General features: G+C 63.9%; 55 protein-coding genes, 1 pseudogene and 1 riboswitch (1 of these 57 cut by a window edge). Of the genes and pseudogenes, 29 read left to right on the top strand and 27 right to left on the bottom strand.

The window, feature by feature from the left end; all coding sequences use genetic code 11:
* A protein-coding gene (locus tag LB528_RS05440; RefSeq protein ID WP_224714088.1) for an ABC transporter ATP-binding protein crosses the window boundary here: on the top strand, positions 1–36 show its 3' portion. The gene continues 1,047 nt to the left of window position 1, outside the view; only the last 36 of its 1,083 coding nucleotides appear in the window; the start codon falls outside the window, past its left edge; its stop codon occupies positions 34–36.
* A gap of 151 nt (positions 37–187) precedes the next feature.
* On the opposite strand, the gene LB528_RS05435 is transcribed toward LB528_RS05440, so the two are convergent.
* From LB528_RS05435 to LB528_RS05415, 5 genes are all read right to left on the bottom strand, one after another.
* Positions 188–985 carry a phosphodiesterase gene (locus LB528_RS05435; RefSeq protein WP_224516672.1) on the bottom strand — a complete coding sequence of 266 codons (798 nt, stop codon included), beginning with the start codon at positions 983–985 and terminating at the stop codon, positions 188–190.
* 40 nt (positions 986–1,025) lie between these two features.
* The gene (gene ugpC / locus LB528_RS05430; protein ID WP_224714087.1) at positions 1,026–2,126 is read right to left on the bottom strand and encodes a sn-glycerol-3-phosphate ABC transporter ATP-binding protein UgpC; all 1,101 of its coding nucleotides are present in this window, start codon (positions 2,124–2,126) and stop codon (positions 1,026–1,028) included.
* A gap of 10 nt (positions 2,127–2,136) precedes the next feature.
* Positions 2,137–3,051, bottom strand: a complete 915-nt coding sequence (locus LB528_RS05425; RefSeq protein ID WP_224714086.1) for an ABC transporter permease subunit — start codon at positions 3,049–3,051, stop codon at positions 2,137–2,139.
* Between the two features lie 8 nt (positions 3,052–3,059).
* Positions 3,060–3,944, bottom strand: coding sequence for an ABC transporter permease subunit (locus tag LB528_RS05420; protein WP_224714085.1), 885 nt, complete (start codon positions 3,942–3,944; stop codon positions 3,060–3,062).
* A 104-nt stretch (positions 3,945–4,048) separates the two neighbouring features.
* Positions 4,049–5,401 (bottom strand): extracellular solute-binding protein, encoded by a 1,353-nt coding sequence (locus tag LB528_RS05415; protein ID WP_224714084.1) that lies wholly within the window; start codon positions 5,399–5,401, stop codon positions 4,049–4,051.
* Between the two features lie 239 nt (positions 5,402–5,640).
* On the opposite strand from LB528_RS05415, the gene LB528_RS05410 reads away from it, so the two are divergent.
* The gene (locus LB528_RS05410; protein ID WP_224714083.1) at positions 5,641–6,681 is read left to right on the top strand and encodes an endonuclease/exonuclease/phosphatase family protein; all 1,041 of its coding nucleotides are present in this window, start codon (positions 5,641–5,643) and stop codon (positions 6,679–6,681) included.
* A gap of 9 nt (positions 6,682–6,690) precedes the next feature.
* Here LB528_RS05410 and tlpA read toward each other — a convergent pair whose 3' ends face one another.
* A complete protein-coding gene (gene tlpA, locus LB528_RS05405) occupies positions 6,691–7,374 on the bottom strand; it encodes a thiol:disulfide interchange protein TlpA (protein WP_224714082.1) in 684 nt (227 codons plus the stop codon).
* 33 nt (positions 7,375–7,407) lie between these two features.
* Between tlpA and argH the strand changes: the two genes are divergently transcribed.
* The 5 genes from argH to LB528_RS05380 all read left to right on the top strand — a co-directional run bounded on the left by argH (position 7,408) and on the right by LB528_RS05380 (position 14,183).
* Complete coding sequence (gene argH, locus LB528_RS05400; RefSeq protein ID WP_224714081.1) at positions 7,408–8,808, top strand: argininosuccinate lyase; 1,401 nt, start codon at positions 7,408–7,410, stop codon at positions 8,806–8,808.
* A gap of 129 nt (positions 8,809–8,937) precedes the next feature.
* Positions 8,938–9,144, top strand: a complete 207-nt coding sequence (locus LB528_RS05395; RefSeq protein ID WP_127253283.1) for a lipoprotein — start codon at positions 8,938–8,940, stop codon at positions 9,142–9,144.
* Positions 9,145–9,199: 55 nt separating this feature from the next.
* Entirely contained in the window at positions 9,200–10,468 is a 1,269-nt protein-coding gene (gene lysA / locus LB528_RS05390) for a diaminopimelate decarboxylase (protein WP_224714080.1), read from the top strand.
* A 28-nt stretch (positions 10,469–10,496) separates the two neighbouring features.
* Positions 10,497–11,438 carry a threonine/serine dehydratase gene (locus tag LB528_RS05385; RefSeq protein ID WP_224714079.1) on the top strand — a complete coding sequence of 314 codons (942 nt, stop codon included), beginning with the start codon at positions 10,497–10,499 and terminating at the stop codon, positions 11,436–11,438.
* A 114-nt stretch (positions 11,439–11,552) separates the two neighbouring features.
* A complete protein-coding gene (locus LB528_RS05380) occupies positions 11,553–14,183 on the top strand; it encodes a TIGR02302 family protein (protein ID WP_224714078.1) in 2,631 nt (876 codons plus the stop codon).
* A 111-nt stretch (positions 14,184–14,294) separates the two neighbouring features.
* On the opposite strand, the gene LB528_RS05375 is transcribed toward LB528_RS05380, so the two are convergent.
* A complete protein-coding gene (locus tag LB528_RS05375) occupies positions 14,295–15,179 on the bottom strand; it encodes a LysR family transcriptional regulator (RefSeq protein ID WP_224714077.1) in 885 nt (294 codons plus the stop codon).
* A 187-nt stretch (positions 15,180–15,366) separates the two neighbouring features.
* Between LB528_RS05375 and LB528_RS05370 the strand changes: the two genes are divergently transcribed.
* On the top strand, positions 15,367–16,332 hold the full coding sequence (locus tag LB528_RS05370; protein WP_224714076.1) for a DMT family transporter: 966 nt from the start codon (positions 15,367–15,369) through the stop codon (positions 16,330–16,332).
* Here the strand turns inward: LB528_RS05370 and LB528_RS05365 are convergent.
* The 3 genes from LB528_RS05365 to LB528_RS05355 all read right to left on the bottom strand — a co-directional run bounded on the left by LB528_RS05365 (position 16,315) and on the right by LB528_RS05355 (position 18,017).
* A complete protein-coding gene (locus LB528_RS05365) occupies positions 16,315–16,686 on the bottom strand; it encodes a response regulator (RefSeq protein WP_224516600.1) in 372 nt (123 codons plus the stop codon). The two genes, LB528_RS05370 and LB528_RS05365, sit on opposite strands and share 18 nt — an antisense overlap.
* An 81-nt stretch (positions 16,687–16,767) precedes the next feature.
* Complete coding sequence (hpt, locus tag LB528_RS05360) at positions 16,768–17,310, bottom strand: hypoxanthine phosphoribosyltransferase (RefSeq protein WP_224516599.1); 543 nt, start codon at positions 17,308–17,310, stop codon at positions 16,768–16,770.
* Between the two features lie 77 nt (positions 17,311–17,387).
* A complete protein-coding gene (locus tag LB528_RS05355) occupies positions 17,388–18,017 on the bottom strand; it encodes a hypothetical protein (protein ID WP_224714075.1) in 630 nt (209 codons plus the stop codon).
* 181 nt (positions 18,018–18,198) lie between these two features.
* Between LB528_RS05355 and ftsE the strand changes: the two genes are divergently transcribed.
* The 3 genes from ftsE to LB528_RS05340 all read left to right on the top strand — a co-directional run bounded on the left by ftsE (position 18,199) and on the right by LB528_RS05340 (position 20,722).
* Complete coding sequence (ftsE, locus tag LB528_RS05350; RefSeq protein ID WP_027167480.1) at positions 18,199–18,858, top strand: cell division ATP-binding protein FtsE; 660 nt, start codon at positions 18,199–18,201, stop codon at positions 18,856–18,858.
* Between the two features lie 39 nt (positions 18,859–18,897).
* Positions 18,898–19,836, top strand: a complete 939-nt coding sequence (locus LB528_RS05345; protein ID WP_224714074.1) for a cell division protein FtsX — start codon at positions 18,898–18,900, stop codon at positions 19,834–19,836.
* Between the two features lie 157 nt (positions 19,837–19,993).
* Complete coding sequence (locus LB528_RS05340; protein ID WP_224714073.1) at positions 19,994–20,722, top strand: YdcF family protein; 729 nt, start codon at positions 19,994–19,996, stop codon at positions 20,720–20,722.
* On the opposite strand, the gene LB528_RS05335 is transcribed toward LB528_RS05340, so the two are convergent.
* The gene (locus tag LB528_RS05335) at positions 20,719–21,339 is read right to left on the bottom strand and encodes a pyridoxamine 5'-phosphate oxidase family protein (RefSeq protein ID WP_224714072.1); all 621 of its coding nucleotides are present in this window, start codon (positions 21,337–21,339) and stop codon (positions 20,719–20,721) included. The two genes, LB528_RS05340 and LB528_RS05335, sit on opposite strands and share 4 nt — an antisense overlap.
* Positions 21,340–21,440: 101 nt before the next feature.
* On the opposite strand from LB528_RS05335, the gene LB528_RS05330 reads away from it, so the two are divergent.
* Entirely contained in the window at positions 21,441–22,343 is a 903-nt protein-coding gene (locus LB528_RS05330; protein ID WP_224714071.1) for a LysR family transcriptional regulator, read from the top strand.
* A gap of 81 nt (positions 22,344–22,424) precedes the next feature.
* Positions 22,425–23,219 (top strand): lysophospholipid acyltransferase family protein, encoded by a 795-nt coding sequence (locus LB528_RS05325; RefSeq protein WP_224516594.1) that lies wholly within the window; start codon positions 22,425–22,427, stop codon positions 23,217–23,219.
* 4 nt (positions 23,220–23,223) lie between these two features.
* Here LB528_RS05325 and LB528_RS05320 read toward each other — a convergent pair whose 3' ends face one another.
* The 3 genes from LB528_RS05320 to LB528_RS05310 form a co-directional block, all read right to left on the bottom strand.
* Positions 23,224–23,844: a LysE family translocator gene (locus LB528_RS05320; RefSeq protein WP_224516593.1), complete on the bottom strand. Its 621-nt coding sequence runs from the start codon at positions 23,842–23,844 to the stop codon at positions 23,224–23,226.
* 83 nt (positions 23,845–23,927) lie between these two features.
* On the bottom strand, positions 23,928–24,875 hold the full coding sequence (locus tag LB528_RS05315) for an aldo/keto reductase (RefSeq protein WP_224714070.1): 948 nt from the start codon (positions 24,873–24,875) through the stop codon (positions 23,928–23,930).
* 116 nt (positions 24,876–24,991) lie between these two features.
* Positions 24,992–25,513, bottom strand: a complete 522-nt coding sequence (locus LB528_RS05310) for a gamma-glutamylcyclotransferase (protein ID WP_224714069.1) — start codon at positions 25,511–25,513, stop codon at positions 24,992–24,994.
* A gap of 118 nt (positions 25,514–25,631) precedes the next feature.
* On the opposite strand from LB528_RS05310, the gene LB528_RS05305 reads away from it, so the two are divergent.
* Together LB528_RS05305 and LB528_RS05300 are read left to right on the top strand one after the other, a co-directional pair.
* A complete protein-coding gene (locus LB528_RS05305; protein ID WP_224714068.1) occupies positions 25,632–26,630 on the top strand; it encodes a DUF2125 domain-containing protein in 999 nt (332 codons plus the stop codon).
* A 7-nt stretch (positions 26,631–26,637) separates the two neighbouring features.
* Positions 26,638–27,582: a sugar kinase gene (locus LB528_RS05300; protein WP_224714110.1), complete on the top strand. Its 945-nt coding sequence runs from the start codon at positions 26,638–26,640 to the stop codon at positions 27,580–27,582.
* 120 nt (positions 27,583–27,702) lie between these two features.
* Here the strand turns inward: LB528_RS05300 and LB528_RS05295 are convergent, their stop codons facing one another.
* A complete protein-coding gene (locus tag LB528_RS05295; RefSeq protein ID WP_224516589.1) occupies positions 27,703–28,638 on the bottom strand; it encodes a prephenate/arogenate dehydrogenase family protein in 936 nt (311 codons plus the stop codon).
* Positions 28,639–28,644: 6 nt separating this feature from the next.
* Complete coding sequence (gene hisC, locus LB528_RS05290) at positions 28,645–29,748, bottom strand: histidinol-phosphate transaminase (protein WP_224516588.1); 1,104 nt, start codon at positions 29,746–29,748, stop codon at positions 28,645–28,647.
* 130 nt (positions 29,749–29,878) lie between these two features.
* Positions 29,879–29,956, top strand: a riboswitch (SAM riboswitch).
* Between the two features lie 97 nt (positions 29,957–30,053).
* Here hisC and metX point away from each other — a divergent pair.
* The 3 genes from metX (at position 30,054) to LB528_RS05275 (ending at position 32,959) form a co-directional block, all read left to right on the top strand.
* Positions 30,054–31,223 carry a homoserine O-acetyltransferase MetX gene (metX, locus tag LB528_RS05285; RefSeq protein WP_224714067.1) on the top strand — a complete coding sequence of 390 codons (1,170 nt, stop codon included), beginning with the start codon at positions 30,054–30,056 and terminating at the stop codon, positions 31,221–31,223.
* Between the two features lie 79 nt (positions 31,224–31,302).
* Entirely contained in the window at positions 31,303–31,917 is a 615-nt protein-coding gene (metW, locus tag LB528_RS05280; protein WP_224516586.1) for a methionine biosynthesis protein MetW, read from the top strand.
* Between the two features lie 208 nt (positions 31,918–32,125).
* Entirely contained in the window at positions 32,126–32,959 is an 834-nt protein-coding gene (locus tag LB528_RS05275; RefSeq protein ID WP_224714066.1) for a glycosyltransferase family 2 protein, read from the top strand.
* Here LB528_RS05275 and LB528_RS05270 read toward each other — a convergent pair.
* Positions 32,938–33,720, bottom strand: a complete 783-nt coding sequence (locus LB528_RS05270; RefSeq protein ID WP_224714065.1) for a glycosyltransferase — start codon at positions 33,718–33,720, stop codon at positions 32,938–32,940. The genes LB528_RS05275 and LB528_RS05270 overlap by 22 nt on opposite strands.
* 94 nt (positions 33,721–33,814) lie before the next feature.
* Here LB528_RS05270 and LB528_RS05265 point away from each other — a divergent pair, with 94 nt between their 5' ends.
* A complete protein-coding gene (locus LB528_RS05265) occupies positions 33,815–34,792 on the top strand; it encodes a polysaccharide pyruvyl transferase family protein (protein WP_224714064.1) in 978 nt (325 codons plus the stop codon).
* A gap of 177 nt (positions 34,793–34,969) precedes the next feature.
* On the opposite strand, the gene LB528_RS05260 is transcribed toward LB528_RS05265, so the two are convergent.
* Positions 34,970–36,811, bottom strand: a complete 1,842-nt coding sequence (locus LB528_RS05260) for an ABC transporter ATP-binding protein/permease (RefSeq protein ID WP_224714063.1) — start codon at positions 36,809–36,811, stop codon at positions 34,970–34,972.
* A 117-nt stretch (positions 36,812–36,928) separates the two neighbouring features.
* On the bottom strand, positions 36,929–37,705 hold the full coding sequence (locus LB528_RS05255) for a class I SAM-dependent methyltransferase (protein WP_224714062.1): 777 nt from the start codon (positions 37,703–37,705) through the stop codon (positions 36,929–36,931).
* A gap of 117 nt (positions 37,706–37,822) precedes the next feature.
* Between LB528_RS05255 and gloB the strand changes: the two genes are divergently transcribed.
* Both gloB and LB528_RS05245 read left to right on the top strand, forming a co-directional pair.
* Positions 37,823–38,590, top strand: a complete 768-nt coding sequence (gene gloB, locus LB528_RS05250; protein ID WP_224714061.1) for a hydroxyacylglutathione hydrolase — start codon at positions 37,823–37,825, stop codon at positions 38,588–38,590.
* Between the two features lie 51 nt (positions 38,591–38,641).
* On the top strand, positions 38,642–39,076 hold the full coding sequence (locus LB528_RS05245; protein ID WP_224714060.1) for a cupin domain-containing protein: 435 nt from the start codon (positions 38,642–38,644) through the stop codon (positions 39,074–39,076).
* Here the strand turns inward: LB528_RS05245 and LB528_RS05240 are convergent.
* From LB528_RS05240 to LB528_RS05230, 3 genes are read right to left on the bottom strand one after another with little or no spacing between them, the layout of a single operon-like run.
* Entirely contained in the window at positions 39,073–39,744 is a 672-nt protein-coding gene (locus tag LB528_RS05240) for a lysoplasmalogenase (protein ID WP_224714059.1), read from the bottom strand. The two genes, LB528_RS05245 and LB528_RS05240, sit on opposite strands and share 4 nt — an antisense overlap.
* The gene (locus LB528_RS05235) at positions 39,741–40,628 is read right to left on the bottom strand and encodes a DMT family transporter (protein WP_224714058.1); all 888 of its coding nucleotides are present in this window, start codon (positions 40,626–40,628) and stop codon (positions 39,741–39,743) included. Before LB528_RS05235 ends, LB528_RS05240 begins: the two co-directional genes overlap by 4 nt.
* Positions 40,629–40,660: 32 nt before the next feature.
* The gene (locus LB528_RS05230) at positions 40,661–41,452 is read right to left on the bottom strand and encodes a DUF3108 domain-containing protein (protein WP_224714057.1); all 792 of its coding nucleotides are present in this window, start codon (positions 41,450–41,452) and stop codon (positions 40,661–40,663) included.
* A 258-nt stretch (positions 41,453–41,710) separates the two neighbouring features.
* Between LB528_RS05230 and rpmB the strand changes: the two genes are divergently transcribed.
* From rpmB to LB528_RS05205, 5 genes are all read left to right on the top strand, one after another.
* The gene (gene rpmB, locus LB528_RS05225; protein WP_095767449.1) at positions 41,711–42,007 is read left to right on the top strand and encodes a 50S ribosomal protein L28; all 297 of its coding nucleotides are present in this window, start codon (positions 41,711–41,713) and stop codon (positions 42,005–42,007) included.
* Positions 42,008–42,118: 111 nt separating this feature from the next.
* On the top strand, positions 42,119–42,805 hold the full coding sequence (locus LB528_RS05220; protein ID WP_224510508.1) for a queuosine precursor transporter: 687 nt from the start codon (positions 42,119–42,121) through the stop codon (positions 42,803–42,805).
* A gap of 57 nt (positions 42,806–42,862) precedes the next feature.
* A complete protein-coding gene (locus tag LB528_RS05215) occupies positions 42,863–43,537 on the top strand; it encodes a hypothetical protein (protein WP_224510510.1) in 675 nt (224 codons plus the stop codon).
* A 190-nt stretch (positions 43,538–43,727) separates the two neighbouring features.
* Positions 43,728–45,503: a GtrA family protein gene (locus LB528_RS05210; RefSeq protein ID WP_224714056.1), complete on the top strand. Its 1,776-nt coding sequence runs from the start codon at positions 43,728–43,730 to the stop codon at positions 45,501–45,503.
* Between the two features lie 216 nt (positions 45,504–45,719).
* Entirely contained in the window at positions 45,720–46,529 is an 810-nt protein-coding gene (locus tag LB528_RS05205) for a hypothetical protein (protein WP_224510514.1), read from the top strand.
* 58 nt (positions 46,530–46,587) lie between these two features.
* Here the strand turns inward: LB528_RS05205 and LB528_RS05200 are convergent.
* From LB528_RS05200 to LB528_RS05185, 4 genes and pseudogenes are all read right to left on the bottom strand, one after another.
* Positions 46,588–47,603 (bottom strand): annotated as a pseudogene (locus LB528_RS05200) (esterase-like activity of phytase family protein).
* Complete coding sequence (cobT, locus tag LB528_RS05195) at positions 47,600–49,498, bottom strand: cobaltochelatase subunit CobT (protein WP_224714055.1); 1,899 nt, start codon at positions 49,496–49,498, stop codon at positions 47,600–47,602. Before cobT ends, LB528_RS05200 begins: the two are co-directional and overlap by 4 nt.
* A gap of 55 nt (positions 49,499–49,553) precedes the next feature.
* Positions 49,554–50,540 (bottom strand): cobaltochelatase subunit CobS, encoded by a 987-nt coding sequence (gene cobS, locus LB528_RS05190; RefSeq protein WP_224510520.1) that lies wholly within the window; start codon positions 50,538–50,540, stop codon positions 49,554–49,556.
* 123 nt (positions 50,541–50,663) lie between these two features.
* Positions 50,664–51,287 (bottom strand): J domain-containing protein, encoded by a 624-nt coding sequence (locus tag LB528_RS05185; RefSeq protein ID WP_224714054.1) that lies wholly within the window; start codon positions 51,285–51,287, stop codon positions 50,664–50,666.
* Positions 51,288–51,465: 178 nt separating this feature from the next.
* Here LB528_RS05185 and LB528_RS05180 point away from each other — a divergent pair, with 178 nt between their 5' ends.
* Entirely contained in the window at positions 51,466–51,768 is a 303-nt protein-coding gene (locus LB528_RS05180; RefSeq protein ID WP_224714053.1) for a BolA family protein, read from the top strand.
* Between the two features lie 41 nt (positions 51,769–51,809).
* Here the strand turns inward: LB528_RS05180 and LB528_RS05175 are convergent, their stop codons facing one another.
* A complete protein-coding gene (locus tag LB528_RS05175; protein WP_224714052.1) occupies positions 51,810–51,959 on the bottom strand; it encodes a hypothetical protein in 150 nt (49 codons plus the stop codon).
* 287 nt (positions 51,960–52,246) lie between these two features.
* Here LB528_RS05175 and LB528_RS05170 point away from each other — a divergent pair, with 287 nt between their 5' ends.
* Positions 52,247–54,196 carry a PrkA family serine protein kinase gene (locus LB528_RS05170; protein ID WP_224510527.1) on the top strand — a complete coding sequence of 650 codons (1,950 nt, stop codon included), beginning with the start codon at positions 52,247–52,249 and terminating at the stop codon, positions 54,194–54,196.
* A gap of 19 nt (positions 54,197–54,215) precedes the next feature.
* Entirely contained in the window at positions 54,216–55,526 is a 1,311-nt protein-coding gene (locus LB528_RS05165; protein WP_224714051.1) for a YeaH/YhbH family protein, read from the top strand.
* Positions 55,527–55,547 lie beyond the last annotated feature (21 nt).

The raw sequence follows: 55,547 nt of genomic DNA, 5'->3' as shown, positions 1-55,547 counted from the left end.
CTCACCGTTACCGGCAAGGCGCATGTCTTTGCTTAGGTCCGGGTTGAGGCGTGTCGGGATTCAGGTCAGGCCGAGCCGAAAACGGCGGGTTCCGAGAACCGGAGCGGAGCGTACTTGGAGTACGTGAGCACCGGAAGCACAGGAAACCGCCGTTTGCAGGCCGGCCTCACCTGAATATCGACATGCCTCAACGCACGCGCTGCCCAGTTGCCGGCGACCACAGCGGCCAGCTCTCGAGGAAATCGTGGCTGTGGATGACGACGCGCTGGCCCTCGATCAGGATGATCGAATAGGCGGGCGGTGCCTGCTCGACAACCTCGTCGCCGATGAGATCGAGCATGAAGCGGGCATGCAGGCCGCGCTGCGCCGAGAATGGGATGCCGGCGACGGTGCCGGCTATGTCGCGGTGGACATGGCCGAAGAAGATGGAGCGGACATTGCCGTGGCGCGTCAGCACATCGATCAGCCGCTGCGGCTGTTCGAGGCCGAGCGGGTCGAGCAGCGTAAGCCCAAGCTCGACCGGCGGATGATGCAGGAAGACATAGGCGGCCTTGCCTGCCGCCTCGCCAAGCCGCGCGTCGAGCCAGCCAAGCCGGCTGTCGCACAACTCGCCGGTGACGCGGCCTTCCGCCAGGCTGTCGAGGAAAAGCAAGCGCCCTTCCGGCGTGTCGAAAACCGACTGCACGAAACCGTTGCCGTCGGTCCCGTTTTCGGGAAAGGCGGCGATGAGGTTTGGGCGCCGGTCGTGGTTTCCGGGCAGCAGCCTGTAAGGCAACGTGAGCCGGCTCAGCGCCGCCTTGAAGTCGGCATAGGCTTGCGCCTCGCCGGCATCCGTCAGGTCGCCGGTAAAGATGCAGAGCGCCGCATCGCCGTGGCGGGCATTAATATGGTCGATGCAGCGGACGAGCCGCTCATGCAGATCGGCGCCGTAGCGGATTTCGCTCCGACGGCCGAGATGGACGTCGGTCACCTGGATGATCTTCATTCCGTAACCCTCAATCGAATTCGCGAAGCCGCCAACCGCCTTATAGAGCCGGCTCCGGCACCGAGGCCTTGAACACGTCGAGCCTGGCGCCTGTCTCCGAGGAGAAGAAGTGCAGGTCTGTCTCGGCGAACTGCAGGCCGATCGTGCTCCCGGGTTCGGGATGGACGGTCTCCGACGTCACGATGGAAAACGGCGCGCCGTCGAGATCGACATAGATGACGCGGCCGGCGCCCAGCTCCTCGATGAGGTCGACGGTCGCCGCGAGCGCGCCGGGCGCGCCCGGCGCCACCATGCGCACCGCCTCCGGCCGGATGCCGGCCGCGACTTTCGCGCCGATCGGCAGGCCCGTGCGCGACACGTTGAGCTTGCGGCTGCCACCGAGCAGCGACAGCCCGTCCAGCGTGACCGTGCCTTCGAGCATGTTCATCGCCGGGGCGCCGACGAAGGTCGCCACGAAGCGGCTTGCCGGCCGGCTGTAGACTTCCGCCGGCGTGCCGACCTGCTCGACGCGGCCGCCATTCATCACCACCAGCCGGTCTGCCAGCGTCATCGCCTCGACCTGGTCATGCGTGACGAAGACCGAGGTGGCGTTGAGGCGCCGGTGCAGCTTGCGGATCTCGGAGCGCATCTGCACGCGCAGCTTGGCATCGAGATTGGAGAGCGGCTCGTCGAAGAGGAAGACCTTGGGCTCGCGGATCATGGCGCGGCCCATGGCAACACGCTGGCGCTGGCCGCCGGAGAGCGCCATCGGCTTGCGGTCTAGCAGGTGCTCCAGCTCCAGGACGCGCGCCACCGCCTGGACACGCTGGGCGCGTTCGGCCGGCGGAACGCCGGCCACCTTCAGCGAATAGCCGATGTTCTGGGCCACGCTCATATGCGGGTAGAGCGCGTAGTTCTGGAACACCATGGCGCAGCCGCGCTCGCGCGGCTCGAGCTTGTTGACCACCGTGCCGTCGATAGCGATCGTGCCGTCGGAAATCTCTTCCAGTCCCGCGATCATCCTGAGCAGCGTAGACTTGCCGCAGCCCGACGGTCCGAGGATGACGACGAATTCGCCCGAGGCGAAGTCAAGATCGACGCCGTGCACGACCTGCGTCTTGGCGTAGTTCTTCTTGACGCCGCGAATGGTGATGGAGGCCATTTTTGTCTCCCTATTTTTCGGTGGCGATCAGGCCGCGCACGAACCAGCGCTGCATCAAGAGCACGACGATCAGCGGCGGCAGCATGACGATCAGCGTGCCGGCCATGGCAATATGCCATTCCGGCGCCCCGCCGACATTGGGGATGAGCTGCTTCAGCTCGGTCACCGCCATCGCATGCGACTGGTCGGTGGTGATAAGCAACGGCCACAGATACTGATTCCAGGCCCACAGGAACATGATGGTGCCGAGCGCCGCCATGTTGTTGCGCGACAGCGGCAGAAGGATATCGACGAAGAAGCGCAGCGCGCCGGCGCCGTCCATGCGCGCGGCCTCGGTCAATTCGTCAGACACGGTCAGGAAGAACTGGCGGTAGAGGAAAGTACCGGTGGCGGTGGCGACCAGCGGCAGGATCAGGCCGCTATAGGAATTGAGCAGCCCCAGGCTGAGCTGGACCCGAACGCCTGATATCTTCTCGATCAGCCAGGAAAGCCCCGTCAGATCCATGATCGTCTGATAGGGCTCCAGCACGTTGGCGACCACCGCGTAGGTCGGGACGATGCGCACTTCGAGCGGCAGCATCAGCGTGATGAAGATCAGCCAGAAGATCAGCGTCCGGCCGGGATAGCGGAAATAGACGATCGAGAAGGCCGTCAGCGCCGACACGATCACTTTGCCGGCGGCGACGCCGAACGCCATGATGAACGAGTTGAGCAGCTTCGGGCCGAGATCGGCCGTCACCCAGGCCGTCTTGATGTTGACCCAGAAATCGCTGCCCGGCAGCAGCGACATCGGCACGTCGTTGACGTCCTTCAGATTGTGCGAGGCGGCGATCGCCACGATGACGAACGGCGCCACGCAGAATACGAAGCCGGCAAACAGGATCAGATGCGTGAAAAAATTGAGGATCGGAGTGCGCTCGACCATGGCCGGCCTCAACGATAGTGGACGCGCCGCTCGATGAAGCGGAACTGGACGATGGTCAGTGCGACGATGAGCAACATCAGGATGATGCTCTGCGCGGCGGCGCCCGAATAATCGAGGCCTTTGAAGCCGTCGGAATAAATCTTGTAGACCATCAGATTGGTGGCGTTGGCCGGTCCGCCTGCGGTCATGATGTCGACGATGCCGAAGGAGTCCTGAAAACTCTCGGTGATGTTGATGACCAGCAGGAAGAAGATGGTCGGCGTGATCAGCGGGAACTGGATGTCCCAGAAGCGCCGGAGGACGCCTGAGCCGTCCATGGCGGCCGCCTCGATCAGCGAACGCGGGATCGCCTGGAAGGCGGCGAGGAAGAAGATGAAATTATAGCCGACATATTTCCAGGAAAAGGCGATGATGATCGAGGCCATCGCGTCGGCGCCGTCGAGGCCCGGGTCCCAGAAGCCCGGCCAGACCCGGTTGACGACGGCCATGAAGCCGGCTTCCGGCGCCAGGATGAAACGAAATGCCAGCGCCAGAGCGGGCGCGGCGATGCCGTAGGGCCAGATCAGCACCACGCGATACAGCCATGAGCCGGCAAGCTGCCGGTCGGTCAAGGCGGCGAGCACCAGCGCGATTGTCATCGCAAGTCCCGTGCTGATGCCGGCGAAGATCATGCTGGCGGTGATGGAATTCCAGTAGTCGGCATTGGCGAGGATCGAACGGAAATTGTCGAGCCCGACCCAGATGTTGCCGCCGCCCCAGGGCTGCTGCAGCGTCAGCGACCAGTAAACCGCCTGGCCGGCCGGCCAGTAGAAGAAGGTGAAGATCAGAAGAAGCTGCGGCACCGCGAACAGGATGCCGATCGTCCATCTGCCGAAAGTGACGCGTTTTTCCATCGATCCGCCGATGCCGTTGAACCGTCAGCCCACCTTCACGGTAAACCTAGATGTGAAATGGCCGCCCGTCGATTCCCGGCGGGCGGCCGTTCCAACATCCGGGATCAGGGCAGGGTCTTACCCGGATAGGTCTGCTGGAAGCGCTCGAGGATCGCGTCGCCGTTCTTGACCAGAGTGTCGAGGCCTTGCTGGACGCTGACCTTATTGGCGAAGATCGCCTGCATCTGCGTGCCGAACTCGGCGCGGATCTGGGTGAAGTTGCCGAGGCGGATGCCGCGGGTGATCTCTGTCGGCTCCGAGGCGGTCAGGCTCTCGATGGCCACTTCACGGCCCTTGTAAGGCGCCTTGTCGTAGAAGCCGTTTGACTTCATGAAATCGAAGCCCGACTTCGTCACCGGGATATAGCCGGTGTTGGTCGACCAGAACAATGCGGTCTTGGGATCGTGGATGAAGTTGAGGAAGGCGGCCGCGCCCTTGTATTCGGCGTCCGACTTGCCGGACAGCACCCACAGCGAAGCGCCGCCGACCAGCGAGTTCTTGCGCTCGGTGCCGGCATAGACCGGCAGCTCGGCGACGTCCCACTTCATGCCTTCCTTCTGGGTGCGGCCGACCGTGCCGTGGTCGCCGACCGAGGTGAGGATGATCTGGCAGGTGCCGGTGGCGAAGGCCTGCACCATATCCTGGCCGAGATCCTTCGACTTGATCTTGATAAGGCCTGCGTCATACCACTTCTTGAGATCGGTAACGTACTGGACGAACTTGGTCTTGTTGACTTCCAGACGGGCGTCGAGACCGTCATAGCCATTGTTCTTGGTGGCGATCGGCTGGTTATGCAGCGCCGAGAACTGCTCCATCAGCTGCCAGCTTTCATTGGCCGAGATGTTGATGGCCATCGGGCAATCATAGCCGGCGTCCTTCAGCGCCTTGAGGTCGGCGCCGACATCTTCCCAGGTCTTCGGCGCCTCGGTCTTGCCGATCTTGGCGAAGGCGTCCTTGTTCCAGTACATCAGTGCCGTTGACGAGTTGAACGGGAAGGACAGCATCTCGCCCTTCGAGGTCGCGTAATAGCGGGCGATGCCGGGGAAATAGTCGCTGTAGTCGATCTTGTAGCCGTTCTCTTCCATCAGCTTGTCGGCGGGCTTGTAGGCGCCCGACAGCATCATGGTGGCAGTGCCGACATCATAGACCTGGACGACGGTGGGCTGCTTGCCGGCACGGAAGGCGGCGATCGTGTTCTGCAGCGTGGCGTCGTAATTGCCCTGGCTGGTGCAAACGACCTGGTAGCCCTTCTGGGAATCGTTGAAGTTCTTGCACAGCGTGTCGACGACGCGGGCGAGGTCGCCCGAAAGACCGAACCAAAAATCGAATTTGACCGGCTCGGCAAAAGCAGGAACCGCAAGCGCGGTGCTGAGCGCGCCGGCGGCAAGGGCAGCGAAGCCCCGCTTGATGATCGTCATGGTTTTCCCTCTTGAGTGGCAGTGTGACAAGGTTTTGCGCAAGTCCTTGCCCGCTCTCATAGAGAAGGTATGTGACAGTTCTGCTGTGGGCCCGAAGCCCCTGTGGACAGCCAGTCTCTCCTCCCCTGGCAGCGGTCGCGCCGGCATGAAAACGTCACATCGGCGCTCTTGAGAGCTAGGGCGCCGCCAAGCGGCGAAAAGACCTCCGTGATTAACCGGCTAACTGGATGAGAAGAGAGATGCTGGTCCCGCAGCTCACGCACGTGCCTGTCGCCGTCCGCAACGCCATGCGGGACGGACCGCGCGACAGCGCCACCCATCTGCGCCACGCTGCCGCCGTTCCCGCCCTCGGCGAGATCGAGATCGGCGGCAAGGCGTCGCGCGAGAGCGCCGGCGAGAGCCTGACCGTCATGGCGTGGAACGTCGAGCGCCTGCGTCATGTCGATGCCATCGCCGCTATGATAGCCGGCCAGGCGCCGCACGTCGTGCTGCTGTCCGAAGTCGACAAGGGCATGGCGCGCTCCGGCAACGGCCATCTTTTGAGCCGGCTTGCCGATCGTCTGGGCCATTCCTACGCCTATGGCGTCGAGTTCCTTGAACTCGGCACCGGTAATGAGGCGGAGCAGGCGGCAAATGACGGCGCCGAGAACGTTGAGGGCTTCCATGGCAACGCCATAACCAGCGCCGTCCCGCTGCTGCGGCCCTTCCTCGTTCGGCTGGATGCCGCCGGTGCCTGGTTCCTGCCGGAGCACGGCCAACCCCGGATCGGCGGCCGCATGGCGCTCGGCGGCCAGGTGACGGTGGGCGAGCGCCGGGTCACCGTCGTTTCGGTGCATCTCGAGAACCGCACCGCGCCCGCCGGCCGCGCCGACCAGACGCGCCACCTCCTTGACGCCATCGACCGATATGACGCGGAAGCGCCGGTCCTGATCGGCGGCGATTTCAACACGCTGACCGCAACCTATGAAGAGCGCCACGCCGACCCGGCCGCATGGCAGGCTTGCATCGATGCCGAGCCGGACCGGCTGATGTGCCCCGACCGCCACGAGCCCCTCTTCGCGATCATGGCCGAGCGCGGCTACGATTGGCGCGACGCCAATGCGTTCGACAAGCCGACGCAGCGGCGCCCGGCGGGCGACAGCACGCCCACCGGCCATATCGACTGGTTCTTCACCCGCGGCCTTGCGGCAAGCGCACCGGAGACACTGCCGGCGGTGTTGCCGGACGGCAGCCCGAGCGCCGACCACGAGGCGCTGGTGGTTACGGTGCGGGTAAGATAGCGGCCAAGATCAGGGTTCGAGCGCCGCTTCCACCAGCCGCTTGGCATCAGGGCTCGACCATTCGGCCGGGCCGTTCATATGCGCGATCAGGCAGCCTTCGCCGTCGATCAGCATGGTCACGGGAAGCCCGAGCGCCAGCCCGCGCGTCTTCGCCTCATTGAACAGCGCGATCGTCGGGTCCCGGTAAAAGCCGAGTGTCTCGACGCCGATCTCCTTGAGGAACTTCTTCGGCTTCGCATCGTCGCCGGTGTCGACATTGACCGCGACGACCTCGAATTCCTTGCTGCCCTTCTCCTTCTGCAGCGCGTCGAGCGCCGGCATCTCGGCGCGGCATGGCGCGCACCATGTCGCCCACAGATTGAGCAGCACGGTCTTGCCGGCATGGTCGGCGATTGTCATTGGCTTGCCGTCGGGGCCATTGAAGGCCAAGCTCTTCAGCGATTGCGGCGGATCGGCCGGCTGCAGTGCCGCGACCTGGCCGACGGCCTTGGCGGCGATTTGCTTGGCGCGGGCGGCCTTTGCCGCGCAGGCGGCATCGTCCTTGCCGGCGGCCGCGACGGCCTTCTCGGGAGCGTTGTTGCCAGAACCGCTCTCGCTGACATATACCGCGACCGCGCCGGCCAGCACGCCCGCCACCAAAGCGGCGAGGATGAGGCGCGTAGTCGGAAAAAACAATCTCTTGCCGTCTGCCATTTTCAAAACTGCTCCGGAGCACGGGTTATAGCGATGAGCGACAAGAAGGCCAGCAACCAGATGTGGGGCGGACGTTTTGCCTCGGGTCCGGCTGCGATCATGGAAGCGATCAATGCGTCGATCGGCTTCGACCGCAAGCTCTATGCGCAGGACATAAGCGGATCGATCGCCCATAGCCAGATGTTGGCTCAAACGGGCATTATTTCGGCCGCCGATCAAGAAAAAATCGCTCACGGGCTGAACACGATCTTGAAAGAGATCGAGGCCGGCACGTTCGAATTCTCGACCAAGCTGGAAGACATCCACATGAATGTCGAGGCCCGCCTTGCCGACCTGATCGGCGCGGCGGCGGGACGCCTGCACACCGCCCGCTCGCGCAACGACCAGGTGGCGGTCGATCTCCGGCTTTGGGTCAAGCAGGAATGCCAGCGCGTCGCCCTGGCGCTGAAGGACCTGATCGCCGCGTTCCTGGAACGCGCCGAGGAGCATGCAGCGACCGTCATGCCCGGCTTCACCCATATGCAGGCGGCGCAGCCGGTGACGTTCGGCCACCACTTGATGGCCTATGTCGAGATGTTCGGCCGCGACCTCTCGCGCGTCCGCGACGCCATCGAGCGCATGGACGAAAGCCCGCTGGGCGCCGCGGCCCTTGCCGGCACGAGCTTCGGCATCGACCGCCACATGACGGCGAAGGCGCTGGGTTTCCGCGAGCCGACGCGCAATTCCCTCGACAGCGTTTCGGACCGCGATTTCGCGCTCGAGTTCCTGAGCCTCGCCGCGATCTGCGCGACGCACCTCTCCAGGCTCGCCGAGGAGATCATCATCTGGTCGACGCCGCAATTCGGCTTCATCCGCCTGTCGGATTCTTTCTCCACCGGCTCCTCGATCATGCCGCAGAAGAAGAACCCGGATGCCGCCGAGCTGGTGCGCGGCAAGACCGGCCGCGTTAACGGGCATCTCGTCGGCCTGCTGACGGTGATGAAGGGCATGCCGCTGACCTATGGCAAGGATATGCAGGAAGACAAGGAAGCGATCTTCGACGCCGCCGAGACGCTCGACCTGATGCTGGCGGCGACCGCCGGCATGGTGCGCGACATGACCATCAACGCCGCCGCCATGAAGAAGGCGGCCGGCGCCGGCCATGCCACCGCAACCGACCTTGCCGACTGGCTGGTGCGCAATCTCGGCCTGCCCTTCCGCGAGGCGCATCACGTCACCGGCCGCGCCGTGGCGCTCGCCGAGGAGAAGAAGGTCTCCCTGGAAAAGCTCTCGCTGGACGACCTGCGCTCCATCCACTCCGGCATCACCGACGACATCTTCTCGGTGCTTGCCGTGCAGAATTCGGTGAAGAGCCGCACAAGCTTCGGCGGCACCGCGCCGTCGGAAGTGCGAAAGCAGGTCGGCTACTGGAAAAAGAGGCTCGCCAAGGCTTAATGCATGTCGCCCAGAAGTGTGCAGCGGTTCTGGGATAACGACATGCACCAAAACAAATGCCGGGATGCAAAGCGCTGGAAACTCGGCTAAAAGCGGCGGCACAAGAAACAGTTTCGAACGGATGGATCGATGACCCGTAGCAGGATTTTGGTGACGCTGGCGCTGCTGGCGGCGGTTGTCACCGTCACCGCCTGCGGCAGGAAGACTGGCCTCGACACGCCCTATGAGGCGGCGGAGCAGGCGCGCAAGGATGCGGAAAAAGCCAAGCAGCCGGTGCCGCCCGAGCCGGAAAAACCGGTCAAGGACAGGAAATTCATCCTCGATCCCCTGCTCTAGAGCTGGTGAGATCGACCAGATCTCATCGGGCTTCAACTTTCCGGAACCAACACCCGTGAACCATTTCGACTACCGCGACGGCGTTCTCCATGCCGAGGACGTCGCCATTCCCGACATCGCAGCCGAGGTCGGCACGCCCTTCTATTGCTATTCGACGGCGACGCTGACCCGGCATTTCCGCGTCTTCAGAGAGGCTTTCGCCGGCCTCGACGCGCTGGTCTGCTACGCCATGAAGGCGAATTCCAACCAGGCCGTGCTGAGGACGCTGGCCAGGCAGGGCGCAGGCGCCGACGTGGTCTCCGAAGGCGAATTGCGCCGCGCTTTGGCCGCCGGCATCCCGGCCGACAAGATCCTGTTTTCCGGCGTCGGCAAGACCGCGAGCGAAATGGACTTCGCGCTTTCGGCCGGCATTCTCTGCTTCAACGTCGAATCCGAGCCTGAGCTTGAGCTTTTGTCGGCGCGCGCCGTGGCGCTCGGCAAGGTGGCGCCCATCTCGCTGCGCATCAATCCGGATGTCGATGCAAGGACGCACAAGAAGATCTCGACCGGCAAGGCCGAGAACAAGTTCGGCATTCCGTGGCAGCGCGCGCGGCAGGTCTATGCCCGTGCCGCGCAACTGCCGGGTATTAAGGTGACCGGCATCGACACTCATATCGGCAGCCAGATCACCGAGCTGCAGCCTTTCGATGACGCCTTCGCGCTGCTCGTCGAACTGGTCGGCGCGCTGCGCGCCGACGGACATGCGATCGAGCATGTCGATCTCGGCGGCGGCCTCGGCATTCCCTACCGCGTCGACAACAGCCCGCCGCCGCTGCCCGACGCCTATGCCGAGATCGTCAGGAAACACGTCACCGGGCTTGGCCTGAAGGTGATGTTCGAGCCCGGCCGCCTGATCGTCGGCAATGCCGGCATCCTGGTGTCGGAGGTCATCTATGTGAAGGAAGGCGACACCAAGAACTTCCTCGTCGTCGACGCCGCCATGAACGACCTGATCCGGCCGACGCTCTATGACGCCTTCCACGACATCAGGCCGGTGGTGCAGCCGCCCGCCTCCACGCCGCGCATGAAGGTCGACGTCGTCGGCCCGGTCTGCGAGACGGGCGACTTCATCGGTCTCGACCGCGACCTGCCGAGGCTGAAGGCGGGCGACCTCATCGCCGTTTCCACCGCCGGCGCCTATGGCGCGGTGCAGGCCGGCACCTACAACACCAGGCTCCTGGTGCCCGAGGTGCTGGTCGACGGCGACCGTTTTCATGTCGTGCGGCCGCGCCAGACCTATGAGAACCTGATTGGATTGGATTCGGTCCCCGACTGGCTGAAGTAACCGAGCGGCGCGCCTTAAGGAGCTGCCCATGCTGGAAAAAAAGACGATCACGCGCGAACGCATCGCCGCCGTGGAGCCGCGCATCCGGCCCTATGTGCGTCACACGCCTGTGATGCGCGTCGACATGGCGGATTTCGGCCGGCCCGCCTTTCCGGTCGACCTGAAGCTCGAATGCCTGCAGCATTCAGGGTCGTTCAAGGCGCGCGGCGCCTTCACCAACCTGCTCGAACGCCAGGTGCCCGGAGCCGGCGTGGTCGCCGCGTCCGGCGGCAATCATGGCGCAGCCGTCGCCTACGCCGCCATGAAGCTCGGGCTCAAGGCGACCATCTTCGTGCCCGAAGTCAGCCCGCCGGCGAAGCTCGCGCGCATTCGCGGCTATGGCGCCGAGCTGGTGGTCGGCGGCGCCCGCTATGCCGAAGCGCTGGCCGCCAGCGAAGATTTCGCCGCCAGGACCGGCGCCTTGCAGGTGCACGCCTTCAACCAGGAAGAAACGCTGCTCGGCCAGGGCACGCTCGGCCTGGAGATCGAGGCTGACCTGCCCGAGATCGACACGCTGCTGGTCGCGGTCGGCGGCGGCGGCCTTATCGGCGGCATCGCCGCCTGGTTCGCTGGCCGCATCCGCATCGTCGCCATCGAGCCCGAGGGAGCGCCGACGCTTTACCGTGCCCTGGAGGCCGGAGAGCCGGTCGATGCGCCCGCCGAGGGCATTGCCGCCGATTCGCTGGCGCCGAAGCGCGTCGGCGAGATGATGTTCCCGATCGCCGAAGCCTTCGTCGAGCGATCGATCCTGGTGAGCGACGACGACATCGTCGCGGCGCAAAAAGCGCTGTGGGACCGCGTGCGAATCATCGCCGAGCCGGGCGGCGCAGCCGCCTTCGCCGCCATGCTTTCCGGACGCTATGTGCCGGCGGAAGGCGAACGCGTGGCGGTCCTGGTCTGCGGTTCGAACACGAATCCCGCCAGTTTCTGATCATAATCCGGCCAAACCGCTTCACGTTTTTGGAACCCGCCTCGCCTTTGCCGTGTTTGTTGGTATCCTTCTGCTGATGACGTCCGGGCTATCGTGCCCGGGCAGGAAGGGCCGATGACCGAACGACCCATTTCCAGCGGCGAACGCGGCCCGGCCAGCGATGGACGCGGCCTGGCCGGGCGCCTGGCGCTCAGCCGGTTGGCGACGCGGGCCTCGATGCTCTTCGAGCGCGCCTGGCCGCTCGTGCTGCCATTGCTGGTCGTCGCCAGCCTGTTCCTCAGCCTTTCATGGTTCGGTCTGTTCCCGCGTCTGCCGGACACGGCCCGCATCGGCCTTCTGATCCTGTTCGCGCTGGCCGCGGTCGCGGCGCTCTATCCGCTTCGCTTCTTCCGCATGCCCTCGGCAGCCGAGATCGACCGGCGCATCGAGGCGGCGAACGAATTGCTGCACAGCCCGGTGCAGGTGCAGACGGACCGGCCGAGCGGCGCCGAGAGCATCTTCTCGCAGGCGCTGTGGCGCGAGCACCAGAAGCGCATGGCCGAGCGGCTTTCGAGCCTCGGCGCCGACCGGCCGCGCACCGGTGTGCCGGACCATGACCGCTGGGGCTTGCGCGCCGTGGCGGGGCTGTTGTTCGTCACCGCTTTGGCCTTCTCCTTCGGACCGTTTGGCGGCAGAGTCAGCGACGCTTTTGTCGCCCGCGCCGCGCACGATGCGGTGCCGCCGCGCATCGACGCCTGGGTAACGCCGCCCGCCTATACCGGCAAGGCGCCGCTGTTCCTGACTGCCGATGCCAACCAGGCCGTCCAGACATTTTCCGTTCCTCAAGGCAGCGACGTTTCGTTGCGCGTCACCGGCGGCTCGGGCGAGGAAACGCTGAGCTATGCCGATCAAGGCGGCAATGACCGCGCCATCGAGCCCGCGGCGCCCGCCGCAGCACCACCCGAGGGGACTGCGGCCGCCGCCGCCAGCCAGACGGCACCAAAGGTGCGCCAGTTCGCCGGCAAGCTGAACACCAACGGCACGCTGACACTGAAATCGGGCGATAGCGATCTCGGCCACTGGGCCTTTGCCGTCATTCCAGACAAGCCGCCGACGATCCGCTTCGTCGGCGAGCCGAAGCGCGCCGTCAACGGCGCCATCGAGCTGAACTACGAGATAGCAGATGATTACGGCGCGGCCTCCGCCAAGGCGGTTTTTGAGCCGTCGGACCCGCCGGCGGCCAACGCGCATCCGCTCTACGGCGCGCCCGACATGCCGTTGACCCTGCCGCGCCGCGGCGGCAAGGCGAGCGCGGCCAAGACGACCAAGGACCTGACCGAACACGTCTGGGCCGGTAGCAACATCAAGCTGACGCTGAGCGTCACCGACGATGCCGGCCACACCGCGACCAGCGAGACCAAGACAATGGTCATGCCGGAGCGGCCCTTCGCCAACCCGCTGGCAAGAGCGGTGATCGAACAGCGCCGGCTGCTGGCGCTTGACACCAATGCCAAGCCGCGCGTTCTCGACCTGATGGACGCGATCACGCTGCGGCCCGAGGATACGTTCGACAACATGTCGAACTATCTTGCCATCATGAGCGCGAGGAGCCGTCTGAAGCTCTCCGAGAGCGACGACCAGCTGCGCAACGTCGTCTCCTATCTCTGGGAAATCGCGCTCGGCATCGAGGAAGGCAATCTGTCTGCCGCCGAGCGCCGGCTGCGCCAGGCGCAGCAGGCGTTGCAGGACGCCATCAAGAACGGCGCCAGCGATCAGGAGATCGAAAAGGCGATGAAGGAACTGCGCGAGGCGATGAACCAGTTCCTGCAGGAATTCGCCCAGCGCGCGCAACAGAATCCGAACGCGCCGCAGATGCAGCAGAACGGCCGCGAGCTGCGCCAGAGCGACATCAACCGCATGATGGACCAGATCGAAAATCTGGCCAAATCGGGCGATCGCGACAAGGCGCAGCAGCTTCTCTCGGAGCTGCAGGACATGATGAACAACCTGCAGGCCGGCCGCCAGCAGCCGGGCGGCGAGCAGGACAGCGAGATGCGCCAGCAGATGGACAAGCTCGGCGACATCATGCGCCGCCAACAGGAAATGATGAACGACACCTTCCGGCTGGACCAGATGCAGCGCGGACAGCGTGGCGAGGGCGGCGAGCAACAGCAGCTTGGTGAGGACGGCGAACAGGGCCAGCCCAACGACCAGCAGCGGCCGGGCCCCGGTCAGGACCGCGATCCGCTGGGTCGGCCAAAAATGTCGCCGAAGGATTTGGCCGATGCACTGAAGCAGCTGCAGGAGGGCCAGGGCCAGTTGCAGAGCGAGCTCGACCAGTTGAAAAAAGGCCTCGAAGGCATGGGCATGGAGCCCAATGAGGGCTTCGGCGAAGCCGGCAAGTCGATGGGCAATGCCGAACAATCGCTTGGCCAGGGCGATGGCGACCAGGCCGTCGGCCACCAGGGCCGCGCACTGGAGGCGCTGCGCCGCGGCGCCAAGGAAATGATGAAGCAGATGCAGGCCATGCAGGGCGACCAGGGCGGCAGCGAGCAGGGCGGCCGCCAGCAGGACGCCGACCGCGATCCGCTGGGACGACCACGCGCCACCAACGGCCCCGATGATGGCACCTCGGTCAAGGTTCCAGACGAGATCGACGTTCAGCGCGCCCGCCAGATCCTCGACGCGATCCGCAAGCGGCTCGGCAATGCGCTCAGCCCCGATATCGAGCGCAGCTATCTCGAACGGCTGCTGGAGCTGAAATAGTTACAGAGGCGTCTATCTCTTGTTTCTACGCAATTCCGGTCGGAAAGCCGCTCACACTTTTCCTGGAATTGCTCTGGCGTTTCGCCGTCGTCGGATAGCTGTTGCCGCCGCTCAAGCACCGGCCGCCGCGCCCGTCTGCCGGGTCAGCATGAACGCCTCGCGGATCGCGTTCTCCATGCCATCGATCGCTTCGCCGGTCGCCAGCGGATTGCGGTGCAGGACGACGTTCGAGGAATCGATGTCGCCGAAGCCGTCGGCAGCCGTCAGTTCACGGCAATCTTCCGGGATGTTGCTGCGCGAGATTGGCGCGATCGCCAGGCCGGAAGTGACGGCGAGCGTCAGGCCGCCATTGGTGTCGCTGGTGTAGGCGACGCGGTAGTCGAGGCCGCGCTGCTGCAGTGACTTGATGGCGAAGTCGCGGCACCAGCCGTTGCGGCTATAGAGCGCGATCGGCACCGGCCGTTCCTCATGCCTATGATGCAGCGTCGATGTCACCCAGACCGTCGGGTCGTGCATCAGCACCTCGCCGCCGGAAGAGCCCTCCCATTCGAACACCACCGCGAGGTCGAGCTCGCCGGCCGCGAGCGCCCGCACCTGCGAATCCGAATGTGCGTAGCGCACCGTGACCTCGACGCGCGGATGCCTCTTGGCGAATTCGCCCAGCGCCCGCGACAGGATCGAACGTCCATATTCGGCCGGGATGCCGATGCGCACCAGCCCGCCGAGCGGCGGCGCCACCAGCGAGGCCGCCGTCTCGTCTAGCAGCGAGACGATCCGGCGCGCGTTGGCGATCAATTCGCCGCCGCGGCGCGTCAGCGCCACGCCGCGCGAGCCGCGCTCGAACAGATTGTCGCCGACCATGTCCTCCAGCTTCTTCATCTGCATGGACACGGCCGATTGCGTGCGCCCGGCTTTCTCCGCCGCACGTGTGAAATTGCCGGTTTCGGCCACCGCCACGAAGGTACGCAGGAGGTCGCTGTCGAGAACTGGTCGCATCGGGGTCGCCATAAGAAAAGCTGATTGCTGGCATCATTCCAATTCGTTTGCCAGATGTCAAACACCGCAGGATAGTGAGACACCCATTGGATATGCGGCCGCGAAATCGGTCGCGGACCAATCGAAGAGTCCTCACTCGTGCCCGCTGCCTGAAAACGGTAGCGGGTTCTTTTTCGCTGGATCGATCATGCAGAACCGGACGGTGCTTGGCATTTTGAGCCTCTGTCTCGGCGTGCTGGTCTTTTCGCTGCAGGATCCGCTGGTGAAGGCGGTGTCGGGCGGCTATCCGGTGACCGAGGTGATGGCGATCCGCGCCATCGTCGCGCTACCGATCCTGATCGTCATCGTCCAGGCCGGTGTCGGCCTGAAGGCGGTGCTGTCCAAGCGCTTCGGCATGCTGACGCTGCGCGCCTTCATCCAGTTCTCGTCCTATACGGTGTATTATCTGGCGATCGCCGCCTTGCCGCTGGCCGATGCAGTGGCGCTCTATTTCATGGCGCCGCTGTTCATCATGGCGATGGCCGGTCCCTATCTCGGCGAGCGCGTCTCCTGGAAAACGTTGGCGACGGTGCTGATCGGCCTGGTCGGCGTGCTTGTGATGGTGCGTCCCGGCGCCAACGTGTTCGACTGGGCGGCGCTGCTGTCGCTGGGCTCGGCCTTCCTCTACGGCTTTTCGCAACTGATGGCGCGCCGCATCGGCGACACCGAATCGTCGACCGTGATGGCCTTCTACCAGAACGGCGCCTATCTCAGCGGCGCCATTGCGGTCGCGACCGTCTTCCACCTTGCCGGAATCACCCATGCCGCACATCCGAGTGTCGAATTCCTGGTGCGGCCATGGGCGTGGCCGACGATGCCGGATTTCCTGAAGATGGCCGCCTGCGGCCTCGTCGCTTCCGCCGGCATGATCCTGTTGTCGCAGGCCTACCGGATGGCGCCGGCCAACCGCGTCGCCACCTTCGAATACACCGGCATCCTGTGGTCGCCGCTCTGGGGTTTCCTGTTCTTCGCCGAAGTGCCGCGTGAAACCACCGTGCTGGGCGCGGCGCTGATCATCGGCGCCGGCCTGCTTGCGCTGAGCGGCGGGCGTCGGCGAAGTGCAGCGCCGGCCGTCCCTGTTACGACCGATGCGGTCTCAAGCGAAGCAGCTTAAAGCCTTGCCGACGCGGCCGCGGATCTCGGCAAGCGTGAACGGCTTCTGCACGACGTCGAGGATGATGCCGTTGAGTTCCTCGGCGCGCTCGCGCTGGTCGGCATAGCCGGTCATCAGCATGATCCGCATCGCTGGAAACTCTCTTGCGGCGGCTGTCGCCATCTCGATGCCGTCCATTTCCGGCATGCGGATGTCGGACACCACCAGATCGAAACCGCCACGCGCCTGCCGGATCCTGTCCAGCCCCTGCGCGCCGTCGGTGGCGATGGTGACATTGTGGCCATCGCGCTCGAGCGCGCGGGCAGCGAGGGTGCGGACGGACTCATCGTCCTCGACGATCAGAAGCTTTGCCATGCCGAGATAGATGCCGCCGAAATATTGATGTTTTCTGAAAATTCTAACGATCGGCAGCTTTTCGGAATGGCCCCGCCCTCCTCAGACATCGCCTTTCACCACCCCGACAAATGGCAGCTCGCGGAACGCGTGGGCGACATCCATGCCGTAGCCGACGACGAAATAGTCCGGGCAGTCGAAGCCGACATAGTCGGCGTTGAGCGAGGTCTGGCGGCGCATGCGCTTGTCTAGCAGCACCGCGATGGCGCAGCTCTTGGCGCCCCGCGAAAGCATCAGGTCGCGGGTGTAGGAAAGCGTCTTGCCGGATTCCAGTATGTCGTCGATCAACAGCACGTCGCGGCCGGCGACCTCGTTGTCGATGTCGCGCAACACCCTGACCTCGCCGCTCGTGGTGCCGGCGCCATAGCTGGAGATGAAGATGAACTCGACTTCCGGCGACAGGCCGACATCATGCATGGCGCGGATGAGATCGGCGGCAAAGACGAACGAGCCCTTGAGGATCGAGATCACCAGCAGGTCGTGGTAGTCGCGCCCGGCGATTTCCTTGGCGAGCTCGAGATTGCGGCGCGCGATCGCGGACGCCGAAAACAGGACCTCGATGTCCTTGCCGCGCACAACTGGCATTGTTTCGTCCTTCAAAATCACCTGGAAGCGCAGGAAACCGCTATTTGCAGGCCGGCCTCACCCGAAGATCGACGCACCTAGCCGGCGAAGGTGACGGAGACGGTCCTTACGCCGTCTTTAGGCACATCGAGGCGGCTGGAAAAGCCGAATCTTTCGCCCGGCCCCAGGGAACGGTTCGATGTCCCCAGCCTGTAGCGGATAATGTTGGCGTTGTTGTCGGTGACGCGGATTTCGAGCGGCGGCAGTGTTTCCGACCGCATGCCGTCATTCGCCGCCTCGCCATCCACGAACAGCACCGGCTTCAAGCCCGACGCATCGATGCGCGACGTCACGCCGGAAATGGTGAGCGCGCTCGCCGGCGCGGCGGTCGTCCAAAAGGGGCTCTGCCGGACCAGCGCGTGACCGCCCGACATCCAAAACGAGATCAGCGCTATGCCGATGCCGGCGATCCAGAACATTGGACCGCCGCGCGAGGACCGCGGCGGCCCTGCCTCCGATTTGCGCAGCATGCCCATGCCCTCGATCGATGGCGTCGGCGGAATCTGCGGCGGGGGTGCTGCCGGTGCCGAGGCAAAACGCGGCAGCACCACGTAATCGGCATCGACGATATCGACGGCATCGAAAACGGCGCGTTCCGGCGCGGCATTTGTTGCCGTGCCGGTCATGATTTCGCCGGAAACAGGGCGCGCGGTTCTCTCGTCAGCCATTACGGCACCAGTGCAGTCTTCGTTTCTTTTGCGTAAACGGAATTGGTTAACGCTTCCCCACCGGAATGGCTTTGATGCACGCTGAGCATCGCAAAATTAACCGCCGGTTAACCATGCCGGCGGATGGTCTGTTAGAGTAGATTGTGGCGCGTCGCCGCCGAGAGTTTCCAGGTCGCCAAACGTGATCCGCTTCGAAAATGTCGGCCTCCGCTATGGCATGGGTCCGGAGATCCTCCGGGACATCTCCCTGCACATTCCGGAGCGCTCCTTCCAGTTCCTGAGCGGCCCTTCGGGCGCCGGCAAGACGACCTTGCTGCGCTTGCTGTTCATGTCGCTGAAGCCGACGCGCGGCCTGATCACCATCTTCGGCAAGGATCGCTCGCGCATTTCGCGCGGCGAACTGCCGCTGCTGCGGCGCCGCATTGGCGTGGTGTTCCAGGACTTCCGCCTGCTCGACCATATGACGACATACGAGAATGTCGCGCTGCCGCTGCGCGTTCGCGGGCGCGAGGAAGCGAGCTACCGCACCGACGTCACCGAGCTTCTGAAATGGGTCGGCCTCGGCGACCGCATGCATGTGCTGCCGCCGGTGCTGTCCGGCGGCGAGAAGCAGCGCGCCGCGATTGCCCGGGCCTTGATCGAACAGCCGGAGATCCTGCTCGCCGACGAGCCCACCGGCAATGTCGACCCGCCGCTGGCGCGCCGGCTGCTCAGGCTGTTCATAGAGCTCAACCGGCTGGGCACCGCTGTAGTGATCGCCACCCACGACCTTGGCCTAATGGAGCAGGTCGATGCGCGCCGCATGATTCTGGCCGGTGGAAGGTTGGACGTCTATGACTGACCTCCGGCCGATCACCTCCACGACGAAGCCGAGGCGCCGGTGACGATCCGGCGTGTCCAGCGCAAGACGGCGCCGATCGTGCCGGCGCAGAACATCGCCGGACGGGCGCTGGTGCTGGTCATCGCCATCATGACCTTCCTGTCCTGCCTCACCTTCGGCGCGGTGACGCTGGTGCGCGATACCGCATCGGTCTGGGAGAACCAGATTTCGCGCGAGGCGACGATCCAGATCAAGCCGGCCGACGGCCTCGATATGGAGGCGGCCCTTGCGCAGGCCTCGCAGATCGCCAGCGAGTTCCCCGGCGTGAAGGGCACCAAGATCATCGACCGCGACGCGACCGCGCGCCTTCTGGAACCATGGCTGGGCAGCGGTCTCAACATCGACGAATTGCCGGTGCCGCGCCTCATCATCGTCACCATCGACGAGGCCAGCCCCCCGGACTTCGCCGCCATGCGCGCCGCCATCACGCCGAAAATCCCGACCGCCGCGCTCGACGACCACCGCACCTGGGTCGACCGTCTGGTCGCCATGGCGCACACGACGGTGACGATCGGCATCGCCGTTCTGGTGCTGATGCTCTCGGCGACCGTGCTGACGGTGGTGTTCGCCACGCGCGGCGCCATGGCCGGCAACGGCCATATCATCGAGGTGCTGCATTTCGTCGGCGCCGAGGCGCGCTTCATCGCGCGCGAGTTCCGCTGGCATTTCCTGGTCACCGGCATGAAGGGCGCGGCCGCCGGCGGCGCCCTGGCGATCGCCGTCTTCATCGTCTTTTCCTGGTGGTCGTCGCGCAGCATGGCCACGCCTCAGGCCGACCAGGCGACCGCTTTGTTCGGTAATTTTGCCATCGGCTCGGCCGGTTATTTCGGCGTCGGCCTGATGGTGCTGGTGATCGGCGCGCTGACTGCGGCCACTTCGCACGCGACTGTCGTCGCCTATCTCAGCGACATCGACGTTCGCCAGCCGGATGCGGGCTGACCTATGATATCAATCCGGAAACCAGCGCAAAGCGCTATATTCAAACAAGACAATGATCACACACGGGATACTTGCCGTAACGCAATGTGCGCCGTCCTGCCTATCAATGGCGGCATTTCGGAGTTAACCATTAGAAGCTTTCAGGATTAACCCGGGGATGATGGAAGCGCAGGATTCTGTCGAGACGGCTGGACCGATGCCGGCGATGCCTATGCGCACCGCTGTCCCTGCCGGGTTTGGCCGTCTGTGGCTCGCCTTGCGTATCTTCGGTTTTGTGGTTCTTACCGCGTTGGCGCTTTTTGCCGGCGGCTTCGGCTGGTTTGCCGACAAGGTCAGCCATATGACGACTCCAGCCAATCCGGCCAGGGCCGATGCCATCATCGTGCTCACTGGCGGGCAGTCGCGGCTCGATGCGGCGATGGACCTGCTGGCCTCCGGCAAAGGCGAACGCTTGCTGATCAGCGGCGTCCATCCGTCGGCCACCAGGCGCCAGTTGCAGGCGGCAATGGGCGGCGACAGGCAGCTCTTCTCCTGCTGCGTCGATATTGACCGCGCCGCGCTCGACACCATCGGCAATGCCGAGGAAAGCGCCAAATGGGTGGAGAACCACGCCTATGGCAGCATCATCATCGTCACCAACAACTACCACATGCCGCGCAGCCTGCTCGAGATGGGCCGGCTGCTGCATGGCGCGCGCCTGGAACCCTATCCGGTGGTCAATACCAATCTCGGTAATGGCGGCTGGCTGACCAAGCCAGAGGCGCTGCGCGTGCTGCTGACCGAATACAGCAAATATGTACTGTCGCTGGCGCGCGGCTTCCTGCCGCTTCGCACGACGCCCGAGGGCGTCACGCTGGCGGAAGCATCGACCGTGGTGAAGAATTAAGCCTCAGCCGCCGCATTATCGCGCAAGCGGGCTATCTCCTGCTCCAGGCCGGCTATGCGCCGGTCGCGCTCGGCAAGGGCGGCCGCGACGTCCGCCGCTTCGAAACGCTGGGGAATATGCTGCGGGCAATTGGCATCCCAGGCCGTGACCGTGAACAGGATCGTCTGCTCCGGCCGCGCCTTGTAGTCCGCCGGCATCAGCTTCGCCGTCAGCTCCGGGTCATTCTCGACGACACGCGCCCTACCCCAGATCTTGATGCGCTGCCTGAGCATGTAGTCGATCAGGAACAGGAACGCCTGGTCGTTGTCCTCGAGATTGCCCTGGGTGATGAACTGCCGATTGCCGGAAAAATCCGCAAAGCCGATCATGTGCTCGTCCAGCACCTTCAGGAAACCGGCCGGCCCGCCGCGATGCTGGATGTAGGGCTGGCCTTCGGCATTGGCCGTCGCCAGAAACGCGCTGGTCTGCGCTTCGATGAAGGCGGCGAGGTCCGGCGTGATTGTTGCCCGCCAGCCGCCGCGCTGCTCGACGCGCGCATAGGAATCACGCGACCCCTTGCGGGACTGGATGGCCTTGATCGTCGGCGTGAAGGCCACGTCGCTGGTGAATTCATTCATGCCGGCGCTCCTCGGACAGGATCGCACCTCACTTAGCCTCTTCCGAAATTCGGATGTAGGGGACATATTTGGAACTCACCCTTCCATATTTCGGGAGAATAATGGATCGCCTCGATGCTATGTCCCTATTCGTCGCCACGGTGGAGGCCGGCAGCCTTTCCGCCGCCGCGCGGCGCGCCGGCATCCCGCTGGCGACCGTGAGCCGCAAGCTCTCCGAACTGGAGAAGCACTTGGGGACGCGCCTGCTCAACCGCTCGACGCGGCGGCTGACGCTGACCGATGCCGGCCAGTCCTATCTTGCCGCCTGCCGCCGCATCCTCGACGAAGTGAGCGAGGCCGAACGCATCGCGGCCGGCGAATATTCGAGCCCGACCGGCGAACTGGTCATCACGGCGCCGGTCGTCTTCGGCCGTCTCCATGTGCTGCCGGTGATCACCGGCTTTCTCGCCGTCTATCCGCAAGTGAATGTCCGCCTGACCTTGTCGGACCGGATCACCCAACTAGTCGAGGAGCATATCGATCTGGCGGTGCGCATCGGCGAGCTGCCGGATTCGGCCATGGTCGCGATCCGCGTCGGCTCGATCCGCCGCATCGTCTGCGCAAGCCCGGCCTATCTCGCCATGCACGGCACGCCGGAGAAACCGCCGGAACTCGCGGGCCACAACTGCATCACCTTCGAAGGTCTAGCCGCTCCCGCGACATGGAATTTCGGAGCGGGCAAGACGGAAACCACAGTCGCGGTCCGCTCGCGCCTGCAGGTCAACACCGCCGAGGCGGCCATCGATGCCGCGATTGCCGGCCTGGGCCTGACGAAAGTGCTCTCCTACCAGGCCGATGCCGCCGTGCGCGCCGGCGCGTTACGGGTGGTGCTGGAGCTGTTCGAGCCGCCGCCCTGGCCGGTGAGCCTTGTCCATGCTGGCCAGGGCCGGCTGCCGGTGAAGCTGCGCGCCTTCCTCGATTTTGCAGCACCGCGCCTGAAGGAACGGCTGGCAGGATCGTTGTAGGGGCAGCGTTCGATCAAGGCGCCGTTTCCTTTTTTGCGCCGCTTGGTGTAACCAACGCACACTTCCTCACGGGCCCTTTGCATGCTCATTATCCGCTCGCTGGCGTTCAACTTCGTCTTCTATCTTAGCCTGATCGTCCAGATGATCTTCTGGACGCCTTTCTATTTCCTGTCGCCGCGCCACCGCGCCTGGTTCGTGCCGAAATTCTGGTCGCGGAGCTCGATGTGGCTCTATGACAAGATCGCCGCGACGAAGAGCGAGATCACCGGTGTCGAGAACCTGCCCGACGGCTCCTTCATCCTGGCGCCGAAGCATCAATCTTTCTGGGACGCGATCGCCTTCTTCCCCTATCTCGACGACGCGCTCTACATCCTGAAGCGCGAGCTGACCTGGATCCCCTTCTTCGGCTGGTACATCATGAAGATGCGCATGATCCCGGTCGACCGCGGCAGCCGTTCGAAAGCGCTTAAGGCGGTCATCGCCGCGACCAGGCAGGAGATGAACCGCAATCCGCGCCAGCTCATCATCTATCCCGAAGGCACTCGCCGCCCGCCGGGCGCCGAACCCTCCTACAAATACGGCATCGTCGAGCTCTACACGCAGCTCGGCGTTCCCGTGGTGCCGGTTGCCCATGTTGCCGGTCTCTACTGGCCGCGCCGCAAGTTCCTGCGCTATCCGGGCACCATCAAGGCCCGCTTCTTGCCCGCGATCCCGCCAGGGCTCGGCAAGGAGGAATTCATGCAGCGGCTGATCGGCGCGACCGAGGCCGCCTGCGACCAGATGCTCGTCGAGGCCGCGCAGGCGCCGAACCCGCCGCCGATGCCGCCGACGGCGGTGAAACGGCTGGCCGAACTCGGCGTAACGGCCAAGACCTGATCGGCTACCGCAGCGCCGCCAGCAGGGTCGTCAGCACCAGCGTGGCGGCAAACACCAGATTGATGATCCGCGAGGCCATGGGATGGCGCAGGGCGCGCGCGAACGCCGTTCCGGCAAGCAGCCACGCGACGTGGATGGTGACGATCATCGCGGCAAGCACCAGCAGCCTGGTGGAAGCGCCGAGCGCATCGGCCTGCGACGCGGCGCCGGCGAAAACCGCGGCGATCGCCACATAGGCTTTCGGGTTGGCAACCGCGAGCATGAAGCCGCCGAGAAAATCGGGCTTCGTCGCCGTGCTCCCGCGCTCCGCCAATGGCGGCGCGGTCGCTATTCTGAAGGCAAGATAAAGGATGTAGGCGGCCGAAAGGAGCGCCAGCACCGGCGCCACTCCCGGCACCGAGGTCAGCATGCCGAAAAACCCGCCCGCCACCGCCAGAAGCACTGCGATCGTGCCGAGCACCACGCCGGACGTGTAAACCAGGGAAGGACGCAGACCGAAAGCCGCGCCGACGGCGGTCACGCTGATCGTCGCCGGTCCCGGACTGCCCATGACGACAGTCGCGGCCACGATAAGCGCCAGCACTTGCTGCCAAGGCTGTGCCGCGCCCAGAACACCACCGGCCATGTCGAACCTCCGCCTGCCGCGATCCGACAGGACTTAGGAGGGATCGTCATGGCCGTCTTGGACGTTCGTGCGCAGCGCCCGTCTCAGGCGCTGGCCCGGTCCAATGCCGCGATATCGTCGGCCGAAAGCTTGAGCGATGCGGCGCGGATCAGACTGTCCATCTGGGCCGGCGTGGTGGCGCTGGCGATCGGCGCGATGACGCCCGGCCGCGCGATGATCCAGGCCAGCGCCACTTCCGCCTGCTTGGCCGAATGGCGCTCGGCCACGGCATCGAGCGCGGAAAGGATGCGCATGCCGCGCTCGTTGAGATATTCGGCGACGTCTTCGCCGCGCGCGCTCTGGCCGAGATCGGCCTTGCTGCGGTATTTGCCGCTCAGGAATCCCTTTGCCAGGCTGAAATAGGTGATGACGCCGATATCCTCCGCCTTGCAGAGGTCGAGCAGCGGTCCGTCGAGCGACGAGCGGTCGTACAAATTGTATTCAGGCTGGAGAACCTCGTAGCGCGGCAGGCTGCGCAAGCTGGCGACGTCGAGCGCGGCGCGCAGCTGGCCGGCATCGAGGTTGGAGCAGCCGGGATAGCGGATCTTGCCCTTTTCGAGCAGACGCTGATAGGCGCCGAGCGTTTCTTCGTAAGGCGTGGCCGGGTCCGGCCAGTGCGACAGATAGAGGTCGATGACGTCGACCTGCAACCGCTTCAGCGACGCCTCGACCGCCTTTTCGATATAGGCAGCGGAGAGGTCGCGTTTGCCCTGGCCCATGTCGGAGCCGACCTTGGTGATGACGATGACCTTGTCCCGATTGCCGCGGCTCTTCATCCAATTACCGATGATGGTTTCCGATTCGCCGCCCTTGTTGCCCGGCACCCAGCGCGAATAGGCATCGGCCGTATCGATGGCATTGAAGCCGGCAGCGACGAACCGGTCGAGCAGGTCGAAGGAGGTCTTCTCATCGGCCGTCCAGCCGAAGACGTTGCCGCCCAGGACCAGCGGCGCGATGGAAAGGTCGGTGCGACCGAGACGACGTTTCTGCAAGACTGATCTCCGTGATGCTGGAACGGGCCTGACGCCCAAGGATGGGATGCCGCTAAGCTAGGTCGTGGCTGGCCGAGGTCAAAGGCAGGGTTTTGTTTTTTGATCGGACCAGCGCTTCACGAAGACGCGACCCGACGGCCCACCTCCTCCAGCCAATGATCGCGGATGCCGAGCGCCTCGAGGTGCTCGAGCGTGCTCAAGACATAGTCCTCGTTTCGGCCGGATTGGCCGACGGCGCCGCGAACGATCCTTGCCGCATGATCGGCATCGAGCGCGCCGGCATACTGCTCATGCTGGCGGTCGACGGTGTAGGCGACCGCATCGACCGAGCCTCCGCCATCCAGCCGGACATCGAGAATGCGTTCGAGATAGACGCTGGTGACCAGCTCGCGCTCGCGCAGATAGGAAAGCACCTCGTCGCGCAGATTGCCGGGAACACGGTAGGCGAGGCCGATGCAAGAACCGCCCCGGTCGAGGCCGAGCACCAGGCCCGGCCGCGCGCGCGTGCCGCGATGCACGAAGGAATAGACGCAAAGCGAGCGGCGATAGCCGTAGAGCCGGGCGCGGCGCGTCTCGACATGGGCAAATCCGGGCCGCCAGATCAGCGACCCATAGCCAAAAACCCAAAAATCGCCCATATCGCCAAGCCTGATCGCATTCGAGTGAACGACACCGCACCGCCAAGGTGCTTCTTCTGTCCCCGTTTGTTTGCGTATTGGTAAATGCCCGCTCGCCGGGGTTAACGAGAGCCGCAGCATGACGTCAAGTGACGAGCGATCGCCCAAACTTCGCCGCCGGCTGTTCTGGCTCGCGGCGTTCATCCTCGTGCTGTTCGCCATCTACAGCGGCGGCTGGTTCTATCTCGCCGACAGGCTCAAGACCGAGGCCGACGAGGCGGTGGCGAGGCTGGGCAGCAAGGGGATCGCCGCCGGCTGCGCCAACCTCACCGTCAGCGGCTATCCGATGAGCTTCACGGTTTCCTGCGACAACATCGCCTATGAGGACGACGCCCGGAAGGTTGCGGCCTCCACCGGAAGCTTCAACGCCGTCGCCGGGATCACCGGACCGCTGTCGCCGGTCGCCGACCTGCGCGGGCCTCTAAGGACGATGGCGCCCGGCATGCCGCCGCTTTGGATCGACTGGGACCAGCTGCAAGCCAATGTCAAAGTGTGGTGGCCGCTGCCGCGGAGTGTCTCGCTGTGGGCCGAAGGCCTGAACGGTCAGACCGATCCGCAGGACGACACGGATCCGATGCAATTGTTCAGCGCCGGCAAGGCGGCCGGCCAGTTGCAGCCGGCCGGCCAGGACATCAATTACATCGGCAGCTTCGGCGATCTGGAGATCAACGCGGATGCCATCGACGGACGCGTTCTGCCGGCGCTGGACGGCAGCGGCGACGTAACGCTGAAGAACGGCGTGGCGCTGATCGCCGCACCCCCGAAGAGCCTGCGCGGCCAGTCGATCCAGATTGCCAGGCTCGACCTGTCGTCCGGCACGGCGCGCATCACCGTGTCCGGACCTGTCTCCGTGGATGCGGAAGGACTGGTCAACGGGGATCTGACGATCAAGCTCAACAACCCAAAGGCGGTAGCATCTATCCTTGCCGGCGCGGTTCCCGAGCATAAAAGCGAAATCAAGCAGGGTTTTTCTGCCATTGCCATGCTTGGCAAGGAACCGTCCTTGCCGCTCAAGATCGTCAAGGGCAAGGCTTCGCTCGGCTTCATCCCGCTCGGCAAGATCAAGCCGCTTGAGTAACGCAACGATGGCGAAGCCGGTCAGACTGCTCAGCGTCGGCGCCTTCACCCTCGACACCATCCTTCGCGTCGAGGCACTGCCAGCGCATCAGGGCAAGTTCATCGCCAGCGACGGCGTCCAGATCGCCTCCGGCATGGCGACGAGCGCCGCCTGTGCCGCACATCGCCTCGGCGCCGAAGTCTCGCTATGGGCAAGCGCGGGCGACGATCCTGTCGGCGACCAGCTGATCGCCGACATTCAAGCCGAAGGCGTCGACTGCAGCCTTATCCGCCGCATTCCCGGCGCGCGATCGGCGCTGGCCGCGATCGTGGTCGATGCGCATGGCGAGCGCATCATCGTCCCCTTCTACGACAAAAAGGCGCAAGCCGATCCCGAGGCGCTGCCGCTTGCCGATCTTTCCGGCTTCGACGCCGTGCTGGTGGATGTCCGCTGGCCGGGCGCTGCGGCGCTTGCCCTGGGCGCGGCCAGATCGATCGGCCGTCCGGCGATCCTGGACGCCGACACCGCGCCAGTCGAGGTGCTGGAGCGGCTCTTGCCATTGGCCTCGCATATCGTCGCCTCGGAACCGGCGGCGCGCATCGTCTGCGGTCATGCGCTCGATCCCGAAAGCGCCTGCGCCGACCTCGCCTCGCGCACCGACGCCTTTGTCGCGGTGACCGGCGGCGCCGCCGGGACCTGGTGGCACGACCGGGCGACCAAGCGCGTGCGCCATGTCGAGACGCCGAAGGTCAAGGCGATTGATACGCTCGCCGCCGGCGACGTCTTCCACGGCGCCTTCGCCGTTGGCCTTGCCGAGGCGATGCCAATGGAGGAAGCCTTGCGCTTTGCCAGCGCTGCCGCGGCGCTCAAATGCCTGCGCTTCGGCGGCCGCCTCGGCGCGCCGTATCGGGCCGAAACGCTGGCCATGATGGCGGCGCACTGGCCGCCAGCCCGAGAAGGCAAAGGGAGCTGAGATTCAGGTCAGGCCGTGTCGAAAACGGTGGGTCCCGAGAACCGGAGCGGAGCGTACTTGAAGTACGTGAGCACCGGAAGCGCAGGGAGCCGCCGTTTGCAGACCGGCCTCACTTGAAGATCAGTTCCCTTTGGGGTGCTCGACGGCCTGCCGGCCGAAATCCGGCACATCGATATCCTGGCCGGCCTCGATGATCGAGCGGCGGATGGCACGGGTGCGGGTGAAGAGGTCGAACAGCTTCTCGCCGTCGCCCCACCGGATCGCCCGCTGCAGCGAGGCCAGATCCTCCGAGAAACGCGCCAGCATCTCCAGGATCGCATCTTTGTTGTGCAGGCATACGTCCCGCCACATGGTCGGGTCGGAGGCGGCAAGACGAGTGAAGTCGCGGAAACCGGAGGCGGAATATTTGATGACTTCGCTCTTGGTCACCGCTTCCAGATCGTCCGCCGTGCCGACGATGTTGTAGGCGATGATATGCGGCAGATGCGACACGATCGCGAGCGTCATGTCGTGATGCTGCGGGTCCATCGTATCGATGTTGGAGCCGCAGCGCCGCCAGAATTCCGAAAGCGTCTCGAGCGCGGCGGGATCGGTGCCCGGCAGCGGCGTGAAGATGCACCAGCGATTCTCGAAGAGATCGGCAAAGCCGGCATCGGGCCCGGACTTTTCCGTGCCTGCCAGCGGATGTCCGGGGATGAAGTGCACGCCTTCCGGCACATGCGGCTCGATCTGCGCGATCACCGAGGCCTTGGTCGAGCCGACATCGGTGAGGATGGCGCCCTTCTTCAGCGCCGGCGCGATCTCGGCCGCCACCTCGCCGGACGAGCCGACCGGAACCGAGACGATGACGAGATCAGCGTCGCGCACGGCTTCGCGAGCATCCGTGCTGTAGGAATCGCCAAGGCCAAGCTCCTCGGCGCGCTTCAGCGTCGAAGCGCTGCGCGTCGCGATGGCGATATGGCGCGCCAGACCCTCGCGGCGGACGACGCGGGCAAGCGACGAGCCGATAAGGCCGATGCCGACCAGCGCTATTTTCTCGAACATCGGTGATGCCATAGTGTTCTAGCTTTTCAGGAAGGTCTTCAGCGCATCGATAACGCCGCGATTGGCTTCCTCGGTGCCGACGCTCATGCGCAGCGCGTTGGGGAAGCCGTAGCCGGTGACGCGGCGCAGGATATAGCCGCGCGCGCTCAGATAATCGTCCGCGGCCGCCGCCGAATGTCTCTTGCTGTCGGGAAAATGGATCAGCACGAAATTGCCGACGCTGGGCGTGACACGCAGGCCAACCCCGGTCAGCTCAGCGCTGAGCCAGGCCAGCCATTTCTCATTATGCGCCACGCTGCGTTCGATATGGGCACGGTCGCGGATCGCGGCGATGCCCGCCTCGATCGCGGTCGCGTTGACGTTGAAGGGGCCGCGCACGCGGTTGATCGCATCGACGATATGCGCCGGCCCATACATCCAGCCGATACGCGCGCCGCCGAGGCCGAGCTTGGAGAAGGTGCGGGTCATCACCACGTTTTCGGAGCTGCCCGCCAGCTCGATGCCGGCCTCGTAGTCGTTGCGCCGCACATATTCGGCATAGGCCGCGTCGAGCACCAGGAGCACGTTCTTCGGCAATGCCGCGTGCAGCCGGCGCACCTCCTGGAACGGCACATAGGTGCCTGTCGGATTGTTGGGATTGGCGAGGAACACGATCCGCGTCGCCGGGGTCACCGCGGCAAGGATCGCATCGATGTCGGCGCGCTCGTCGGTCTCCTTCACCGCCACCGGCTTGGCGCCTGCCGCCTGGATGTAGATCTTGTAGACCATGAACGCGTGTTCGGTGAACATGGCTTCGTCACCCGGCGCGAGATAGGTCTGCGCCAGCAGGCCAAGGATCTCGTCGGAGCCGTTGGAGCAAATGATGTTGGCCGGGTTCAGCCCATGCACTTCGGCGATCGCCTCGCGCAGCCGGCGGGCGGTGCCGTCGGGATAGACGTCGAGCTTCGCCGCCACCTCGCGCGCGGCCTCGATCGCCTTCGGCGAGGGCCCGAGCGGGTTTTCGTTCGACGACAGCTTGTAGACTTTCGTCACGCCGGCCGGCGCGGTGCTTTTTCCCGGCACATAGGCCTCGATGTCCATGATGCCCGCGCGGGGCGTCGGACGGGGCTGATCCTGCTTCATGTCACAAATCCGTCGAGAAGGCCTCCAAGGCCGCAGCGGAAATACAGGCCACAGGCAGGAATGTCGAGTGCCGGCGCCTGCGAGAGAGGCTACCCGTTGACGAAGCGCGGCGCTGGTCCTAGAAGGTCTGCCAGACTTCCGTGGTGATTTGGCCGGTCGGCTTGCAGCCACGTTAAACAACTCGCTAAAGGGCCGTTTGCAACCTGTAACCGGCTTTGCGACGGCAATGCCGGTTTTTTGTTGTCCGCCGCCGGCCGGACACCGCGTCGGGACGAAACCGGTGCGGCCACAGGATGAGGACGGACATGGCCGCTCAGCGCGCTGCAAGAACCAAGGACGAGGTCGACCATCCGTCGAGCCCGGTGCTGCAGTTCGGCCCGGATAAGCCGCTGAAGCTCGACGCCGGCACGCTGCTCTCGCCTTTCCAGATCGCCTACCAGACTTACGGCACGCTCAACGACGCGCGCTCCAATGCCATCCTCGTCTGCCATGCGCTGACCGGCGACCAGCACGTCGCCAACACCAATCCGGTGACCGGCAAGCCGGGCTGGTGGGAGGTGCTGATCGGCCCTGGCAAGATCATCGACACCAACCGTTTCTTCGTCATCTGCTCCAACGTCGTCGGCGGCTGCCTCGGCTCGACCGGCCCGGCCTCGACCAATCCGGCGACTGGCAAGCCCTACGGGCTCGACCTGCCGATCATCACCATCCGCGACATGGTGCGCGCGCAGGCGATGCTCATCGATCATTTCGGCATCGAAAAGCTGTTTTGCGTGCTTGGCGGCTCGATGGGCGGCATGCAGGTGCTGGAATGGGCCGCAAGCTATCCGGAGCGCGTGTTCTGCGCCCTGCCGATCGCCACCGGCGCCCGCCATTCCTCGCAGAACATCGCCTTCCATGAGGTCGGACGGCAGGCCGTCATGGCTGATCCCGACTGGCATGGCGGCAAATATCTCGATTTCGGCCAGCGGCCGGAAAAGGGCCTCGCCGTCGCGCGTATGGCCGCCCACATCACCTATCTTTCGGAAGCAGCACTCCACCGCAAGTTCGGCCGCAATTTGCAGGACCGCGAGGCGCTGACTTTCGGCTTCGACGCCGATTTCCAGATCGAGAGCTATCTGCGCCACCAGGGCATGACCTTCGTCGACCGCTTCGACGCCAATTCCTACCTCTATCTGACCCGCGCGATGGACTATTTCGACCTTGCCGCAGATCACGGCGGGCGCCTCGCCGACGCCTTCGCCGGAACCAAGACGCGCTTTTGCCTGGTTTCCTTCACCAGCGACTGGCTGTTTCCGACCGAGGAGAGCCGCTCGATCGTGCATGCCTTGAACGCGGCGGGCGCTTCCGTCTCCTTCGTCGAGATCGAGACCGACCGCGGCCACGACGCTTTTCTGCTCGATGAGCCGGAGCTGTTCGCGGCCATCAACGGCTTCATCGCCTCCGCCGCCCGCGCCCGGGGGCTCAGCGCATGACCCCGAACCGAAGGTCAGCGAACGCAAAAAGTTGCAAGCTTCTCGCGCGGGGATCATGCGCCATGCTGGAGGCGAAGCCATGAGCGTCAATCGCGCCCAGCGTGTCGACCTCGAAGTCGTCACCGATCTCATCCCGCCCAATTCGCGCGTGCTTGATGTCGGCTCGGGCGACGGCGTGCTTCTGGAACTGTTGCAGGCGACCAAGCAGGTCGACGGCCGCGGGCTGGAACTGTCGCAGCGCGGCGTCAACGAATGCGTGGCGCGCGGGCTATCGGTCATCCAGGGCGACGCCGACACGGATCTGAAATTCTACGCCGACAAGGGCTTCGACTTCGTCGTGCTCTCGCAGACGCTGCAGGCGACGCGCAACCCGAAGGTCGTGCTCGACGAGCTGCTTCGGATCGGCAACCGCGCCATCGTCTCCTTCCCCAATTTCGGCCATTGGCGCGTGCGCTTTTCGCTGCTGATCAAGGGCAGGATGCCGGTCACCAAGGACCTGCCCTACTCCTGGTACGACACGCCCAACATCCACTTCTGCACCATCCGCGACTTCGTCAATCTGTGCGAGGAGCTTGGCGCGACTGTCGAGAAGGCGACCGCGCTCGACGCCAACGGCCAGAAGATAGGCCTGTCGATGCCCTGGTGGTTCTGGAATTTTTTTGGCCAGCAGGCAGTGTTCCTGCTGAGGCGATGACCGGTGGCTTAGCGAGAAGCTGTGCGAAGCATCGGCTCCGGGTTTATGGGCCAACACTTGTAATGACAGAATCTAGTGACAGAATCGCCTCTTCTTTATAATAGAATCGGGTCGAACAACCATTTCGAGACGAAGGCGTGAGGATGAATATCCGGGACTTTCGCGCTTGTGGCAACAGGCCGAGGTACTTTTGCGCGCGGACATATTCATGACTCTGTCCAAAGTCCCGTCCTTATCGATAATCGTCAACACCTACAACTGGCCGGAGGCCCTGCGGCTGACGCTACAGTCGCTCGCCTGCCAGACTGAGCGCCGTTTCGAGATCATCGTAGCCGACGATGGGTCGCGTCCCGATACCGCCGAGATGATTGAAGCCTTTGCTCACTCGGCGCCATTCCCGGTCAGGCATGTGTGGCAGGAAGACACCGGGTTTCGCCGTTGCGCAATTCTCAACAAGGCCATCGCAGAGGCCAGCGGCGCCTATTTGATCTTCATCGATGGCGACTGCATCCTGCAGCCGGATTTCGTAGCCCAGCATCTCGCGCTCGCCGAACCAAACCACTTGGTCACCGGTAGCCGCATTCTGCTTGGCCGAGAGCTCAGCAATCATTTATTGGCTGAAGGAAAGTGGGACTATCAAGTCTTCCGTCGAAATATTCTCGGTCATCGGCTCAATGGCGGTATCTCTAAAGTTGTTGCGCTGTTCGTGCGCCTGCCGTCCGGAAGACTGCGGGATTATCGCTCCTTCGTCTGGCGGCGGATCAAGGGCTGCAATCTAGCGTGTTGGAAAAGCGACGCCATTTGTGTCGGCGGCTTCGACGAGACGTTCATTGGTTGGGGTTCGGAGGACATAGATTTCGTCTTCCGCATGCAAGATAGGGGTATCATTCGGCGTTCCGGCGCCTGGGCGACGGAGGTGCTGCATATTTGGCACGAGACAGGCGATCGCAGCCGTGCCGCAGCAAACACGAAGATCGTGCGCGACAGGATAGCCGCCGCCCGGCATCGCAACAAACCCTGTCAGACGCCAAAATCGGCATAAAGCTTCGCGAGCGGCGAACCGGCCGGCGGAGGCATATGTTTCAAATCTCGGAGGTTTTCGTTCCAGAGATGCAAGGTGCGTGTCCCCTCGCGCAACACTGCATTCAGCGAGAATGCGGGATCATAGATGGCTCGAGCTTGGCCGAAATGGAGGGGATAGAAGACTTCCCTCGGCAGCGCCAACTCGAACAGGCCATACTTGTGCGCCAGCGCCGTTAGGGCGCCCGGGCCATAGGTACCCCAAGGTAGGTCTGCCGGCCGCACCGGAAGGCCGAGGAAGCGCTTCAGCCGGGCCTTGCGCGCCCGCCGCATCCGCGTCCAGGGAGGGAAATAATTGACGCGAAATAGGCTCTCCAACTCGGCCGTCATTGGCATGTCGGAATCGAGATAAAGGATAGCACCGTTGATGAGGGTTTCATCCTCAAGGCCGAACAGGCAACCGCCGTCGATATTCACTGGCTTGAGGCAAACCACGTCGAGGTCGGACCACAACCCGCCAGCAGTCAGCTGTAGCCGATATCGAAAATAGTCGGAGGCGAGGGCGTAGGAACCGGTCTTGTTGTGGCGAAGCCGCTTCATCTCAGCAAAAGGAACAGTGAGTTCGCCGTCGGCGAGATCGACCTCTGAAGGCACGTTAGCAAGCGGTTGATAGACGTGGAGCCGTACGGCGTGCCCACAAGTGAGCCATGAAGCGATCGAAAGCAACTCGATGCGGCCGAGTTTGTCGCCGATCCAGAGCATGTTCACCGCGGGGGCCGCCATGTTGCCTGCCTTCGCACTTTTCTTTAACGACGGGGCGCGCGCTGCCCTCTTAAAAAGCGGCTTTCTTAATTCGTTTTAGAAGAAACTCAAATCTATGTCGTTGCTCAGCAGCAAATGTCGATCCTTCTTGCGCCGTCACCGAGTGTCAAGGCACACGACCGCCTCGCCCACCACGCTGGTCTGGTGGGGAAGTTTCGAAGGCGGCGGCGGTGCGACCGTGGGCGATCTGCATGCGGTGGACAACCTTTCGTCGGCGCTACGTCAAGTTGGCCATGATCATGACGTACTCAGCCATCCGGCGCTCGGAATTGCGAACCACCGGCAGACAGGCGACCTATTCGACGTGCGCCGCGAGATAGAAACCCTGGTTTTCGTCTGCGGTCCCATCCTTCCCGGCGATCAACTTGCTGACTTGCTTGCTGTGCACCGGAAAGCAAGGAAGATCGCCGTTGGGGTTAGCGTCATTTCCAGGCACCCGGACATAGCAGCACGTTTCGATGCCATATTGGCGCGTGATGGCCTGCCCAAGCCGTCCTTCGATCTCGCCATTTCCTGCTCACAGCCCTGCACCACACCCTCGGCGGGCAAACGGCTGAAGGTCGGGCTCTGCTTCCGCGGCTCTCAGCAGGACTATGGCAAGGGCATGGCGGAATGGGCCAAGGCCGAGAAGCTCTTGTTGCAGCTCTCCGAAATGTTCGATTTCGAGACTGAACCGATCGACACGGTGTTGCGGCCCGGCAACGAAGCGGTAGAGATCGAGAGGCAGTTCGAGACCGTCGACCTTATCCTTACAACGCGTCTGCACGGGGCGCTCTATGGTTTATCGAAAGGTAAGCCGGTCGTCGCCATCGACCAAGTCAGGGGAACGGGCAAGGTTAAGCCGATCCTCGATCGTATTGGGTGGCCGCTCGCGTATTCGATCGAAGAGGCCAGCGAAAGCTTGCTCGTCAGCAATATGCGCAGAATTATGGCCGAATGGCCGGTTGCGGCGGTGACCAACTCCCAAGCTACGATTTTGGATCTATCGGCCAAGGCCCGTTCCCGCGCTGTGGCTCTGATTACTCAGGCGTGATGACTTGGGCAGGATCAGCGAATTAGCCGTTGATGAGCTGCGGTCGTGAAGTTGAAGCCGAAACATGCCTCATGTTCTGTGACGCAAGCGGCTGCCGCCCAATTCCGCGCAGTAAGTGGGTGCCGCTCTCGGCGTTTTTTGACGCGATTGCGCTACCCACACTTTCCTGGAATTCGTTCAGGCTTCAGTGGGTTCCTTCTTGCGGAGCGCCGCCGGAGGCGGCGGTTCGATCGCCCCGGCCCTGACGCGCACGGGTTTCAGCGCCGGCGCGCCGGAATCCTTGACGATGTTCAGCGAGCGCGGAAAAAACTGAGTATTGTGCTGACCGCGCCCGATATTGACGATCGCGGTTTCGGGCAGACGCTTCTGCAGCATGGCCAGCACGCGCCGCAGGGTCGGGCCGTCGAACGCGTCGAGCGCTTCGTCGATGATCACCCATTTCGGCTTGCGCAAAGCGAGCCTGGCGAAAGCGAGCGCCCGTTGTTCGTCATCGCCGAGTTCGCGTTCCCAGCGTCCGGGACGGTCAAGGGCCGTTGCCAGGTGATCGAGACCGACCTCCTCGAGCACCGCCGCGATCTCGGCATCGCTGGCCGGGGCCTCGCCGTTCGGATGGTCGAGGACCTCGCGCAACGTGCCGGCCGGGAAGTACGGCACGCGGGGAACGAAAATGGGGGTCTCGCCGGCCGGCAGGCCGATCCGGCCGCTCCCCCATGGCCACAGGCCGGCAATGGCGCGGAAGAACAATGTCTTGCCGGCGCTCGGCTCGCCGGTGATCATGACACGCTCTCCGGCGTGGATCTCGACCTCCGTCTGGGCAAGCTTGGTGCAGCCTTCGGGCGAAGCCACTTCGAGCCTGTCGAAGGTCAGGCTGCCATTGGCGTTTTCGACGAACTGGATGCGTTTTTCCTTGTGGTGCAGCGCATCGGTCTCGGTGAGCGCGATGCGGAAATCGGCCACGCGCATCAGTGTCGCGCGCCAATCCGCGATGCTGCCGATATTGTTGATGAACCAGCGCAGCGACGAATGGACCTGGTTGAAGGCGCCGACCGCCATCATCAGCCCGCCGAATGAGATGTCGCCCGAGAAATAGACCGGCGAAGCCACCAGGATGGGCGCCACCACCGTTATCCAGCCATAGGTGTCGGTCACCCAGGACAGGTTGATCTGCGCGGTAAAGATGCGCCGCATGGCGCCCAGCACCGCGCCGAGGTCAAGCTCCAGCCGGCGCCGGGCGTCGGGCTCGCCATGGTAGAGCGCGATCGCGTCGACATTCTCGTTGACCCGCACCATGGAGGAGCGCAGCTCCGCTTCGCGGGTATAGCGCTCGCTGTTGAGGCCTATCAGCGGACGCCCGACCAGCCAGCTCAGCCAGGAGGCGATGCCGGCGTATAGGAAGGCCGCCCAGACCATATAGCCCGGTATCGCCAGTGAATGGCCGCCTATGTGGAACACGAAGCCGGAAGACAGCTCCCACAGCACGCCGATGAAGGAGACAAGCAGGATGAAGGACTGCAGCAGGCCGACGCCGAGATCCGTCGACAGATCCGACAAGTGAGCAGCATCCTGCTGCATGCGCTGGTCGGGATTGACGCCGATGGCGCCGGCATTGGCCAGCCGGAATGCCCGCGCCGGGCGCATCCATTGGTCGATCAGGTCGAGCGTCAGCGCCTCGCGCAGCCTCAGACGGATCATCTGGTTTAACCAGGTCTGGCCGATATTGAGCACCAGAAGGCCGCCGGCGATCATCGCGAAGACCAGAAGCTGGTGCAGGAAGGCCGTCATGTCGCGCCGGGCCAGCGCATCGTAGAAAGGCTGGTTCCAGCGGTTGAGCAGGACCTGTCCGATCGCTGTGGCGACGATGACCGCGATAATACCGACGGAGACCCAGACAAGTTGCCTGCGCACCGGCGAGGATTTCAGCCCCAGCTTGGTCGTGGCCACCTGGTCGGCGAGGCTGCTCGCCTCCACCGAGACAACGGGTTTCTGCGGCCCCGGCTTTTTATTGGTCTGGTCGTCCATGAAGGATATTCCTGGTTTCCGCCGCGGTCATGATTACCGCGCCAAGCGGGCATGCCTTAGATCGGGCATGCCTCAGATAGGGTGACGATTGCCGCGCGATACAAGGCGCGGCGGCGATCACGAACGCGTCACTTGGCCAGGCGCGCCGTCAATCGCATGCCGGCCAAGCCGCGTTGCCCCCTGCGGCGAGAAGACCGGCACGAAGACGCGGCGAGAGGCGCGCTGCACCACCGGTACGCCCTGATAGAGCCGCTTTTGCGCCTCGACGACGATGACGCCGGAAAAGATCGGCCAAAAACGCCGGCCGGCCTTTTCAAGCACATTGTGGAACCGCATCAGGAAACGCCGCGGCGACGGCGGGAAGAACAGCGCATCGCTCCAGCTCGCTGGGGTGAAGTTCGCCTCGCGCAGCAATTCGGTCAACTGGCCGCGCGAGAACGGCCGGCCGTTGCCGAAGGGCGTGTGCTCGAACCGCGCCCATACGCCGCGCCGGTTGGGCACGACGATGACGACCCTGCCCGCCGGCGACAGCACGCGCCAGATTTCGTTCAGTGTCTCGCGCGGATTTTCGGCATGTTCGAGCGAGTGCACCAGGAGCATGCGGTCGATGCAGGAATCGACCAGCGGCAGCTCCTCGTCGAAGACCAGCGCCGTCGCCGCCGGCCCCGATGCCGGCCACACCACCGCGCCCTGCGTAGCCGGCATGAAGGCGAAGACGCGCTCGGCATCTGTGCCGAAGCGCTCCAGCCAAGGCAGCGTGTAGCCGAGGCCGACCAGCCGCTCGTTGGGCACGGTCGCCCATATGGACGACAGCGCCATGGTGATCGAATGCTCTGCCAGGCGGCCGAGCGTGGACGAGTAGAAGGAGCGCAGATCGACGATATCCGAATGCATGCTCGGGACGGTAGCTGTGAAGCCTGCCAAGTTCAACAAAGGCGCCAAATCCGATAAACCCGGATGACATCGGCCGCCGCTCGCCCTATGTCTGCGACGACAAATGGAGGACATGCGATGCCGGTCGAAATCGAGCAGTTCATGTGCCGCACCGACAATTTCGGCGTGCTGGTCCATGATCCGAAAAGCGGACAAACGGCGATCATCGACGCGCCGGAAGAGGCGCCGATCCTGGCGGCGATCAAGCGCACCGGCTGGACGCCGACTTTGATCCTCACCACGCACCACCACGCCGACCATGTCGAAGCCAATCTGGCGCTGAAGGAACGCTTCAAATTGCGCATTGTCGGCCCGGAAGCGGAAAAGGCGAAAATCCCCGGCATAGACGAGACGGTCAGCCAGGGCTCGGTCCTGCGCCTTGGCGAGGAACGAATCGAGGTCATCGAGACACCCGGCCATACCGCCGGCCACGTCTCCTACTATCTGCCGGCCTCGAAGGTGGCTTTCACCGCCGACACGCTGTTTGCGTTGGGTTGCGGCCGCCTGTTCGAATGCAAGCCGCCGATCATGTATGACTCTTTGAAGAAGCTGGCGGCGCTGCCGGCCGAAACCGCCATCTATTGCGGCCACGAATACACCTTGGCCAATGCCCGTTTCGCGGTGACGGTCGATCCGACCAACCCGGCGCTGAAGCAGCGCGCGGCGAGGATCGAAGCGCTGCGCTCCGATAACAAGCCGACATTGCCGACGACCATCGGAGAGGAGTTGTCGACCAACCCGTTCCTGCGTTGGCACGACCCGGCGATCCGCAAGCATCTCGGCATGGAGAAAGCCTCGGACTCGGAAGTGTTCGCCGAGATCCGCAAGCGCAAGGACAATTTTTGACGCATGTCGCTCAAAAATGCGCAGCGGTTTTGGACAAGGCAAAGAATACGAATGACCACCAGCGCCGCCGAGATCATCGCAACGCTAGGCCTTCACCCACATCCCGAGGGCGGCTGGTACGCCGAGATGTTTCGCGACGCCGCGGGCGGCCCGCGCGGTCATTCGACCGCGATCTATTTCCTGCTCGAGCAGGGCCAGCTTTCGGCCTGGCACCGGGTGAAGGATGCGGCCGAGGTCTGGCATTTTTATGCCGGCGCGCCGCTGGCGCTGTCGATGCATGAGGAAGGCGCGGGCAGTGTCATCGAGCAGGTGCTTGGCACGGCCCTTGCCGCCGGCGAGCGGCCGCAGATCGTCGTGCCGGCCGGCTGGTGGCAGTCGGCGCGCAGCCTCGGCGAATGGACGCTGGTCGGCTGCACCGTGGCGCCGGGCTTCGATTTCGCCGCCTTCGAGCTGGCCGAGCCGGGCTGGCAGCCGAAAATCGCTTAACTGACCAAAAAACCTAGCGTGATCGCCAGCTGGGCGGCGTAGTAAAGCACCCAGACTGCATAGCGCGTCCACACGCGATGCGGCGAGATCGCCGCGAGCAGGAAGCGCTCGGTTGCCAGCAGCCCGTCGGAGGCGATGAACAGCACCGCGCCGGCGATCACCCAATCGTTCCCCGTGGTGAGCGCCGAAACGCCCATGGCGAGGATGGCCGCGACATAGACGACCACGGGCGCGCGCAGTTGCGGGCCGACGCGGCGCCAGAGCGCGGCAAGCATGACGACGCTGAATGCAGCCATGGCGAGCGCAATCGCGCCCCGCCAGGATTCGGCGCTCAACAGGCCGAGCCCGCCGCCCGCCTGCGCGAACAGCGCGACATAGGCGATGTGGCCGGCGAGAAAGCTCGCCAGCCCGCCGAGAAAGGCCTTTTCGCCGTCGCGCGACAGCAAGGCGTCGCCGATGGCGCTTAAGCCCAGAGCCGCGACCAACAGCAGTGGACCGCCCTGCATGGCGGCAAGCACGGCCAGCAAAGCCACGGCAAGCGTCTTTGCCGCCGTGCGCGTCCATTTCGGCGGCATGTCGAGCGCAAAGGCGTAGATCAAGGCCGCGACGAACGAGAACAGCAGCGTTGCATTGGCGTTGGCCTCGATGCCGCCGGAAAACGGCATCATGCGTTGATCTCCTTGGCGGCCGGCTTGCGCATCAGCAGCGACTTCGCCGCGAGCGCGGCGCCACCGGTGATGAGCACGCAGGCCGCCAGAATACGCAGCGACGGCTCGGCGACGCCGGCCGCGATCAGCACCAGCGTCGACAGAAGCGGCGCGGCATAGCTCGCCGCGCCCAGCACCTGGATGTTGCCGCGCTTGACGCCGATGTCCCAGGCGTAGAACGCCGCGCCCACCGGCATCAGGCCGAGCCCGATAACGGCCAGCCACTGTCCAGGACCATCCGGCAGCACCGTCTTCTCAAGCAGCAGGTGGCAGGCCAGCGACAGCACCGACGTCGCGGCGCAGAACCAGGTGACGATCGAGGTCCGCACCGATGGGAAGCGCCGTGACAAGAGCGAATAGGAAGACCACAACAGCGCGCAGACGGCGGCCATCGCGTAGCCGAAGGCATAACGCGCGTCGAAGGCCAGCCCGCCGCCCTTGGTGACGATCAGGAACGTGCCGGCAAGGCCGAGCAGCGCGCCGACGACATGGTTCCAGGCAAGCCGCTCGCCCGGCATCAGCGCCGAGCCTAGCACGATCAGCAGCGGCCACAGATAGGCGATCAGGCTCGCCTCGACAGCCGGCGCATTGCGCAGCGCCGTGAAGTAGAAGAAATGATAGCCGAACAGCCCGGCTATGCCGATCACCCAGACCTGTGGAGGGATCTTCTGGCTTCTGTCGGCGGCCGGCATCACCAGCCGGGCGGCGAGCCCGACGCAGGTGCCGATGGCGAAGGTGATGGCCGAAAGCAGGAACGGAGGCACCTGGCCCGAGGCGTCCGTGAGCAGCGCCAGCAGTGCCCACATGGCGACCGCCGAAAACCCGATCAGTGTTGCGCGCCCCATATTTCCCCCACCGGCGCGCGGTGGCGCCTGACCTAATTTACCGCCTCGAACCGTCGCGCGCTGATGGTCAGCGGACCGATCTGCGTCCCGACCGTGGCGCGGATTGGCGCATATACGCCGGATTGGCCGAGCGGCGCAAACGTCACCAGCATGCGGCTCTCGTTCTTGAGAAAATTCAATGCTTTGCGGCCCTTGCGATAACCCGCCACCGGCTCGAAGCCCATTTTGCAGGTCACCGTATCACCCTTGTAGCCGGGCACCGAGATCGAACCCTTGGACGCATAGGTCAAGGTCAGATCGGCGCGCATCTCACCGTCGTAGAATTTGACTGTGCGCCCGCAGACCTTGTCCGGGCTGTCGGCATGGATGACGGTCGCGGCCATGGGATCGAGCACCGATTTCAGGTCGCCAGCGCCGATCGGCACCCAGTCCTTGGGGTCGCGCTTCTTTGGCGGGGGAATGACTTGTGTGGAGGTGACGGCGCCATTGTTGAAACGGATATCGACCACCGAGGCCTTCTTGCCGGACGTGTAATCGGCCCTGAATGCCCGCGGCTGCATCTGCTTGCCGGAGATCGTGCCTTTCGAGGAAATCCTGCCTTTCGTATCGTCGAACAGCTTGCCGAGGCCGGCGGCCGAGACAGTGCCGTCGATGGCATAGCTGTTGCCCTCATAATGGCTGGAGAAAGTCGCCCTGGCGATCGAAAGGCCGAGATAGGACACCGTATACTCGCCCCTGAAGGACTGCGGCGCCGCGGCGGCGAAGCTCGTTGCCGGCACGGCAAGGGCAAGCAGGGCTGCGAATGCATGAGATGGACGGAGCATGGCGGCTGGCGAATCCCTGGCGGTTCGGCCGGAACGCAACGGCTCCAGCCTGGCATATCCCTTCGCGAACGGCTTATAGTGTGAAATCCGGCCTTTATATGGAGCGCGGATGACGCCTGGCTGCGTCCCGGAGCTTGACGCAGTGGTGAAATGCCACTATGCAACGCCAACTTTTCCAAAGGCCGCCTGACCGATACCGCGCGCCGCCTGGCGCGGGCAGAATGGTTTGGCAGGTTTAGAAACTGAAGGTTAGACAAGATGTCCCGCACCTGCGAACTCACTGCCAAGGCAGTCCAGACTGGCAACAATGTGAGCCACGCCAACAACAAGACCAAGCGTCGCTTCCTGCCGAACCTGGTCAATGTGACGCTGATTTCCGAAGCGCTGAACCAGAATGTTCGCCTGCGCATTTCGGCCAACGCGCTGCGTTCGGTCGAGCATCGCGGCGGCCTCGACGCCTTCCTGGCCAAGGCCGACGTCAAGGAACTGTCGCAGCGCGCGCGTCTGCTCAAGAAGCAGATCGCCAAGAAGCTTGCCGAGCAGTCGGCCGCTTAAAGCAGCTTTCAGGCGGGGGACGACCGCCTTGGGCATCGGCCAGACCGGTGCTCGGAATGTGAGCGAGCGTCGGCATGACGCTCCGCTGGTTCCATCACCCAGGATAAAAAAATGAATTTCCTGACGCGATATTCGCCCTTCGTGGCCGCAATGGCGCTCGTCGTCGTGGCGTCGAACATCCTAGTGCAGTTCCCGATGCAGGGCGAGATCGGCGGCCTGTCGCTGGCCGACCTGCTCACCTGGGGCGCCTTCACCTATCCCTTCTCCTTCCTGGTCACCGACCTCGCCAACCGCCGCTATGGCCCGGCCGTGGCGCGCAAGGTGGTGTTCATCGGCTTTATGGCTGCGGTGACCTGCTCGATCCTGATCCCGCCCTTCCTGTTTCGCCACGGCCTGATCGAGTTCGAGACCGCCGCCGACCGGCTGGTGCGCATCGCCGCCGCTTCCGGCGCCGCGTTCCTCACCGCACAATTGCTGGACGTCACCGTCTTCAACCGCCTGCGCCGGCAGAGCTGGTGGCGCGCGCCGATCGTCGGCACGCTGGTTGGCTCGGTGTTCGACACGGTTGTCTTCTTCGGCGTCGCCTTCTCCGCGGCCTTCGCCTTTGCCGGCCCCAACGACAGCTTCGCGCTGGAGACCGCGCCGCTGATGGGCGTACTGCCGGTCGAGACGATGCGCTGGGTGTCCTGGGCGCTTGGCGACCTTTCGGTGAAGCTCATCATCGCTGTCGTGGCGCTGATTCCTTACCGTCTGCTCGCCGCGCGCTGGAGCCAGCCGGCGGTCGCGGTCGGAGCATGATCCCGAAAAGTGGGACCGGTTTTTGGAAAAGATCATCCTCAAACAAAATGAGAGAGCATGATCCCCTGGGTTCAGCTTGATTCCACGCGCACGCCCGAGGGCGGCCAGGAGCTGCGCCTTAAACAGCGCGGCGCTGAATTTTCGATCATGCTCGGCACCAACGAGCTGATGAACAGCCGCCTCAGCGGCTCCGAGGAAGCGCTGGCCAGGCTTTCCTGCGAGCGGATCGCCGGCCGCAAGCGGCCAAACATCCTCATCGGCGGGCTCGGCATGGGTTTCACCTTGCGCGCGGCCCTCTCCGCGCTCGATGCGGACGCCACCGTCACCGTTGCCGAACTTGTCCCCGCGGTCGTCGCCTGGGCGCGCGGCCCGATGGCGGAAATCTTCGACGGCTGCCTCGACGGCCCTCGCGTCGCCATTCGCGAGGCCGATGTCGGCCAACTGATACGGGCGGAGAAAGCCGCCTGGGACGCCATCCTGCTCGACGTCGACAATGGTCCCGAAGGCATCGTCTACAAGGGCAATGACGCGCTCTATGGCGCGGCCGGCCTGGCGGCCGCGCGAGCCGCCTTGACGCCCGGCGGCGTCCTGGCGGTCTGGTCGCAGGGGCCGGACAGCGGCTTCACCCGGCGGCTGAAGCAGGCCGGCTTCGTGGTCGAGGAGATCAGCACGCGGGCCAACGGCAAGCGCGGTGCTCGCCACGTCATCTGGGTTGCTACCAACCAGGCCTGACGCTTTCAGCCACGGCCGCAGCGGCTTTACGCTTTGTTACGCCCGATGATGCAGGATCGCGGAAATTCTCCAGAGTGGTTCGCCGTTTCACGGAAACGGCGAACCACTCTACCTCTCTGTTTTGATGCAATTCCTAACGGAAAACCGTGGCACACTTTTCCTGGAATTGCTCTAAGGCATCGCGACCAGCATGACCGTGCATGGCACCGGTTGGAAAAACGATCTCCTGCTTGCGTTGTGCGCCATGCTGGTGGTGCTGACGATCAACGCCGTTTCCGGCTTCCCCACCCTTGCGAATTATGGCGCAGACAATGACAGCATGCTGCGGCTGGTCGAGGTTCGCGACCTGCTCGGAGGCCAAAGCTGGTTCGATCTCCATCAATACAGGATGGGCACCTCGGGCGGCTTCGTCATGCATTGGTCGCGGCTTGTCGACACGCCGCTCGCGCTGATCATCATGGCCTTCGATGCGCTGGGCGCCAGCACGGCCGCTGCCGAACGCGCCGCGCAGATCATCTGGCCGACCCTCCTCTACGGGCTGACCATATTCGTGCTCATGCGCGCCTCGCAGCGCTTCGCCGCTGCGAATGTCGCGATGCCGGCAATCATCCTGTCGACGGCGGCGCTGTTCTTCCTGATGATCTACAGCCCGGGGGTGATCGATCATCACAACGTCCAGCTGTTGCTGACCGCAGCCAGCCTCTGGCTCCTGATGGAAGCGCCCTTCTGGCGGCCCGCTGCCCTTCTGTCGGGCATTTGCGCCGGCCTGACGCTCGCGGTCGGCATGGAGACCGCTCCTTATGTGGCGGTGCTCGGCATCTGCGCTGCTGTCCTGTTCATCCTCGACGACAAGGAGCGCGTCACGGCACGAGGCTTTGGCCTCGGATTTGCCGGCATCGCCTCCCTGGTTTTCGTAGCGACCATCCGGCCCGCCGACTGGGGCGTGGCCCAATGCGACGCCTTCTCGTCCTTCCAGTTCGCGGTAGCAGCGCTGTCCGGCTTCGGCCTCGCGATCGCGGCTGCGTTGACCGCGTCGACAACGCGGGCGCGGCTGGTTTCAATGCTGGCGCTTGCGGTGGCGGTCGCGGCCGCCGTGATGCTGTTCTTCCCGCAATGTCTGGCATCGCCCTATGCGGGCATGGACGAGCGCATCCGCACCTATTGGCTGGCCGACGTGATCGAAGCCCAGCCCTTCTGGAGCGTCGCCATCCACCAGCCGAAGCTAATGGCGGCGCGCTATGTGACGCCCTTCATCGCGATTCTGCTGATCGGCTTTCAACTCCGGACCCGTCGCCTGCGCGGCGAGGAAACGCTGGCCGCCATCCTGCTCCTCGTTGCCTTCGTCGTCAGCCTTTGGCAGGTGCGCGGCTCGACCTTCTCCGTCGCCTTCGCCATATTGCCGCTCTCGGCCTGGATCGCGAAAATCCGCCTGCGGGCGGACGCCGCCCCGTCATGGCGCCTTTCCGCCGGCATCGTCCTGGCGTGGCTGGTCTCGCTGAACGCGACCTGGACCGGCGTCGCGATAGCGGCGCAGTCCATGGTCCAGACGGCGCCGCAGCGGATCAATTCCGATCCCGACCATGCCGTGACCTGCGGCAAGCCGGGCGACTTCCGCGACCTCGCCGCCATGCCGGCGACGACGGTGCTTGCCTCGTCCAATCTCGGCTCGGGAATATTGGTGTTCACCGGCCACCGCACGCTGGCCGGCCCTTACCACCGCAATGTCGGCGGCAATTTGGCCATGCTCGATGCCTTCATGGGAGCCCCGGACGCCGCCCGCGCCGTCATCGAGCGCGAGCATGTTGGACTGATCGCGATCTGCCGCGGCAACACGGAAGAGATATCGCTGGCCTCGGACGCGCCGGAAGGCCTTGCCGCGGCGTTGCTGCGGGGCGACCTGCCGGAATGGCTCGAACTAGACCAGTCTACGGCGGGAAAGCCGATCGAGATCTACAAGGTCCGTTGAATATCAGCCTGCAACGATATCAGCATCGTCGACCGCGCCCCTCGCAACCTGCTTGCTTTGAGCTGATGCAACTTCACTTCGTGATTTAGAAAATCGCGATCGAAATCAGTTCCGTGGGTCGTTGCAATCCAGCCTGTGCTTTGGTTAGCATTTCGCTGGGGCGGCGATATATGTATTCAAGCAATTTGGATTCGGGGTTTTAGGGAGAGAATATCCATGTCGGCCACAGAGGACGCGCTGGTGCCTGCATCAGCCACACAAACGCTGCAGCATGTTGTCTCCCACATGGTGGGCGCGGTGAACCGCGCCGCCTTTGTGGAAAAGCCTTTCTGGCATTTGGAGATGACCGATGTTTTCCCGGCGGACCTTTATCGGCGCATGCGCGCCGCCATGCCGGAGGCGCGCGAATATCGTGCGCTCAAGGGGCGCAACAATGTGAATATCAAGGCTGACGGCACCGCGACGCGGATCAAGATCGACCTCTACCCTGAATATATCCGCCATCTGCCTAGCGAGAAACGGGCCGTCTGGGCGTTGGTCGGCAAGGCATTGCATGCGCCGGACCTGAAGCAAGCGTTCATGCGCCGCCTCGCCCCGGGCCTGGAGCGCCGGTTCGGTCCGGACTTCATGAAGGTCGGCATGTATCCGGTGCCGATGCTGACGCGCGACGTGGCGGGCTACAAGATCGGCTTCCACACCGACACGAAGTGGAAGGGCATCACGGTGCAGTTCTACCTGCCGGAGGACGACTCGATCAACCATATCGGCACCCGCTTCGCCGAGCGCATGCCGGACGGGCGTTTCGAGAATTCGCACCGGATGTCGTTTTCGCCGAATACAGGCTACGCCTTTGCGGTCGGCACCGACACCTGGCACGCCGTCGACACCGTCGGACCGGAAGTCCGCACCCGCGACAGCATTCTTCATACCTATTTCGTCGACAATACCACGACGCTCAAGATCCGCAACCGGAGCAAGCGCGCGGCCAATTTCGTGATGAACGAAGTCCGCCACATCGGCCGGTAGAACAATTCCAGGAAAAGTGTGAACGGTTTTTCCGTGCGGCCGACAGGGCCCATCGTCCTCAGTCCTGGTGCAGGATGAATTCCAAATAGAGGTTCCGCTGCAGGATCGAATGGTTTTCGTCGGATATCAGCGATACCATCAGCGCGCCGTCGTCGCGGTCCAGACGTCGAGCCCTTCCATATTGTCGATCTGGTAGCCCATGTCGGCCTCCATCAGCACCGGCCCGTCGGCGACCGCGCCCTTCGCGACGCTTTCGCCATAGATGCGCCGCAGCCGCATCTTCACCCCGCGGGCAATCGAGAAACTGCGTTCCAGAAGCAGCAGGTCGCCGTCCGGCAGGAAGGCGCCGTCGGTTATGTCGAAATCGCCGTCGCGCCTGACGGTGAAGACGCCCTTATGCGGTCCCTCGATGACGGCTGCGTAGACGTTGCCTGCCTTGTTGAGGCTCCTCTCCGAGACCACGACCAGGCCGCCCTCGTGCTGCCCATAAGGATTGGCGTGGGTGACGGTCTCAAAGCCGCGGTTCTGGCGCAGCTCCTCGGCGGGAACCTGATAATCGAGCTGCCTGACCGGGGCTTTCATATTGTCGGGATCGATCTTGAACTGGGCGACGCGCTGGTCGCGCTCGAAGCCGACGGTGGCGATGCCGTCCTTGACCGCGAGCCCCTCCGCGTCGACCTCCCATTTCCGGTCAATCGGCCGGCCCGAGGCGTCGACCATCTGCTGCATGCGGAAATTCGTCACACCCGACGGTCGCTTGCCGGCGTCATGCGTGATCGTGCCGAAGAACCAGAAACCGGTGTCGGCGACACCGATGAAATCGCCGCCCGGCTTCAGGAAGCGAAAGGCCGACAGCGCGCCGAAATCGCGCGCCGGCGAGGTCATCTCCAGCCCGCCGACGAATTCGAGCGGCCCGAACCGCGTTTCGTCGTCGCCGACATGGAACTGGCTGATCGGCCGCGCCGAGATCTCGACCGTCTCGACGGGAGTCCCCGCGGCGGCAATGGCCGGCGAGGCGCAGGCCAGCATGCAGGCGAAAAGCGTCCGCCGCGCACGCCCCCTTGAAAAGATCATCCGGCGCGCCGCAAGCCGCCGCGCCTTGTGTCGCGCGCGCTTTCCTCGCCGAACAGCGATGCGAGCTGCTCGGTCATCGCGCCGGCCAGTTCCTCGGCATCGACGATGGTGACCGCGCGGCGATAATAGCGTGTAACGTCGTGGCCGATGCCGATCGCCAGCAGCTCGACCGGCGAGCGCGTCTCGATCAGCTCGATGACCGCCCGCAAATGGCGTTCCAAGTAATTGCCCGGATTGACCGAGAGGGTGGAATCGTCGACCGGCGCGCCGTCGGAGATCATCATCAGGATCTTGCGCTGCTCCGGCCGGCCGATCAGGCGGTTATGCGCCCATAGCAGCGCCTCGCCGTCGATGTTTTCCTTGAGCAGGCCCTCGCGCATCATCAGCCCGAGATTGCGCCGCGCTCGCCGCCACGGGTGGTCGGCGGATTTGTAGATGATGTGGCGCAGGTCGTTGAGCCGGCCGGGATTCGGCGGCTTGCCGTCCTTCAGCCATTTCTCGCGCGCCTGCCCGCCTTTCCATGCCCGCGTGGTGAAGCCGAGGATTTCCACCGAAACGCCGCAGCGCTCCAGCGTGCGCGCCAGTATGTCGGCGCAGGTCGCGGCGACCGTGATCGGACGCCCGCGCATCGAGCCCGAATTGTCGAGCACCAGCGACACCACCGTGTCGCGGAACTTGGTGTCGCGCTCCTGCTTGAAGGACAGCGGCTGCATCGGGTCGATGACGACCCGCACCAGGCGCGCCGGATCGAGATAGCCTTCCTCGAGGTCGAAATCCCACGAGCGGTTCTGCTGCGCCATCAGCCGGCGCTGCAGCCGGTTGGCGAGCCGCCCGACGACGCCGGAGAGGTTGGCCAGCTGCTTGTCGAGAAAGGCGCGCAGCCGGTCGAGCTCCTCTTCCTCGCACAGGTCCTCGGCGCCGACCGTCTCGTCGAAGGCGGTGCTGAAGACCTTGTAATCGATCTCTTTCGGCAGGTTAAGGAACGGGTTGTCGTTGCGCTTGGCCTCGCCCGGCGTCTCGGCGTCGGAATCATCCTCGTCGGAGAGATCGTCCGAGGTGGCGTCGGTCGCCTCGGTCTCGGCCGACTCTTCCTCGTCGGCGGAGGCTTCGGCATCTTCCGACTGCGACTGCTCGGAGCCTGAATCCTCCTCGCCGCCCTCCTCGCTCTGTTCCTCGCCTTGCTGCTCGTTCTCTTCGTTTTCCTCGGAGTCGTCGGTTTCCTGGTCGTCGCCAAGCTCTTCGGCCATTTCCATGGAAACCAGCATGTCGCGCACGACGCGGGCAAAGGCCTGCTGGTCCCCGAGCTTGGCCGACAGGCCGTCGAGATCGGCGCTGGCCTTCTCCTCGATCCAGGGACGCCAGAGGTCGACCAGCCGCTCGCCGCTCTTCGGCACGGGACGTCCGGTGAGCTTTTCGCGCACCATCAGCGCGATCGCCTCTTCGAGGGGGGCGTCGGCCTTGTCCCTGACGTCGACGAGGTTCGCCTTGGTGTATTTGTCCTCGAGCATCGAGCCGATATTGTCGGCCACGCCCTGCATGGCGCGGCTGCCGATCGCCTCGACACGAGCCTGTTCGACGGCATCGAAGATAGACCGCGCCAGCTTGCCCTCCGGCGCCAGCTTGTTGTGGATGCGCTGATCGTGGCAGGCGCGCTTCAGCGCCATGGAATCCCCCAGCCCACGGGTGATCGCGATATCGTTGCGGGAAGCTTTCTTCGGCAGCTCGGGCAGCCGGGCGCGGTTGCCGGCGAGCGCCGGCCGATCCTTGGCGAAGCCGACCTCGAGGTCCTTGTCGCCGGCCACGGCGCGCATGCACACGGTCACGGCGCGCTTGAAGCTGTCGGCTTCAGACCCGTTCTTCGGCTTGTTGCGCGTGTTGTCGCCCGGACCCGCCATTGATCATTCCCTGCGCGATTCATGCTGAAAGGCTGGAGGCCTTTCAGCTGCGCACCTAACCCAGCACCACGTTGGCGGCGCTCTCCGGCAGATCCTCGCCGAAGGCGCGCTGGTAGAACTCAGCCACAACCGAACGCTCCAGCTCGTCGCACTTGTTGAGGAAGGTCAGCCGGAACGCCATGCCGATATCGCCGAAGATCTCGGCGTTCTCGGCCCAGGTGATGACGGTACGCGGGCTCATCACAGTCGACAGGTCGCCATTGATGAAGGCCGAGCGCGTCATGTCTGCGACGCGCACCATCTTGTTGACGATGTCCTTGCCCTTGTTGTCGCGATAGTGCTTGGCCTTCGCCAGCACGATGTTCACTTCATTGTCGTGCGGCAGGTAGTTGAGCGTGGTGACGATCGACCAGCGGTCCATCTGCGCCTGGTTGATCTGCTGCGTGCCGTGATAGAGGCCGGTGGTGTCGCCGAGACCAACCGTGTTGGCGGTGGCGAACAGCCGGAACGCCGGATGCGGGCGGATGACGCGGCTCTGGTCGAGCAGCGTGAGCCGCCCCGACGATTCCAGGACGCGCTGGATGACGAACATCACGTCAGGACGGCCGGCGTCATATTCGTCGAAACAGAGCGCGACATTGTGCTGATAGGCCCAGGGCAGAATGCCGTCGCGGAATTCAGTGATCTGCAGGCCTTCCTTGACGACGATGGCGTCCTTGCCGACGAGATCGATACGGCTGACATGGCTGTCGAGATTGACGCGCACGCAGGGCCAGTTGAGCCGCGCCGCCACCTGCTCGATATGCGTCGACTTGCCGGTGCCGTGGTAGCCCGACACCATTACCCGGCGGTTGTAGGCAAAGCCGGCGAGGATCGCCAACGTCGTCGCGCGGTCGAAGAGGTAGTCGGGATCGATATCCGGCACATGCTCGGTCGCCGCCGAATAAGCGGGAACGACCATCTTGGACTCGAAACCGAATTTCTCCTTCACCGACACCGTCGTGTCGGGCAGGTTGGCGATATCGCGATCGACCTTGTTCATCTCTATCAACGTCTCCACGGGCGAAACGCCGCGTTTCGCCGGCAATCGATTTTGTCCGGGGGCGGTCTTAGAGCCTTTTCCAACCTTATGAAAGTTGGAAAACGACACGGACCGTGGGGCCGCTCAGCACAATCCTGCCTGCTTGAGCACGCGATAAGCCTGGAGCACATCGCGTAACCGGTCTTCCGAACCTCTGTCGCCGCCATTCGCATCCGGGTGGTGGCGCTTTACCAGTTCCTTATAACGCGCCTTGATGTCCTGGCCAGTCGCCTTTGTGTCAAGGCCAAGCGTTTCCAGCGCCTTGGCCTCAAGCGGCTTTGCCTTGCGCTCCCGCGGCTCGCGCGCGCCTAAGCCGAACAGGTTGAACGGATCGCGCATGCGGTTGTAGTAGCCGGCGCGACCCGAACGCTGCTGCGCGAAATCCGGCGCCGAGCGCGTCCCACCGCCATTGGCGCCCATGCGCCATGTCGGCCTGTGGCCGGTCAGCGCCTCTTTCTGGAAGCGCGCGATCTCGCTGTCCGACACGCCGGAGAAGTAATTGAAGCCCTTGTTGTATTCGCGCACATGCTCGAAGCAGAAGCGGAAATACTCGCCCTCCTTGAGGCGTCCGACAGGCGCCCGGTGCGTGCCTGCCTCGTTGCAGCCGTCCCACTGGCAGATCGGCGCGCGCGACTTAAGCTCCGCGTCCTTTTCCGGCCGGATTCGAATTTTCTCGAAATATTTGGGATACGCTTTCATCTCACCCATTTATGGGCTGTTCGCACCTGCGAAACAAGAATTGACATTTCGCCGATGATCGCCCTAACCGCTGAATCGCGGCTTAAAAGCGGTCGAATTCAGATTTTGCGGCTGTGGCGCAGGTAAGTTGCGGCCATGCCGTCAACAATTTGCGGCTATGGCCGTCAAGTGGGGAAGGGAAGCCCGGATGTCCATACAGTCGACGATGGAAAACAAGCTGAAAGCGGCATTTTCGCCCGAACGGCTCGCCGTCATCAACGAAAGCCACCTTCACGCCGGCCATCATCACGTCGAGCACGGCCAGGAGGCCCAGTTCGACGGCATCGGCGAGACGCATTTCCGCGTCCGTGTCGTCTCGGCCGCCTTTGCCGGCATGAGCCGCATCGACCGTCACCGTGCCGTCAACGAACTGCTGGCCGACGAATTGAAAGCCGGCGTGCATGCGCTGGCGATCGAGCCGGCGGCACCGGGCGAGAAGACGCGCTGGTAGTCAGCCGACCGTCGCCTTGAGAAACGCCAACACAGCCGCGGTCAGGGCATCGCCGTCTTGACCGAAAATCGCGATTGATCGATACCGCCGTCGAACAGCGTGACCTGGCCCGGACGCCCGGCGGCTGACGCGCCTGCCGGCAACAGCGCCGTCAGGGATGCCGCAATAGAGCTGCGCCGATCGATCATCATCCTCATCTCCGGCCAGATTTAAGGCGGCAGCGCGCGGAAGCGCACCGCGCACTTCGATTAAGCATCAATAACGACAACTTGTGGAGCGCAAACCAGATCCCGCCCTTGAAGCTCCGCCGGCAATCACCACGTATTTTCCAAGGCGAGCAATTCGGCCGCTGGCATCTAAACGGGTCAATGTCAGATTGCATGCGCTATCCTTCATATGAAGGGAACAAACAGCGCTTTCCGGCAGTTGATGCAGCGATGAGCCGATTGGCAGCCCATCGGCTCCGAGGCAAAGCACCATGCGCGAGAACCAATCAGACGTCTTCGATCTGTTTTCGGAGATTTATTCCAACGCGGCCCAGGAAGAGATCAGCCTACAGCAATACCTACTGGCCTGCCGCGAAGACAAAACCATGTATGCGTCGGCACCCGAACGCATGGTCGAGGCGATCGGTGAGCCGAATCTGATCGACACCAGCAAGGACGAGCGGCTCGGTCGCATTTTCTCCAACCGCACCATCAAGATCTATCCCTCTTTCTCCGACTTCTACGGGATGGAGGATACGATCGAGCGCATCGCCGGATATTTCCGCTACGCCTCGCAAGGCCTCGAGGAGCGCAAGCAGATCCTCTATCTCCTCGGTCCGGTCGGCGGCGGCAAATCCTCGCTGGCCGAACGGCTGAAGAAGCTGATGGAAGAGCGGCCGATCTACACGCTCAAGGTCGGCAACCAGATCAGCCCGATCTTCGAGTCGCCGCTTGGCCTTTTCCATCCCGATCGCATGGGCGACCTGCTGGAAGACAAATACGGCATCGCACGCCGCCGCCTGAGCGGGCTGATCTCGCCCTGGGCGGCCAAGCGCCTCGACGAATTGTCTGGCGACATCTCCAAATTCAGCGTCGTCAAGCTGATGCCGTCGCGGCTGCGCCAAATCGCCATCGCCAAGACCGAGCCCGGCGACGAGAACAATCAAGACGTCTCGGCCCTGGTCGGCAAGGTCGACATCAGACAGTTGGAGCACTTCAGCCAGTCCGACCCGGACGCCTACTCCTACAGCGGCGGCCTCAACCGGACGACGCAGGGCCTGCTCGAATTCGTCGAGATGTTCAAGGCGCCCATCAAGGTCCTGCACCCGTTGCTGACGGCAACCCAGGAAGGCAGCTACAACGGCACCGAGAATTTCGGCGCCTTCCCGTATCAGGGCATCGTCGTCGCCCACTCCAACGAATCGGAATGGCAGCAGTTCAAGAACAACAAGAACAACGAGGCCTTCCTCGACCGCATCCTCGTGGTCAAGGTTCCCTATTGCCTGCGCATCACCGAGGAACGGCAGATCTACGAAAAGCTGCTCCGTGAGAGCGAATTGGCGAACAGCCCCTGCGCGCCCGAAGTGCTGGACATTCTCAGCCGCTTCACCGTCTCCACCCGCCTTGCCGAACATGAGAACTCGCCGCTCTACACCAAGATGCGCGCCTATGACGGCGAGAACCTGAAGGAAATCGACCCGAAGGCGAAGTCTGTCCAGGAATATCGTGACGCGGCCGGCGTCGACGAAGGCATGACCGGGGTCAGCACCCGCTTCGCCTTCAAGATCCTGTCGCAGACCTTCAACTACGACACCAAGGAGGTCGCCGCCGACCCGGTGCACCTGATGTACATCCTCGAGGAGGCGATCAAGCGCGAGCAATTCCCGAAGGAGACGGAGGCCGCGTATCTCGAATTCATCAAGTCGGAGCTCGCGACGCGCTACGCCGAGTTCATCGGACACGAGATCCAGAAGGCCTATCTGGAATCCTACAGCGAGTACGGTCAGAACCTCTTCGACCGCTACATCGCCTATGCCGACGCCTGGATCGAGGATCAGGATTACAAGGACCCCGACACCGGCCAAATCCTCAACCGTGAGGTCCTGGACAAGGAATTGTCGCAGGTCGAAAAGCCCGCCGGCATCGCCAATCCCAAGGACTTCCGCAACGAAGTGGTCAAATTCACCTTGCGCGCCAGGGCGCGCAACCATGGCCGCAATCCATCCTGGACGAGCTATGAAAAGCTTCGCGAGGTCATCGAGAAGCGCATGTTCGGACAGGTCGAGGACCTGCTGCCGGTGATCAGCTTCGGCTCCAAGCAGGACAGCGTCACGGAGAAGCGGCACAACGAATTCGTGCAGCGCATGGTGGAGCGCGGCTACACTCAGCGGCAGGTGCGACGGCTGGTCGACTGGTACATGCGCGTGAACAAGGCGGGCTGAACAAAGTCGGGACGGTTCCATGCCGATCTTCATCGACCGCCGCCTCAATCCGAAGGACAAGAGCCTGGGCAATCGCCAGCGCTTCCTCAGGCGCGCGCGCGAAGATCTCAAGCGCAGCGTGCGCGACCACGTCCGGACAGGCCGCATCGCCGACGTCGACCGAGAGCACGCCGTGCCGATGCCTCGCAAGGGTATCAACGAACCGACCTTCGGCAACGACAAGGAAACCGGCCGGCGCCAGCATATCCTGCCCGGCAACCGGACGTTCAGCCCCGGCGATCTTATCGCCAAGCCGGGCGGCGGCGGAGGCTACGGATCGGCCCCGGGAACCACGGCATCCGAAGACGACTTTCGCTTCGTGCTGTCGCGCGAGGAAGTGCTCGATCTTTTTTTCGAAGACCTCGAACTGCCGGATCTGGTCAAGCTCAATCTCAAGCAGATACTGAGCTTCAAGCCGAGACGGGCGGGCTTCAGCGCAAGCGGAGCGCCGACCAACATCAATGTCGGACGCACGATGCGCAACAGCCATGGGCGGCGCATCGCGCTGAGACGCCCCAAACAGGCGGAGCTCGACGCGATCGCCCAGCAGATTGCCGAGCTCGAAGCGAAGCCGGCCAGCGCGGCGGTAAGCGAACGCATCGCCGCCCTGCGCGAGGCGTTTGAGCGGCTGGAGCGCCGGCGCAGGCGCATTGCCTATGTCGATCCGGTCGATATCCGTTTTAATCGCTTCGATCCCCAACCGGTGCCGAATGCGAGCGCGGTGATGTTCTGCCTGATGGACGTCTCCGGCTCGATGGGAGAGCGCGAGAAGGATCTGGCCAAACGCTTCTTCGTGCTGCTGCATCTGTTCCTGACGCGCCGTTATGAACGCACCGAGGTCGTCTTCATCCGCCACACCCACGAAGCCAAGGAGGTGGACGAGCATACATTCTTCTACCACACCGAAAGCGGCGGCACGGTCGTCTCAACCGCGCTCGAGGAAATGCACCGCATCATCGAAGAACGCTATCCGGTCGCCGAATGGAACATCTACGCCGCCCAGGCTTCCGACGGCGACAATTTTGCTACTGACTCCGAGCGCTGCATAGAACTGCTCGACCGCAAGATTATGCGGCTTTGCCAGTATTTCGCCTATGTCGAGATCATCGACGAGCGGGAAAGCCATATTTTCGGCTCGACCGAGAACGGAACGTCGCTCTGGCGGGCCTACAACGCCGTCGACGGGAAATGGCCGAACTTCCAGATGAGGCGCATCGCTGCGCCGGCCGACATTTACCCGGTCTTCCGAGAGCTCTTCGCCAGGCAACCTGATCTGCGCAAGAGCGCTTGAGGACTGAGGGTCGAAGGGACA

Origin of the sequence: Mesorhizobium sp. CA4 (assembly GCF_020165075.1) — a bacterium.
Lineage (GTDB): Bacteria > Pseudomonadota > Alphaproteobacteria > Rhizobiales > Rhizobiaceae > Mesorhizobium.
The sequence above is the reverse complement of the archived record's forward strand: the minus strand, read 5'-3'. Positions and strand labels throughout refer to the sequence as shown.

What these genes read in the sequence shown, in the direction of transcription:
- LB528_RS05435 (WP_224516672.1), bottom strand. Translation starts at nt 985, where the DNA reads ATGAAGATCATCCAGGTGACCGACGTCCATCTCGGCCGTCGGAGCGAA.
- ugpC (WP_224714087.1), bottom strand. Translation starts at nt 2,126, where the DNA reads ATGGCCTCCATCACCATTCGCGGCGTCAAGAAGAACTACGCCAAGACG.
- LB528_RS05425 (WP_224714086.1), bottom strand. Translation starts at nt 3,051, where the DNA reads ATGGTCGAGCGCACTCCGATCCTCAATTTTTTCACGCATCTGATCCTG.
- LB528_RS05420 (WP_224714085.1), bottom strand. Translation starts at nt 3,944, where the DNA reads ATGGAAAAACGCGTCACTTTCGGCAGATGGACGATCGGCATCCTGTTC.
- LB528_RS05415 (WP_224714084.1), bottom strand. Translation starts at nt 5,401, where the DNA reads ATGACGATCATCAAGCGGGGCTTCGCTGCCCTTGCCGCCGGCGCGCTC.
- LB528_RS05410 (WP_224714083.1), top strand. Translation starts at nt 5,641, where the DNA reads ATGCTGGTCCCGCAGCTCACGCACGTGCCTGTCGCCGTCCGCAACGCC.
- tlpA (WP_224714082.1), bottom strand. Translation starts at nt 7,374, where the DNA reads ATGGCAGACGGCAAGAGATTGTTTTTTCCGACTACGCGCCTCATCCTC.
- argH (WP_224714081.1), top strand. Translation starts at nt 7,408, where the DNA reads ATGAGCGACAAGAAGGCCAGCAACCAGATGTGGGGCGGACGTTTTGCC.
- LB528_RS05395 (WP_127253283.1), top strand. Translation starts at nt 8,938, where the DNA reads ATGACCCGTAGCAGGATTTTGGTGACGCTGGCGCTGCTGGCGGCGGTT.
- LB528_RS05385 (WP_224714079.1), top strand. Translation starts at nt 10,497, where the DNA reads ATGCTGGAAAAAAAGACGATCACGCGCGAACGCATCGCCGCCGTGGAG.
- LB528_RS05380 (WP_224714078.1), top strand. Translation starts at nt 11,553, where the DNA reads ATGACCGAACGACCCATTTCCAGCGGCGAACGCGGCCCGGCCAGCGAT.
- LB528_RS05375 (WP_224714077.1), bottom strand. Translation starts at nt 15,179, where the DNA reads ATGCGACCAGTTCTCGACAGCGACCTCCTGCGTACCTTCGTGGCGGTG.
- LB528_RS05370 (WP_224714076.1), top strand. Translation starts at nt 15,367, where the DNA reads ATGCAGAACCGGACGGTGCTTGGCATTTTGAGCCTCTGTCTCGGCGTG.
- LB528_RS05365 (WP_224516600.1), bottom strand. Translation starts at nt 16,686, where the DNA reads ATGGCAAAGCTTCTGATCGTCGAGGACGATGAGTCCGTCCGCACCCTC.
- hpt (WP_224516599.1), bottom strand. Translation starts at nt 17,310, where the DNA reads ATGCCAGTTGTGCGCGGCAAGGACATCGAGGTCCTGTTTTCGGCGTCC.
- LB528_RS05355 (WP_224714075.1), bottom strand. Translation starts at nt 18,017, where the DNA reads ATGGCTGACGAGAGAACCGCGCGCCCTGTTTCCGGCGAAATCATGACC.
- LB528_RS05340 (WP_224714073.1), top strand. Translation starts at nt 19,994, where the DNA reads ATGATGGAAGCGCAGGATTCTGTCGAGACGGCTGGACCGATGCCGGCG.
- LB528_RS05335 (WP_224714072.1), bottom strand. Translation starts at nt 21,339, where the DNA reads ATGAATGAATTCACCAGCGACGTGGCCTTCACGCCGACGATCAAGGCC.
- LB528_RS05330 (WP_224714071.1), top strand. Translation starts at nt 21,441, where the DNA reads ATGGATCGCCTCGATGCTATGTCCCTATTCGTCGCCACGGTGGAGGCC.
- LB528_RS05325 (WP_224516594.1), top strand. Translation starts at nt 22,425, where the DNA reads ATGCTCATTATCCGCTCGCTGGCGTTCAACTTCGTCTTCTATCTTAGC.
- LB528_RS05320 (WP_224516593.1), bottom strand. Translation starts at nt 23,844, where the DNA reads ATGGCCGGTGGTGTTCTGGGCGCGGCACAGCCTTGGCAGCAAGTGCTG.
- LB528_RS05310 (WP_224714069.1), bottom strand. Translation starts at nt 25,513, where the DNA reads ATGGGCGATTTTTGGGTTTTTGGCTATGGGTCGCTGATCTGGCGGCCC.
- LB528_RS05305 (WP_224714068.1), top strand. Translation starts at nt 25,632, where the DNA reads ATGACGTCAAGTGACGAGCGATCGCCCAAACTTCGCCGCCGGCTGTTC.
- LB528_RS05300 (WP_224714110.1), top strand. Translation starts at nt 26,638, where the DNA reads ATGGCGAAGCCGGTCAGACTGCTCAGCGTCGGCGCCTTCACCCTCGAC.
- LB528_RS05295 (WP_224516589.1), bottom strand. Translation starts at nt 28,638, where the DNA reads ATGGCATCACCGATGTTCGAGAAAATAGCGCTGGTCGGCATCGGCCTT.
- hisC (WP_224516588.1), bottom strand. Translation starts at nt 29,748, where the DNA reads ATGAAGCAGGATCAGCCCCGTCCGACGCCCCGCGCGGGCATCATGGAC.
- metX (WP_224714067.1), top strand. Translation starts at nt 30,054, where the DNA reads ATGGCCGCTCAGCGCGCTGCAAGAACCAAGGACGAGGTCGACCATCCG.
- metW (WP_224516586.1), top strand. Translation starts at nt 31,303, where the DNA reads ATGAGCGTCAATCGCGCCCAGCGTGTCGACCTCGAAGTCGTCACCGAT.
- LB528_RS05275 (WP_224714066.1), top strand. Translation starts at nt 32,126, where the DNA reads ATGACTCTGTCCAAAGTCCCGTCCTTATCGATAATCGTCAACACCTAC.
- LB528_RS05270 (WP_224714065.1), bottom strand. Translation starts at nt 33,720, where the DNA reads ATGGCGGCCCCCGCGGTGAACATGCTCTGGATCGGCGACAAACTCGGC.
- LB528_RS05265 (WP_224714064.1), top strand. Translation starts at nt 33,815, where the DNA reads ATGTCGTTGCTCAGCAGCAAATGTCGATCCTTCTTGCGCCGTCACCGA.
- LB528_RS05260 (WP_224714063.1), bottom strand. Translation starts at nt 36,811, where the DNA reads ATGGACGACCAGACCAATAAAAAGCCGGGGCCGCAGAAACCCGTTGTC.
- LB528_RS05255 (WP_224714062.1), bottom strand. Translation starts at nt 37,705, where the DNA reads ATGCATTCGGATATCGTCGATCTGCGCTCCTTCTACTCGTCCACGCTC.
- gloB (WP_224714061.1), top strand. Translation starts at nt 37,823, where the DNA reads ATGCCGGTCGAAATCGAGCAGTTCATGTGCCGCACCGACAATTTCGGC.
- LB528_RS05245 (WP_224714060.1), top strand. Translation starts at nt 38,642, where the DNA reads ATGACCACCAGCGCCGCCGAGATCATCGCAACGCTAGGCCTTCACCCA.
- LB528_RS05240 (WP_224714059.1), bottom strand. Translation starts at nt 39,744, where the DNA reads ATGATGCCGTTTTCCGGCGGCATCGAGGCCAACGCCAATGCAACGCTG.
- LB528_RS05235 (WP_224714058.1), bottom strand. Translation starts at nt 40,628, where the DNA reads ATGGGGCGCGCAACACTGATCGGGTTTTCGGCGGTCGCCATGTGGGCA.
- LB528_RS05230 (WP_224714057.1), bottom strand. Translation starts at nt 41,452, where the DNA reads ATGCTCCGTCCATCTCATGCATTCGCAGCCCTGCTTGCCCTTGCCGTG.
- rpmB (WP_095767449.1), top strand. Translation starts at nt 41,711, where the DNA reads ATGTCCCGCACCTGCGAACTCACTGCCAAGGCAGTCCAGACTGGCAAC.
- LB528_RS05220 (WP_224510508.1), top strand. Translation starts at nt 42,119, where the DNA reads ATGAATTTCCTGACGCGATATTCGCCCTTCGTGGCCGCAATGGCGCTC.
- LB528_RS05215 (WP_224510510.1), top strand. Translation starts at nt 42,863, where the DNA reads ATGATCCCCTGGGTTCAGCTTGATTCCACGCGCACGCCCGAGGGCGGC.
- LB528_RS05210 (WP_224714056.1), top strand. Translation starts at nt 43,728, where the DNA reads ATGACCGTGCATGGCACCGGTTGGAAAAACGATCTCCTGCTTGCGTTG.
- LB528_RS05205 (WP_224510514.1), top strand. Translation starts at nt 45,720, where the DNA reads ATGTCGGCCACAGAGGACGCGCTGGTGCCTGCATCAGCCACACAAACG.
- cobT (WP_224714055.1), bottom strand. Translation starts at nt 49,498, where the DNA reads ATGGCGGGTCCGGGCGACAACACGCGCAACAAGCCGAAGAACGGGTCT.
- cobS (WP_224510520.1), bottom strand. Translation starts at nt 50,540, where the DNA reads ATGAACAAGGTCGATCGCGATATCGCCAACCTGCCCGACACGACGGTG.
- LB528_RS05185 (WP_224714054.1), bottom strand. Translation starts at nt 51,287, where the DNA reads ATGGGTGAGATGAAAGCGTATCCCAAATATTTCGAGAAAATTCGAATC.
- LB528_RS05180 (WP_224714053.1), top strand. Translation starts at nt 51,466, where the DNA reads ATGTCCATACAGTCGACGATGGAAAACAAGCTGAAAGCGGCATTTTCG.
- LB528_RS05175 (WP_224714052.1), bottom strand. Translation starts at nt 51,959, where the DNA reads ATGATGATCGATCGGCGCAGCTCTATTGCGGCATCCCTGACGGCGCTG.
- LB528_RS05170 (WP_224510527.1), top strand. Translation starts at nt 52,247, where the DNA reads ATGCGCGAGAACCAATCAGACGTCTTCGATCTGTTTTCGGAGATTTAT.
- LB528_RS05165 (WP_224714051.1), top strand. Translation starts at nt 54,216, where the DNA reads ATGCCGATCTTCATCGACCGCCGCCTCAATCCGAAGGACAAGAGCCTG.